Source organism: Paenarthrobacter sp. NPDC090522, from assembly GCF_044769225.1.
GTDB lineage: Bacteria > Actinomycetota > Actinomycetes > Actinomycetales > Micrococcaceae > Arthrobacter.
Genome location: NZ_JBIVXL010000006.1, coordinates 196,612 through 252,808 on the forward strand (window position 1 = coordinate 196,612; position 56,197 = coordinate 252,808).

Annotated in this window: 52 protein-coding genes, 7 tRNA genes and 1 riboswitch (1 of these 60 cut by a window edge); of the genes, 46 read left to right on the forward strand and 13 right to left on the reverse strand. The window is 61.7% G+C overall.

Going from position 1 to position 56,197, the window contains the following annotated elements; translation table 11 throughout:
* Positions 1 to 22: 22 nt before the first annotated feature.
* The 5 genes from ACIQT2_RS09825 to ACIQT2_RS09845 form a co-directional block, all read right to left on the reverse strand.
* Positions 23 to 97 (reverse strand) — tRNA-Val (locus tag ACIQT2_RS09825).
* A gap of 24 nt (positions 98 to 121) precedes the next feature.
* Positions 122 to 194 (reverse strand) — tRNA-Gly (locus tag ACIQT2_RS09830).
* Between the two features lie 57 nt (positions 195 to 251).
* Positions 252 to 326 (reverse strand) — tRNA-Val (locus tag ACIQT2_RS09835).
* Between the two features lie 38 nt (positions 327 to 364).
* A tRNA-Cys gene (locus ACIQT2_RS09840) sits at positions 365 to 435 on the reverse strand.
* A 45-nt stretch (positions 436 to 480) separates the two neighbouring features.
* A tRNA-Gly gene (locus tag ACIQT2_RS09845) sits at positions 481 to 553 on the reverse strand.
* Positions 554 to 815: 262 nt separating this feature from the next.
* Between ACIQT2_RS09845 and ACIQT2_RS09850 the strand changes: the two genes are divergently transcribed.
* The 15 genes from ACIQT2_RS09850 (at position 816) to hisF (ending at position 12,644) form a co-directional block, all read left to right on the forward strand.
* Positions 816 to 890, forward strand: a tRNA-Val gene (locus tag ACIQT2_RS09850).
* 108 nt (positions 891 to 998) lie between these two features.
* Positions 999 to 1,883 (forward strand): cytochrome, encoded by an 885-nt coding sequence (locus tag ACIQT2_RS09855; RefSeq protein WP_402945908.1) that lies wholly within the window; start codon positions 999 to 1,001, stop codon positions 1,881 to 1,883.
* 95 nt (positions 1,884 to 1,978) lie between these two features.
* Positions 1,979 to 2,551 carry a peptide deformylase gene (gene def / locus ACIQT2_RS09860; RefSeq protein WP_402945909.1) on the forward strand — a complete coding sequence of 191 codons (573 nt, stop codon included), beginning with the start codon at positions 1,979 to 1,981 and terminating at the stop codon, positions 2,549 to 2,551.
* Positions 2,548 to 3,468, forward strand: coding sequence for a methionyl-tRNA formyltransferase (gene fmt / locus ACIQT2_RS09865; protein WP_402945911.1), 921 nt, complete (start codon positions 2,548 to 2,550; stop codon positions 3,466 to 3,468). Before def ends, fmt begins: the two co-directional genes overlap by 4 nt.
* Positions 3,465 to 5,027, forward strand: a complete 1,563-nt coding sequence (locus ACIQT2_RS09870; protein ID WP_402945913.1) for an RsmB/NOP family class I SAM-dependent RNA methyltransferase — start codon at positions 3,465 to 3,467, stop codon at positions 5,025 to 5,027. Before fmt ends, ACIQT2_RS09870 begins: the two co-directional genes overlap by 4 nt.
* Positions 5,028 to 5,107: 80 nt before the next feature.
* The gene (rpe, locus tag ACIQT2_RS09875) at positions 5,108 to 5,782 is read left to right on the forward strand and encodes a ribulose-phosphate 3-epimerase (RefSeq protein ID WP_400334487.1); all 675 of its coding nucleotides are present in this window, start codon (positions 5,108 to 5,110) and stop codon (positions 5,780 to 5,782) included.
* Between the two features lie 79 nt (positions 5,783 to 5,861).
* Positions 5,862 to 6,014, forward strand: a riboswitch (FMN riboswitch).
* A gap of 88 nt (positions 6,015 to 6,102) precedes the next feature.
* A complete protein-coding gene (gene pnuC / locus ACIQT2_RS09880; RefSeq protein ID WP_402945915.1) occupies positions 6,103 to 6,795 on the forward strand; it encodes a nicotinamide riboside transporter PnuC in 693 nt (230 codons plus the stop codon).
* The gene (ribD, locus tag ACIQT2_RS09885) at positions 6,792 to 7,910 is read left to right on the forward strand and encodes a bifunctional diaminohydroxyphosphoribosylaminopyrimidine deaminase/5-amino-6-(5-phosphoribosylamino)uracil reductase RibD (RefSeq protein WP_400334483.1); all 1,119 of its coding nucleotides are present in this window, start codon (positions 6,792 to 6,794) and stop codon (positions 7,908 to 7,910) included. Before pnuC ends, ribD begins: the two co-directional genes overlap by 4 nt.
* Positions 7,910 to 8,587, forward strand: coding sequence for a riboflavin synthase (locus ACIQT2_RS09890; protein ID WP_400334481.1), 678 nt, complete (start codon positions 7,910 to 7,912; stop codon positions 8,585 to 8,587). The genes ribD and ACIQT2_RS09890 overlap by 1 nt, the downstream gene beginning before the upstream one ends.
* A complete protein-coding gene (gene ribB, locus ACIQT2_RS09895; protein WP_400273050.1) occupies positions 8,584 to 9,294 on the forward strand; it encodes a 3,4-dihydroxy-2-butanone-4-phosphate synthase in 711 nt (236 codons plus the stop codon). The genes ACIQT2_RS09890 and ribB overlap by 4 nt, the downstream gene beginning before the upstream one ends.
* Complete coding sequence (ribA, locus tag ACIQT2_RS09900) at positions 9,291 to 9,989, forward strand: GTP cyclohydrolase II (protein ID WP_400334479.1); 699 nt, start codon at positions 9,291 to 9,293, stop codon at positions 9,987 to 9,989. Before ribB ends, ribA begins: the two co-directional genes overlap by 4 nt.
* An 18-nt stretch (positions 9,990 to 10,007) precedes the next feature.
* Positions 10,008 to 10,493 carry a 6,7-dimethyl-8-ribityllumazine synthase gene (ribH, locus tag ACIQT2_RS09905; RefSeq protein WP_400334477.1) on the forward strand — a complete coding sequence of 162 codons (486 nt, stop codon included), beginning with the start codon at positions 10,008 to 10,010 and terminating at the stop codon, positions 10,491 to 10,493.
* Between the two features lie 108 nt (positions 10,494 to 10,601).
* Positions 10,602 to 10,865: a phosphoribosyl-ATP diphosphatase gene (locus tag ACIQT2_RS09910; protein ID WP_018778638.1), complete on the forward strand. Its 264-nt coding sequence runs from the start codon at positions 10,602 to 10,604 to the stop codon at positions 10,863 to 10,865.
* Positions 10,866 to 10,977: 112 nt separating this feature from the next.
* Positions 10,978 to 11,838, forward strand: coding sequence for an ATP phosphoribosyltransferase (hisG, locus tag ACIQT2_RS09915; protein WP_400334475.1), 861 nt, complete (start codon positions 10,978 to 10,980; stop codon positions 11,836 to 11,838).
* A gap of 29 nt (positions 11,839 to 11,867) precedes the next feature.
* Positions 11,868 to 12,644 carry an imidazole glycerol phosphate synthase subunit HisF gene (hisF, locus tag ACIQT2_RS09920; RefSeq protein WP_400334474.1) on the forward strand — a complete coding sequence of 259 codons (777 nt, stop codon included), beginning with the start codon at positions 11,868 to 11,870 and terminating at the stop codon, positions 12,642 to 12,644.
* Between the two features lie 78 nt (positions 12,645 to 12,722).
* Here the strand turns inward: hisF and ACIQT2_RS09925 are convergent, their stop codons facing one another.
* Complete coding sequence (locus ACIQT2_RS09925) at positions 12,723 to 13,367, reverse strand: TIGR03085 family metal-binding protein (RefSeq protein ID WP_400334744.1); 645 nt, start codon at positions 13,365 to 13,367, stop codon at positions 12,723 to 12,725.
* A gap of 89 nt (positions 13,368 to 13,456) precedes the next feature.
* Between ACIQT2_RS09925 and hisI the strand changes: the two genes are divergently transcribed.
* The 11 genes from hisI (at position 13,457) to pyk (ending at position 28,696) form a co-directional block, all read left to right on the forward strand.
* A complete protein-coding gene (gene hisI / locus ACIQT2_RS09930) occupies positions 13,457 to 13,873 on the forward strand; it encodes a phosphoribosyl-AMP cyclohydrolase (protein WP_400334472.1) in 417 nt (138 codons plus the stop codon).
* Between the two features lie 55 nt (positions 13,874 to 13,928).
* Positions 13,929 to 15,527 (forward strand): anthranilate synthase component I, encoded by a 1,599-nt coding sequence (locus ACIQT2_RS09935; RefSeq protein ID WP_402945919.1) that lies wholly within the window; start codon positions 13,929 to 13,931, stop codon positions 15,525 to 15,527.
* A complete protein-coding gene (locus tag ACIQT2_RS09940; RefSeq protein WP_402945921.1) occupies positions 15,524 to 16,129 on the forward strand; it encodes a Trp biosynthesis-associated membrane protein in 606 nt (201 codons plus the stop codon). The genes ACIQT2_RS09935 and ACIQT2_RS09940 overlap by 4 nt, the downstream gene beginning before the upstream one ends.
* A gap of 131 nt (positions 16,130 to 16,260) precedes the next feature.
* The gene (locus ACIQT2_RS09945; protein ID WP_387436269.1) at positions 16,261 to 16,533 is read left to right on the forward strand and encodes an HGxxPAAW family protein; all 273 of its coding nucleotides are present in this window, start codon (positions 16,261 to 16,263) and stop codon (positions 16,531 to 16,533) included.
* 2 nt (positions 16,534 to 16,535) lie between these two features.
* Positions 16,536 to 17,354, forward strand: a complete 819-nt coding sequence (gene trpC / locus ACIQT2_RS09950) for an indole-3-glycerol phosphate synthase TrpC (protein ID WP_402945924.1) — start codon at positions 16,536 to 16,538, stop codon at positions 17,352 to 17,354.
* Between the two features lie 108 nt (positions 17,355 to 17,462).
* Positions 17,463 to 18,839 (forward strand): tryptophan synthase subunit beta, encoded by a 1,377-nt coding sequence (trpB, locus tag ACIQT2_RS09955; RefSeq protein ID WP_400334742.1) that lies wholly within the window; start codon positions 17,463 to 17,465, stop codon positions 18,837 to 18,839.
* The gene (gene trpA / locus ACIQT2_RS09960; protein ID WP_400334465.1) at positions 18,839 to 19,651 is read left to right on the forward strand and encodes a tryptophan synthase subunit alpha; all 813 of its coding nucleotides are present in this window, start codon (positions 18,839 to 18,841) and stop codon (positions 19,649 to 19,651) included. Before trpB ends, trpA begins: the two co-directional genes overlap by 1 nt.
* Before the next feature lie 21 nt (positions 19,652 to 19,672).
* Entirely contained in the window at positions 19,673 to 20,827 is a 1,155-nt protein-coding gene (gene lgt / locus ACIQT2_RS09965; RefSeq protein WP_402945926.1) for a prolipoprotein diacylglyceryl transferase, read from the forward strand.
* Between the two features lie 259 nt (positions 20,828 to 21,086).
* Positions 21,087 to 25,700, forward strand: a complete 4,614-nt coding sequence (gene gltB / locus ACIQT2_RS09970) for a glutamate synthase large subunit (RefSeq protein ID WP_402945928.1) — start codon at positions 21,087 to 21,089, stop codon at positions 25,698 to 25,700.
* Positions 25,693 to 27,150 (forward strand): glutamate synthase subunit beta, encoded by a 1,458-nt coding sequence (locus ACIQT2_RS09975; protein ID WP_402945930.1) that lies wholly within the window; start codon positions 25,693 to 25,695, stop codon positions 27,148 to 27,150. Before gltB ends, ACIQT2_RS09975 begins: the two co-directional genes overlap by 8 nt.
* Before the next feature lie 55 nt (positions 27,151 to 27,205).
* Positions 27,206 to 28,696, forward strand: coding sequence for a pyruvate kinase (pyk, locus tag ACIQT2_RS09980; RefSeq protein ID WP_400334458.1), 1,491 nt, complete (start codon positions 27,206 to 27,208; stop codon positions 28,694 to 28,696).
* A gap of 256 nt (positions 28,697 to 28,952) precedes the next feature.
* Here pyk and ACIQT2_RS09985 read toward each other — a convergent pair whose 3' ends face one another.
* Positions 28,953 to 29,558: an ANTAR domain-containing response regulator gene (locus ACIQT2_RS09985; RefSeq protein WP_402945932.1), complete on the reverse strand. Its 606-nt coding sequence runs from the start codon at positions 29,556 to 29,558 to the stop codon at positions 28,953 to 28,955.
* A gap of 188 nt (positions 29,559 to 29,746) precedes the next feature.
* Between ACIQT2_RS09985 and ACIQT2_RS09990 the strand changes: the two genes are divergently transcribed.
* Positions 29,747 to 29,828 (forward strand) — tRNA-Leu (locus ACIQT2_RS09990).
* Positions 29,829 to 29,915: 87 nt separating this feature from the next.
* Positions 29,916 to 31,046, forward strand: coding sequence for a tyrosine-type recombinase/integrase (locus ACIQT2_RS09995; RefSeq protein ID WP_402945933.1), 1,131 nt, complete (start codon positions 29,916 to 29,918; stop codon positions 31,044 to 31,046).
* Positions 31,047 to 31,061: 15 nt separating this feature from the next.
* On the opposite strand, the gene ACIQT2_RS10000 is transcribed toward ACIQT2_RS09995, so the two are convergent.
* Together ACIQT2_RS10000 and ACIQT2_RS10005 are read right to left on the reverse strand one after the other, a co-directional pair.
* Positions 31,062 to 31,328 (reverse strand): hypothetical protein, encoded by a 267-nt coding sequence (locus tag ACIQT2_RS10000; RefSeq protein WP_402945935.1) that lies wholly within the window; start codon positions 31,326 to 31,328, stop codon positions 31,062 to 31,064.
* 701 nt (positions 31,329 to 32,029) lie between these two features.
* Positions 32,030 to 34,387: an AAA family ATPase gene (locus ACIQT2_RS10005; protein ID WP_402945937.1), complete on the reverse strand. Its 2,358-nt coding sequence runs from the start codon at positions 34,385 to 34,387 to the stop codon at positions 32,030 to 32,032.
* 279 nt (positions 34,388 to 34,666) lie between these two features.
* Between ACIQT2_RS10005 and ACIQT2_RS10010 the strand changes: the two genes are divergently transcribed.
* The 4 genes from ACIQT2_RS10010 (at position 34,667) to ACIQT2_RS10025 (ending at position 37,821) form a co-directional block, all read left to right on the forward strand.
* Positions 34,667 to 35,158 carry a hypothetical protein gene (locus ACIQT2_RS10010; protein WP_402945939.1) on the forward strand — a complete coding sequence of 164 codons (492 nt, stop codon included), beginning with the start codon at positions 34,667 to 34,669 and terminating at the stop codon, positions 35,156 to 35,158.
* Positions 35,155 to 36,168: a hypothetical protein gene (locus tag ACIQT2_RS10015; RefSeq protein WP_402945941.1), complete on the forward strand. Its 1,014-nt coding sequence runs from the start codon at positions 35,155 to 35,157 to the stop codon at positions 36,166 to 36,168. Before ACIQT2_RS10010 ends, ACIQT2_RS10015 begins: the two co-directional genes overlap by 4 nt.
* Positions 36,165 to 36,620 (forward strand): hypothetical protein, encoded by a 456-nt coding sequence (locus ACIQT2_RS10020; protein ID WP_402945943.1) that lies wholly within the window; start codon positions 36,165 to 36,167, stop codon positions 36,618 to 36,620. The genes ACIQT2_RS10015 and ACIQT2_RS10020 overlap by 4 nt, the downstream gene beginning before the upstream one ends.
* Positions 36,621 to 37,083: 463 nt before the next feature.
* Positions 37,084 to 37,821, forward strand: coding sequence for an alpha/beta hydrolase family protein (locus tag ACIQT2_RS10025; protein WP_402945945.1), 738 nt, complete (start codon positions 37,084 to 37,086; stop codon positions 37,819 to 37,821).
* On the opposite strand, the gene ACIQT2_RS10030 is transcribed toward ACIQT2_RS10025, so the two are convergent.
* Positions 37,790 to 38,074, reverse strand: a complete 285-nt coding sequence (locus ACIQT2_RS10030; protein ID WP_402945947.1) for a winged helix-turn-helix domain-containing protein — start codon at positions 38,072 to 38,074, stop codon at positions 37,790 to 37,792. The two genes, ACIQT2_RS10025 and ACIQT2_RS10030, sit on opposite strands and share 32 nt — an antisense overlap.
* Positions 38,075 to 38,255: 181 nt before the next feature.
* On the opposite strand from ACIQT2_RS10030, the gene ACIQT2_RS10035 reads away from it, so the two are divergent.
* Complete coding sequence (locus ACIQT2_RS10035) at positions 38,256 to 38,759, forward strand: hypothetical protein (protein WP_402945949.1); 504 nt, start codon at positions 38,256 to 38,258, stop codon at positions 38,757 to 38,759.
* Here ACIQT2_RS10035 and ACIQT2_RS10040 read toward each other — a convergent pair.
* Positions 38,713 to 39,036 (reverse strand): helix-turn-helix transcriptional regulator, encoded by a 324-nt coding sequence (locus ACIQT2_RS10040; protein WP_128397298.1) that lies wholly within the window; start codon positions 39,034 to 39,036, stop codon positions 38,713 to 38,715. The two genes, ACIQT2_RS10035 and ACIQT2_RS10040, sit on opposite strands and share 47 nt — an antisense overlap.
* Before the next feature lie 180 nt (positions 39,037 to 39,216).
* Between ACIQT2_RS10040 and ACIQT2_RS10045 the strand changes: the two genes are divergently transcribed.
* Together ACIQT2_RS10045 and ACIQT2_RS10050 are read left to right on the forward strand one after the other, a co-directional pair.
* Positions 39,217 to 40,110: an RNA polymerase sigma factor gene (locus ACIQT2_RS10045; RefSeq protein ID WP_402945951.1), complete on the forward strand. Its 894-nt coding sequence runs from the start codon at positions 39,217 to 39,219 to the stop codon at positions 40,108 to 40,110.
* 758 nt (positions 40,111 to 40,868) lie between these two features.
* Complete coding sequence (locus ACIQT2_RS10050) at positions 40,869 to 41,984, forward strand: C40 family peptidase (RefSeq protein ID WP_402945953.1); 1,116 nt, start codon at positions 40,869 to 40,871, stop codon at positions 41,982 to 41,984.
* Positions 41,985 to 42,117: 133 nt separating this feature from the next.
* Here the strand turns inward: ACIQT2_RS10050 and ACIQT2_RS10055 are convergent, their stop codons facing one another.
* On the reverse strand, positions 42,118 to 42,561 hold the full coding sequence (locus tag ACIQT2_RS10055) for a hypothetical protein (RefSeq protein ID WP_402945955.1): 444 nt from the start codon (positions 42,559 to 42,561) through the stop codon (positions 42,118 to 42,120).
* A 631-nt stretch (positions 42,562 to 43,192) separates the two neighbouring features.
* Between ACIQT2_RS10055 and ACIQT2_RS10060 the strand changes: the two genes are divergently transcribed.
* The 11 genes from ACIQT2_RS10060 to ACIQT2_RS10110 all read left to right on the forward strand — a co-directional run bounded on the left by ACIQT2_RS10060 (position 43,193) and on the right by ACIQT2_RS10110 (position 55,641).
* Complete coding sequence (locus ACIQT2_RS10060; RefSeq protein ID WP_402945957.1) at positions 43,193 to 44,851, forward strand: SIR2 family protein; 1,659 nt, start codon at positions 43,193 to 43,195, stop codon at positions 44,849 to 44,851.
* Positions 44,848 to 46,281, forward strand: coding sequence for a hypothetical protein (locus tag ACIQT2_RS10065; RefSeq protein ID WP_402945959.1), 1,434 nt, complete (start codon positions 44,848 to 44,850; stop codon positions 46,279 to 46,281). Before ACIQT2_RS10060 ends, ACIQT2_RS10065 begins: the two co-directional genes overlap by 4 nt.
* A gap of 253 nt (positions 46,282 to 46,534) precedes the next feature.
* Complete coding sequence (locus ACIQT2_RS10070; protein WP_056625817.1) at positions 46,535 to 46,834, forward strand: hypothetical protein; 300 nt, start codon at positions 46,535 to 46,537, stop codon at positions 46,832 to 46,834.
* Between the two features lie 6 nt (positions 46,835 to 46,840).
* Positions 46,841 to 48,247, forward strand: a complete 1,407-nt coding sequence (locus ACIQT2_RS10075) for a type IV secretion system protein (RefSeq protein WP_402945961.1) — start codon at positions 46,841 to 46,843, stop codon at positions 48,245 to 48,247.
* Positions 48,240 to 49,718, forward strand: coding sequence for an SCO6880 family protein (locus ACIQT2_RS10080; protein ID WP_402945963.1), 1,479 nt, complete (start codon positions 48,240 to 48,242; stop codon positions 49,716 to 49,718). Before ACIQT2_RS10075 ends, ACIQT2_RS10080 begins: the two co-directional genes overlap by 8 nt.
* Entirely contained in the window at positions 49,715 to 51,175 is a 1,461-nt protein-coding gene (locus ACIQT2_RS10085) for an ATP-binding protein (RefSeq protein ID WP_402945965.1), read from the forward strand. Before ACIQT2_RS10080 ends, ACIQT2_RS10085 begins: the two co-directional genes overlap by 4 nt.
* A gap of 26 nt (positions 51,176 to 51,201) precedes the next feature.
* Positions 51,202 to 52,965, forward strand: coding sequence for a type IV secretory system conjugative DNA transfer family protein (locus ACIQT2_RS10090; protein WP_402945967.1), 1,764 nt, complete (start codon positions 51,202 to 51,204; stop codon positions 52,963 to 52,965).
* Complete coding sequence (locus ACIQT2_RS10095; RefSeq protein WP_402945969.1) at positions 52,962 to 53,462, forward strand: hypothetical protein; 501 nt, start codon at positions 52,962 to 52,964, stop codon at positions 53,460 to 53,462. The genes ACIQT2_RS10090 and ACIQT2_RS10095 overlap by 4 nt, the downstream gene beginning before the upstream one ends.
* Positions 53,463 to 53,622: 160 nt before the next feature.
* A complete protein-coding gene (locus ACIQT2_RS10100) occupies positions 53,623 to 54,693 on the forward strand; it encodes an ArdC-like ssDNA-binding domain-containing protein (RefSeq protein WP_402945970.1) in 1,071 nt (356 codons plus the stop codon).
* 54 nt (positions 54,694 to 54,747) lie between these two features.
* On the forward strand, positions 54,748 to 55,254 hold the full coding sequence (locus ACIQT2_RS10105; protein WP_402945972.1) for a single-stranded DNA-binding protein: 507 nt from the start codon (positions 54,748 to 54,750) through the stop codon (positions 55,252 to 55,254).
* A gap of 105 nt (positions 55,255 to 55,359) precedes the next feature.
* Positions 55,360 to 55,641: a hypothetical protein gene (locus ACIQT2_RS10110; RefSeq protein ID WP_402945974.1), complete on the forward strand. Its 282-nt coding sequence runs from the start codon at positions 55,360 to 55,362 to the stop codon at positions 55,639 to 55,641.
* Between the two features lie 68 nt (positions 55,642 to 55,709).
* Here ACIQT2_RS10110 and ACIQT2_RS10115 read toward each other — a convergent pair whose 3' ends face one another.
* Positions 55,710 to 56,197, reverse strand: the 3' portion of a protein-coding gene (locus tag ACIQT2_RS10115) for a hypothetical protein (RefSeq protein ID WP_402945976.1). It continues 19 nt past the right edge of the window; the window shows 488 of its 507 coding nt (coding positions 20–507); its start codon lies beyond the right edge, outside the window — the gene reads right to left on this strand; its stop codon occupies positions 55,710 to 55,712.

Consider the following 56,197-nt stretch of genomic DNA (forward strand, 5'->3'; position numbering starts at 1 on the left):
CAACAAACAAGTTGCCTTGTTTTGGTGGGCGATACTGGGATCGAACCAGTGACCTCTTCCGTGTCAGGGAAGCGCGCTACCGCTGCGCCAATCGCCCGTTGCCGGGTCCTTTGATAAGGAGAGCGGACGACGAGATTCGAACTCGCGACATCCACCTTGGCAAGGTGGTGCTCTACCAGCTGAGCTACGTCCGCACATGTTGTTTGCCTGGTTGCTACCGGGCTTCCAACAACAAACAAGTTGCCTTGTTTTGGTGGGCGATACTGGGATCGAACCAGTGACCTCTTCCGTGTCAGGGAAGCGCGCTACCGCTGCGCCAATCGCCCATGCATCCAGAATGACCTGGAAGGCATGGTTTTCACCGAGGTGGGTACGGGATTCGAACCCGTGTGTACGGCTTTGCAGGCCGCTGCCTCGCCTCTCGGCCAACCCACCGTGTAAGCAGGATTCCGGGGAATTCATGCCTGACAGTGCCTTGCGAGCGGACGACGAGATTCGAACTCGCGACATCCACCTTGGCAAGGTGGTGCTCTACCAGCTGAGCTACGTCCGCATCGTGGTTCGCTCCGGACCGCCCTTCAGGCATTCCGTCGCTTTCCGACGAGTAAAAACTCTATAGGAGGTTCCAGCAAACTCCAAATCGAGCCCCGCGATTTCCCAACCATGGGGGCTGGATCCCTGAATTTGCGCGGAATTTGCAGACTTCCACGGCTGTAATTCCACGCCTGTAGTTCGTGCTGGCCGACCCGTTTTGCATTCCCGGCAGCGTGGGCTAGTGTTCTATATGCACCGGGCAGTTGATGCACGATCACCCCGGGCGATTGGCGCAGTGGTAGCGCGCTTCGTTCACACCGAAGAGGTCACTGGTTCGAACCCAGTATCGCCCACCAACAGAACCCCGCCGGACTGGATCCAGTCCGGCGGGGTTCTTTCGTTTCTCCGGGCAGGTTCCCCGGCCGGGGGCGCATTCTGTCGGTGCTCTGTGTCAGAGTCTTTGTATGACCGCTCCACTGCTTGCCCACGCTACTGACTACGGCCGAATGTATGCCCGTTCCACTACGGAACAGTTTTCGGTGCCTTCCATAACAACTGTCATTGCGCAGCAGGCGCACTCCCTTGACGGCTGGTTCAGTTTCATGGGAGCAAGCAGCCTGGCGGCCGATCCGGAATTGCCCGCGCTTATCGGGAGCCCCGCCCGGATCAGGCAGGCAGTGAACAAGGCGTCGAAGGCCGCCGAAACGTACCGGGACGAGGCTGCCGCACGCGGGGACCGCGTGCATACCTATTGTGAGCAGGTGGCACTGCGCGCCCTTGGACGCCCGCACCGCATGCAGGAGTGCAGGGACGAACTCGCGGCCAACGGTGAGCAGGCCTTTGCCGCAAGGTTCGACGAATGGTGGGAGCTGTACGGCGTTGAGCCCCTTGCCCCGGAAATCACCGTGTGGAACAAGAGTGTGGGCTACGCCGGAACATTGGACCTGGTGGCCCGGATCAACGGCCGTATTTGCCTGATTGACTACAAGACCAAGGGAACCTCCCGGGACGGCACCGTGAAAGCCCTCGATGACAAGGTTGTCATGCAGTTGGTGGCGGGCATGAAGGCCGAGGAAAGCCTGGTGGATCCCGTGGCGGGGGAGTGGGAACAATGGAGGTTTGGTGAGAACCCCATGCTCCTGGCTGTCGCAATCGGCGAAACGGAGGTACGTCCGCAGCGGGCCAACCCTGAGGTGCTGAAGCACCATTGGTGGAAGTTCTGCGCTTTGCGGCGGGTGTGGGAAATGTCCGCCGATGTCTCGGCCGCCGGGCAGGCCCTCCTGCCGATCGCCCCGCCACCCCTTGCCGCCTCGGGCGTCAGGATCGGTGCCGGCGCCGCAGGAAACTAACCCGGGCCAAGCCCCTGATCCTTCCTCTCAACTAAACTGGCTAAGGCTCCGCAGCATCCGGACCAGAGGCAGACGATCGTGAGGACTGACAGCAGATGGCAATTTTGAGTATCCGAATCATCGGGGATCCGGTGTTGCGCACCGTGGCGGATCCCGTCACCGACTTTGGACCGGAACTCGCCAAGCTGGTAGCCGACATGATGGACACCATGGAAGATGTTGACGGTGCAGGCCTGGCAGCCCCGCAAGTAGGCGTGAGCCAGCGGGTTTTCACCTACCGCATCGGCGGTGCAGAAGGACACATCATCAATCCTGTCCTGGACAACAGCGAAGACTTCCAACCGGATGAGGTTGAAGGGTGCCTGTCCATTCCAGGACTTGGCTTCCCGGTTCGCCGCCACCGGGCCACCACGGTCACTGGCGTGGATCTCAACGGCAATCCGGTGACGGTGGAGGCTGAGGGAATGCTGGCGCGGTGCTTCCAGCATGAGAACGACCATCTGGACGGAGTCCTGTACACCGACCGTTTGGATGGTGAGGACCGCAAGTCCGCACTGCGTGCCATCCGCAATGGCAACTACCACGCGGTTACTGAACAGACCACGTCCAAGCGGGCCACTTCAGTGGGTTCCAGTTTTGGTGGCGGCAGCTTCGGGATTCCGGAGTGAGGGTACTGTTCGCCGGAACGCCGGCGGTTGCTGTTCCTTCCCTTAACGCTTTGGTTAAGGCGGGATTCGATGTTGTAGCCGTACTGACCCGGCCGGACGCGCCGCTGGGACGCAAGCGGGTGCTTACCCCCTCGCCCGTGGCGGCCCGTGCTGAAGAACTGGGTATCGAGGTGATCCGTGCGGCAAAAGTGGACGCTGGGGTCACGGCGAGAATAGCCGGCATCGCACCGGATGTCGCCGCCATCGTGGCCTACGGCGGCATTGTTCCGCGCGCAGCCCTGGACGTTCCAACCCATGGCTGGGTGAACCTCCACTTCTCGCTGCTCCCGGCGTGGCGGGGCGCGGCGCCGGTACAGCGCTCCATCATCGCGGGCGATGATGTCACCGGTGCGGCCACCTTCCGCCTGGAGGAGGGGCTGGACACCGGACCGGTCTTCGGAACCCTGACTGAAACGGTTCGCGATGATGATACTGCCGGTGATCTCCTGAACCGGCTTTCTGACAGCGGTGCGGTGCTGTTATGCCAGACCCTGTCTGCTATCGACGCCGGCCAGGCAGCCCCGCAGGCGCAATCCGGCGACACCTCCTTGGCGCCAAAGCTCACCCTCGAGGACGGCAGGCTGGACTGGCAGCAGCCAGCCCTTGCATTGCAGCGGCGGTCCCGTGGGGTCACCCCCGAGCCAGGAGCGTGGACCATCCTGGACGGGCAGCGGATCAAGCTGGAACCGGTGTCCTTGCGTCCTGACGTCAAGGACCTGGATCCCGGCATGGTCCGGGCTGAAGGTAAGTCTGTCCTGGTAGGTACGGGCTCCCATGCCGTGGAGCTGGGCCGCATCCAGCCCGCAGGAAAGAAAATGATGCCGCCGGCCGACTGGGCCCGCGGCTTGGCAGCAGCCGGGAAAGTGGTTTTTGAATGAGTGAGTCAGGCCGCCGAGGCCCCAACAGCGGCGGAAGCCGGGATGGCCGCCGGAGCCAAGCCGCATCCGGGAAACAAGGTCCCCGCGGCGACAGCAAGCGCAACGCCCAAGGCAGGGAACGGAACAGGGGCCCGCAGAAGGGATTCTCCTCCAGTGCCCCGTCGCAGCGCACCAGGCGCGCGGATCCGGCCCGTTTGGTTGCCTTCGAGGTGCTTCGGGCGGTTGCTTCGGAGGACGCCTACGCCAACCTGGTTCTCCCGGCGCGCATCCGCGAGCACCGGCTGGACCGCCGGGATGCCGGCTTCGCTACCGAACTAAGTTACGGGGCCTTGCGTGGCCAAGGCACCTACGACGCCATCCTGGCCCGTTGCGTCGACCGTCCTTTGGAGCAACTCGACCCCGCCATCCTTGATGCCCTCAGGATCGGCGCCCACCAGTTGCTGTCCATGCGCGTTCCGGCCCATGCGGCCTTGGACCAGACAGTGGGCCTGGCCCGTGCAGTGATCGGTGCCGGACCGTCGTCGCTCATTAACGCCGTCCTTCGAAAGGTGGCGGCCCGCTCGCTCCAGGAGTGGATGGACATGCTCCTGGACCAGGAGAGCGACGCAACCAAAGTCGCGGCCTTGCGCCACGCCCACCCGGAGTGGATCGTCCGGGCCTTGCGCCAGTCCCTGGTTAACCACGGCCGGCCCGTATCCGAGATTGAAGCCTTGCTGGAGGCGGACAACGCCGCGCCGGTGGTAAACCTTGTGGCGTTGCCGGGGATTGGCAGCCTGGAAGAAGCCCTCGAGCTGGGCGCCACCCCGGGTGAACTTGTTGAAGGCTCGGCCCTTTCGTCCGGTGGAGACCTCGGCAGGCTGGAATCCGTCCGTGCAGGGACCACCCGGGTCCAGGACGTTGGTTCCCAGTTGGTTGCCCGGGCAGTAGCGGAGGCCCGTGTGGACACCGGATCGGCCGGGGGCGAGCGTTGGCTGGACCTCTGTGCAGGACCAGGCGGCAAGGCAGCGTTGTTGGCGGCGTTGGCCCACCAGGGTGGAGCAACCCTGCTGGCGAACGAACCCGCTCCCCACCGCGCAAAGCTGGTCCAACAGGCTTTGTCCGCGGTTCCCCAGGACTCGTGGACAGTCCGGACCGGAGACGGCAGGGAAGTGGGCTCCGAACAGCCGGAGTCCTTTGACCGGGTGCTGGTGGACGTTCCTTGCAGCGGCCTGGGCGCCCTTCGCCGGCGCCCCGAGTCCCGTTGGCGCCGTGCCCCCAAGGATGTGGCCGATTTGGGTCCGCTCCAGCGGGAACTCCTGAACTCGGCCATCGACGCCGTGAAGCCCGGCGGAGTGGTGGGGTACGTCACGTGCTCGCCGCACCCCGCGGAAACAACCGCCGTCGTCGGGGATGTCCTGGCGAAGCGCGCGGACCTTGAGTTGCTCGACGCCGGCAGGGCACTTGACGATGTGAGCCTCGGCGGTCATTTGGGCGCGGGCCACGAATTGACGGCGCAGCTTTGGCCGCACGTCCACCAGACCGACGCCATGTTCCTGGCGTTGATCCGCAAGAAGCCGTAGCAGGCTCCTGCGGGCTGCGGACTTCACCGGCTCCGCTGCCCGCACGCGTCAGTCCATTACTACATCGAAGGGGAAATTCCTTGTCCCAGTGCTGTATCAACCCGAGCATCCTCTCCGCGGACTTCGTCAACCTTGAGACCGAACTCCAGCGCATCGGCACCGCGGACGCAGTGCACGTGGATGTCATGGACAACCACTTTGTTCCCAACCTGACACTGGGCCTGCCCGTGGTGCAGCGCATCCAAGCTGTCAGCCCCGTGCCGCTGGACGCTCACCTGATGATTTCCGACGCCGACCGCTGGGCACCTGCCTACGCGGACGCCGGTGTTGCCTCAGTGACCTTCCACGCCGAGGCAGCGATGGCCCCGGTGAAGCTCGCGCGCGAACTGCGTGCCCGCGGGGCAAAGGCAGGCATGGCGCTGCGGCCCGCCACGCCGGTGGAGCCGTACTTGGACATGCTCAGTGAACTGGACATGCTCCTGATCATGACCGTGGAACCGGGGTTTGGCGGCCAGGCCTTCCTGGACGTCACCCTGCCGAAGATCCGCCGTGCCCGCGCTGCCGTTGACGGCTCGGGCCTGGGCGTCGCCATCCAGGTTGATGGCGGCATCACGGAGGAGACCATTGTGCGCGCTGCCGAAGCAGGAGCGAATGTCTTCGTAGCAGGTTCGGCCGTCTACGGCCACGAAGATCCGGCTGCTGCCATTGACCGGCTCCGGACAGCTGGCTCAAAGGCCGGCCAAGCCACTCGGTGACGTCCGCTTCCGGATGTTACGAAGATGGCCGGGAATAGTCCGGCCATCTTCAAGGTTGTGGCAGAATATCAACACACATATACGTGCTCCGGGGTCGGTGTAAGTCCGAACCGGCGGTCATAGTCCGCGACCCGCGCGCCAAGGGAATCCAGCAATGGATGCCGGAGGCAGACGGTTGAACCGGTGGAATTCCGGTACCGACAGTTAAAGTCTGGATGGGAGAAGCACGTACAGTCACGCCGTGTGCGTCCAACAGGACGTTCCGGTCGTGCTCTGTCGTACACCCCCGGAGCCATCGCGGCTGACTGGGAAGGAACGGCATGGATTTTCTGCGATGGCTCTTCGAAGCACAGATACCTGTTGGAGGATCTGCGCTTGTACTACGCGAAGTGCTTGGCAATATTTTTGGGCTCGCAAGCGCCCTCGGCGGAATGCGCCGTAAAGTCTGGGCCTGGCCTGTGGGCATTCTCGGCAACATCCTGCTGCTGACCGTGTTCCTCGGCAACGTCTTCGGCGCAGCGGCGCCGGCTACCCTGTGGGGACAGGCCGCCCGCCAATTGATGTTCATCGCCGTGGCCGTTTATGGCTGGTACCGGTGGCAGCAAGGCCGCAGCTCCGGCAGTGCCGGACGCGCCATTGTTCCTGGTTGGGCCACCCCTAAAGTCCGCTTCGCCTTGATCGGTGCGATGGTTGCCGGGACGGCAGCGCTGACCCCCTTGTTCGATGCCCTGGGTTCGTACCCGCCTGTTTGGGCCGATGCCTGGACCTTCATGGGATCCCTCCTGGCAACCTATGGCATGGCCCGCGGCTGGACCGAGTTCTGGCTGATCTGGGTTGCGGTGGACATTGTAGGTGTGCCCCTGCTGTTCAGCGCGGGTTACTACGCAAGCGCCGTGATGTACCTGTTCTATGGCTTCTTCACCCTGGCCGGATTCTTCGTCTGGTGGCGGGCTGACAAGCGCGAACGTCCAGCAGCGCCGAGGATCCAGTCGACGGCGGGAGCGGTGTCATGACCGGTTCCCTGGATTTCAGCGCCGCCGAGCACGCCGCCATGGACGCTGCCCTGGCCGCGGCCTTGGCGGGTCCCCGGGGAGCCAATCCCTTGGTGGGTGCCGTGATCCTCAGCCCGGCGGGAGAGCAGTTGGCTGTTGGCTACCACCGTGGTGCCGGCACCGCGCATGCCGAGGCGGATGCCATCCATGAAGCCCGCAAGCAGGGAGTGGACCTGGCCGGAACCACCATGGTGGTCACCCTGGAACCGTGCAACCACGTAGGACGTACCGGACCGTGCGCCCAGGCGATCATCGCGGCCGGCATTGCCCGGGTTATCTATGCCGTTGACGATCCCCATGATCCCGCCGCCGGCGGCGCCCGGACGCTTCGCTCCGCCGGAGTGGAGGTTGGCTCCGGGCTGGCAGAGGCCGAGGCGCTCCATCTCAACAGGGAATGGTTCGACGCCGTTGCCGCCAAGCGTCCTTTCGTCACCCTGCACATCGCACAGACCTTGGACAGCCGCATTGCGGCGGTGGACGGAACCAGCCAGTGGATTTCGAGCCCGGAATCCCTGGCCGACAACCACGGCCTGCGGGGACTGATTGATGCGATCCTGGTGGGCACCGGCACGGTCCTGATCGACAACCCCCGCCTCACCGCCCGCGATCCCGACGGTGGCCTCTCCGGCCGCCAACCCCTTCGGGTGGTCATGGGACAACGGGATGTTCCGGAAGACGCGGCGGTCCGGGGGACGGATGGACGGTTCCTCCACCTGCCGACCCGCGACCCCGCCGAAGCCCTCTCCTTGCTGTTCGAACAAGGCGTGCGACACGTCATGGTGGAAGGCGGATCGAGCATCCTGAGCACCTTCCTGGCGGCGGGACTGGTGGACGAACTGATCGTCTACCTGGCCCCCACCCTGTTGGGCTCCGGTACGCCGGCCCTTCACGACCTGGGCATCTCCACGCTGGCCGACGCCCAGCACTGGGCATGGGACGAGGCCGGACGCGGCTCCGTCCGTACCTTGGGCAACGACCTGCGGCTGCACTTGCGGCCAACCCGGCCTCAAGCCAGCACAACCCCGAATTCCCGTCCCGGCAGTGAAGCCGCGGAATATGTCTCAGGAGGACACTGATGTTTACCGGAATCGTCGCCGAGCAGGGCACTGTCCTGGCCATTGAACACGAAGGCGAAACCAGCGCCACCCTGCGCCTGAAAGCGCCAAGCACGGCCGACGGCCTGCCGTTGGGCGGCTCCATCGCCGTCAACGGCGTGTGCCTCACGGCGACGCAGATTGAGGGCCAGGAGTTCAGCGTGGACGTCATGGGGGAGACCCTGGTCCGAACCACGATCGGACAGTTGGCGCCGGGCGACTCCGTCAACCTTGAACGCTGCGTCCCGGCAGGAGGCCGCCTCGACGGACACGTTGTCCAAGGGCACGTGGACGGCGTCGGGGAACTTCGGGAACGTGAAGCGCAGGGCAATTGGGACCGCCTGCGCTTTGGCGTCCCGGCCCCCCTGGCCCGGTACATCGCCGAAAAGGGTTCGATCGCCGTCGACGGTGTTTCGCTGACCGTCACCGCTGTCAGCCCTGCCGCGGCAGCGGAACCGTGGTTCGAAGTAGGGCTGATCCCCACCACGCTTGAGGAAACCGGCCTCGGCGCGAAGGCCCTCGGGGCGAACGTGAACCTGGAAGTGGACGTACTGGCCAAGTACACCGAGCGCCTGCTCTCCTTTGCCCCGCAGGGAAACCCCGCGCACCGTGCCGGAGATGACACCATCACAGCAGCAACACAGGAGGCAGCGCGATGAGCACGCCAGCCAAGACCACCCCGGACACCATCCACCGCCAGGGCCTGGATCCCGTCGAGGCAGCCATCGTGGCCATGGCCGCGGGCAAGGCCGTGATCGTGGTGGATAACGAAGACCGCGAGAACGAAGGCGACATCATCTTCGCGGCCCAGCACGCCACTCCTGCCCTGATGGGATGGACTATCCGCTATTCGTCCGGCGTGATCTGCGTGCCGCTTGAAGGCGCTCGGGCCGATGCTCTGGCGCTACCGCAGATGGTGGCCGTCAACGAGGACGCGAAGGGTACGGCATACACGGTTTCGTGCGATGCCGCCCAAGGCGTGAGCACCGGCATTTCGGCCACGGACCGCGCATTGACGGCCAGGATCCTCGCGGATCCGGGCAGTACGCCGGCCGCCATAACCCGTCCCGGGCATATTTTCCCCCTCCGCGCGGTTAAGGGAGGAGTGCGTGAACGCCCCGGTCACACGGAAGCGGCAGTGGACTTGTGCCGACTCGCCGGCCTGGCTCCCGTGGGTGTGATCGCTGAGTTGGTACACGACGATGGCGAAATGATGCGCTTGGACAGCCTGCGCGACTTCGCCGCCGAGCACGGATGTCCCCTCATTTCGATCGAGGACCTGGTGGCATACGTGGAGGCGGTAGAGTCCGAAGGGGCACAGAATCCCAACGCACACATTTCGGTGGCAGACGAGGAGAAGCGATGACGGCATCCACGACGCGACGCAGCAGCGATTCGGAGCGCACACCCCATCCGGTTTCCGGTGGGCCGATTGTGCAATTGCCCACCGCTTTCGGTGATTTCGTAGCCCAGGCATGGACGGACCACGAGACCGGTGTTGAACACCTCGCCGTCAGCTCGCCCAACCCTCCCAAGGACGGACGCGCACCTTTGGTCCGGCTGCATTCGGAATGCCTGACCGGTGACGTGTTCGGGTCCTACCGCTGCGATTGCGGGGAGCAATTGGCGTTTGCCCTGGAGCTGATCCATGCCGAAGGCGGCACGCTCCTGTACCTGCGCGGCCAGGAAGGCCGTGGCATTGGCCTGGCCAACAAGATCAAGGCCTACGCCCTGCAGGAAGCCGGATTCGACACTGTGGAGGCCAATGAACAGCTGGGCCTGCCCGTTGACGCCCGTTCGTACAACGCTGCTGCCCAGATCCTGGCAGAAATGGGCCTCCATGAGGTCCGGCTCCTCAGCAACAACCCGGACAAGCAGAACCGGCTGGCCCAGGCCGGCGTCACTGTGGTGGAAATGGTCCCCACCGAGGTGCCGTCCCGCGAGCAGAACCTGCGCTACCTGCAGACCAAGAAGGACCGGATGGACCACCTGCTGACGCTTGAAACCGAGCCTGCAGGAAACGGCAACAAACCCCACACTTTCGACAACAAACAAGACTGAACGGATTTCCAGGAAACAATGAGCGGACACGGCGCGCCCACCATCGACCTCACTACCCTCAACCCCGAGGAAACCTCGGAACTGAAGCTGGCCATCGTTGCGGCCAGCTGGCACACCCAGATCATGGATGGCCTCCTGGATGGCGCCCTCCGCGCCGCCAAGGAAGCCGGCATCGCCGAACCCGCGGTGCTGCGGGTTCCCGGGAGTTTCGAACTCCCCGTGGCAGCAGCCCGGCTGGCCCCGCATTTTGACGCCGTAGTAGCTCTCGGTGTGGTCATCCGCGGTGGCACACCGCACTTCGACTACGTCTGCCAGGCGGCCACCTCCGGGCTGACCGACGTGAGCGTACGCACCGGCGTGCCGGTAGGTTTCGGGGTCCTCACGTGCGACACCGAACAGCAGGGCCTGGACCGCGCCGGGCTTCCCGGTTCAACCGAGGACAAGGGCCACGAAGCAGTCTCTGCGGCCCTGGCCACGGCGGTCACCCTCAAGCAGTTCAGCTAGCCTGGTTGCTTGCAGGGAGGGGATGTGGGTGTGTGTTCACTCACATCCCCTTCGTCATGCAACGCCCCAACAAGCGGGGCCAGCCACGAAGCAAGTAGTCTGTAGGGCGTGAAGAATTTCGAGACGCTGTTCGCAGAACTGAGTGAGAAAGCAGCGACCCGCCCGGCAGGTTCGCGCACGGTCGCTGAACTGGACTCCGGAATCCACGGCATCGGCAAGAAAGTCGTCGAAGAAGCCGCCGAAGTCTGGATGGCCGCGGAGTACGAATCCGACGAAGCCGCTGCCGAGGAAATCTCCCAGCTGCTGTACCACCTGCAGGTCCTCATGCTCGCCAAGGGCCTCAGCCTGGAGGACGTTTACAAGCATCTCTAGCCACGCCACTCCGCCTGCTTCGCCCGTCCCTTCAATGGGTGGGGCAGCCCAGCCGGAGCCTTCCGCGTGGCCGTGTGCCTGAAACCTCCCTTCCAAACAGAAAGTCTTTCCCATGCTCCGTGTAGCAGTCCCGAACAAGGGATCCCTGTCAGAAGCCGCCTCCGCCATGTTGTCCGAGGCCGGCTACCGCCAGCGCCGCGACAGCCGTGAACTGGTGATGGTTGATCCCGACAACGACATCGAGTTCTTCTTCCTGCGCCCCCGCGACATCGCCGTGTATGTGGGACAGGGAACCCTTGATGTAGGCATTACCGGCCGCGACCTCCTGCTTGATGCCAAGGTGGAAGCCGAAGAGTTGCTTCCCCTGGGCTTTGCCCCCTCCACGTTCCGGTTCGCCGGTCCCGTTGGTGACTTCTCCGGCGTCGAGCAACTCGAGGGCAAGCGTTTGGCCACCAGCTATGACGGCCTGCTGCGGGACTACCTCGCCGAACGTGGCGTCAACGCCAAGGTGGTCCGCCTTGACGGCGCCGTCGAATCGTCGGTGCGCCTCGGCGTGGCCGATGCGATCGCCGACGTCGTGGAAACGGGCAACACCCTCAAGGCTGCGGGCATGGAAATCTTCGGCGATCCGATCCTGCGTTCCGAGGCTGTCCTGATCCGCCGCACAGGACCCGGTGGCGCCGCAAACGGCACCGCCAAGGAAATCGACGTTCTGATCCGTCGCCTGCAGGGTGTCCTCGTGGCCCGCCAGTATGTCCTGATGGACTATGACATCCGCAAGGACCTGGTGGAAGACGCTGCTGCGCTGACCCCCGGGCTGGAGTCGCCCACCGTTTCGCCGTTGCGTGACTCCGAATGGGTGGCTGTCCGGTCCATGGTTCCCAAGAAGGAAACCAACCGGATCATGGATGAGCTTTACGACCTCGGCGCCCGCGCCATCCTGGTCAGCAGCATCCACGCCTGCCGTATCTGACCCGGCCCCGATCTCCAGAGGAGCAACACATGGCTGTAGCCGTACGCGTTATTCCCTGCCTCGACGTTGACGCCGGCCGCGTGGTCAAGGGCGTCAACTTCGAAGGCCTGCGCGACGCCGGGGACCCGGTTGAGCTGGCCCACCGCTATGACAACGGGGGAGCCGACGAGCTGACGTTCCTCGACGTCACGGCTTCCTCCGGCAACCGGGAAACGACTTTCGATGTTGTGCGCAGGACTGCCGAGGAAGTATTCATTCCGCTCACCGTCGGTGGCGGCGTACGTGGCGTGGCCGAAGTGGACAAGCTGCTCCGCTTCGGCGCGGACAAAGCGTCCATCAACACCGCTGCCGTGGCACGTCCCGAGGTCATCGGTGAGATCACCCGCCACTTCGGTTCGCAGGTGCTGGTGTTGTCTGTGGACGCGCGCCGTACCCGCGAAGGCGACGTCCCGACATCGTCCGGTTTTGAGGTAACCACCCACGGTGGCCGCACGGGAACCGGAATCGACGCCATCGCCTGGGCCAAGGAAGCCGCGGACCGTGGAGTCGGCGAGATCCTGTTGAACTCGATCGATGCGGACGGTACCAAAGATGGCTTCGACCTGGAGCTCATCCGCCTGGTCCGTGCCGCGGTCAATATTCCGATCATCGCTTCCGGCGGCGCCGGCGAGCCAGCGCACTTCCCGCCCGCCGTGGAAGCCGGAGCCGACGCCGTGCTGGCCGCCTCCGTATTCCACTTCGGTCCGGATGACATGATTGCGCAGGTAAAGACCGCCATCCGCGCGGCGGGCTTCGAAGTGCGCTAAGCATCAGACAGCAACGCGGGGTCACTTCCGGCCCATCATCCCTGGTGGGATGGGCCGGAAGTGACCCCGCGTTGGTGCTTAAAGTCCGATGTCGGCCGACTGCAAGAGGGCGACGGCGTCCGGCTGGCCTTCGAAGGTGACCAAGGCCTGGTTGGTCCGGCCATGGGCGTGCATCAGCAACTCCCCAGGATCGCCGACGATCGCCACCGAAACGGGTGCCCGTTTGGCAACGTGCCGGGGTCCCGTGGGGCGGACAAGGACTATGCCCAGGTCCACGCCGCGGTACAAGTAGGCAGCCCGCTTGATCAGTTCATCCCACAGGGCATCCGAGTAGGCCTCGTCCAGGGCGCGGGGTGCCCAGCGGTCCCCGGCGCGGCGGATGTCCTCCGTGTGCACGAAATATTCGATGAGGTTGGACGTTTCGTCGAGGGCCTTGATCTTCAGGGGGGAGAGTGCCGGAGGGCCTGCCCTGAACGTCTTGACCAACTCGGCGTAGTCGTCCGTGCTCTTCAACCTGGCCGCCAGCTTGGAGGTGGCCTTGTCCGAGGCCTTGCCGAGGCTGGGGATCAGCAGGCCCAGCCCTACTGCCGCCTTGCGTTCACGCAGGTAGAGGTGCGCGGCAAGATCCCGGGTGAGCCACCCTTCGCAGAGCGTGGGGGAGTCAGGCCCGGCCGCCATCAGTGTTTCGGCCAGTACTTCACGGGAAGGATCGACGAAATGCATCACTTGTGAAACTAGCACGATCAGGGCTCTGTTGCTTAGTGGAACCGCCGCATAAACCGGGGTCTCCCGAAGGCACTAGACTTGATCTGATGTCAGAGCAGTCCGCACCCAGTCCAACTCCTGCCGTGGAGTTCCCCAGCGACCCCGCAGTGACCCTTCCAGAGGCGATCTCGAGCGCCCTTAAACGCGATTCCGCCGGTCTTGTAGCCGCCATCATCCAGCAGCACGACACCAACGAGGTCCTCATGCTGGGCTGGATGGATGACGAAGCACTCCGCCGCACCATGACCACGGGACGGGTGACGTTCTACTCCCGTTCGCGCCAGGAGTACTGGCGCAAGGGCGACACTTCCGGACACGTTCAGTTCGTGAAGTCAGTCGCCCTTGACTGTGACGGCGATGCCCTGCTGGTCCGCGTGGACCAGGTTGGCGCGGCCTGCCACACCGGAACCCGGACCTGCTTCGACGGGCGCGACTTTACGGTCGTCACGGGTCACCGCGACTAGGCACCCACCCTTTTTACTGACGCACCACCTCATACCGAAGGCGGAAAGAATAGCCATGCAGGACCTTGGAATCATCAGCCCGGGCCTGGAAGAGTTCCGCGAACTCGCCGTCCACAGCCGTGTCATCCCCGTCCGACTCAAAGTCCTGGCCGATGCCGAGACTCCGATCGGGCTGTACCGCAAGCTGGCCAAGGGCCAGCCGGGTACCTTCCTCCTGGAATCCGCGGCTGTGGGAGGTGCCTGGTCCCGTTACTCGTTCATCGGCGCGAAGTCCCGTGCCACCCTGACCACCAAGGACGGACAGGCACACTGGATCGGTGAACCGCCCGTCGGCGTCCCCGTGGGCGGTAACCCTGTTGAAGCGGTGCGGGACACCATTGCTGCCCTGCAGACAGACCGTTTTGAAGGCCTTCCGCCCTTCACGTCCGGCTTGGTTGGATTCCTGGGCTGGGAGGCAGTGCGCCACTGGGAACGCCTGACGACGCCGCCGGAAGACGACCTGCACCTGCCGGAAATGGCCCTGAACCTGGTCACGGACATGGCCGTCCATGACAATGTAGACGGTACGGTGCTGCTCATTGCCAACGCCATTAACTTCGACAACAGCACCGAGCGCGTGGATGAGGCCTGGCATGACGCCGTGGCGCGCGTGAAGTCCATGTTGGAGCAAGTCAGCACGCCAGTGGCCCAGCCGGTCTCCGTCCTTGAAACAGCTGCGTTGGACTTCGCGTCCAGCGTGCAGGAACGCTGGGACGAGAACCAGTATTTGGAGGCGATCGACCGCGGCAAGGAAGCGATCGTGGACGGGGAAGTGTTCCAGGTGGTGATCTCGCGGCGCTTCGAAATGGAATGTGCCGCCGATCCGCTGGACGTCTACCGGGTTCTGCGGAACACCAACCCGAGCCCTTACATGTACGTCTTCAGCCTGGCGGATGCCGATGGCAGGGAATACTCGATCGTAGGGTCCTCCCCGGAAGCCCTGGTCACCGTCACCGGCGGCGAAGTCATCACCCACCCCATCGCCGGGTCGCGTCCCCGTGGCAAGACGGTGGAAGCGGACAAGGCCTTGGCCACCGAGCTCCTCGCGGACCAGAAGGAACGCGCCGAACACCTCATGCTCGTGGATCTTTCCCGCAACGACCTCTCCAAGGTCTGCGTCGCTGGAACGGTGGACGTCACCCAGTTCATGGAAGTTGAGCGCTTCAGCCACATCATGCACCTGGTCTCCACGGTGGTTGGTGAATTGGCGCCTGACGCAAAGGCATACGACGTCCTCAAGGCGACCTTCCCCGCGGGCACCCTCTCCGGCGCTCCGAAGCCGCGGGCCCTGCGCCTGCTGGATGAACTCGAACCGCACCGCCGCGGCATCTACGGTGGCGTGGTTGGCTACCTGGACTTCGCCGGCGACATGGACATGGCAATCGCCATCCGTTCGGCACTTCTGCGTGAGGGTCGCGCCTATGTGCAGGCAGGCGGAGGGATCGTAGCCGATTCCCACAAGCCATCCGAGGCGCTGGAAACTGTCAACAAGGCCGCGGCCCCGCTGCGGGCGGTGCACACGGCCGGTTCGTTGCAGAACATTGCGGCCGAAACCGTCCCCGACGCTGGAACAACGAACGCCGGAACCTTCGACGGCGGGACGCCCGCCTCATGACGGCCAAGGCACCCGTCAAAGCGGCTTCCACCCAACCACGGTGGGCCAGTAAATCCACGCTGGTACTGACGACGACCCTTCTGGCCTTCGCAGTGTTTGGTACCACCACGCAGACCTGGATCACTGTCCATCTGGATCCTGCCACGGCCTCCACTGCCGATCTGCAGGTTCAGGGAAACAAAGCTGCCACGGCCGTGACTGCGCTTGCCCTGGTCTCCCTGGCAGGTGGGCTGGCGGCGTCCATTGCGGGCCGCATTGCCCGGTGGATCATTGCTGCCATCATCGCGTTGTCGGCCGTGGGCATCATCTTGGCCGCCGTGACGGTACTGGGCGACCCACTCGGTGCCGCGCAGGGATCCATCGCAGGCGCAACAGGCGTGTCGGGCGGCCAGGCAGAGGTGGCCACGACGTTGTTCCCGGTAGTGGCAATCGTGGCCGGGGCCTTCCTGGGGGTGTGCGCCGTGATGCTGCCGCTTGCCGGACGTTACTGGAAGAGCCGCACCAAGTACGACAAGGCGGGCAGCGGCGTAGCCGGTGGCAGTGGGCCGGTTGACGAGATCGACAGTTGGGACAGCCTCTCCCGCGGGGAAGACCCCACGTAAGCCATCCGCCATCCTTGCGGGCCGGCGTCGTGCAATAAAAGAGCACACGCTCGCCCTGACGTCGGACGATGTCCCGGCCGCCGTCAATAAATGGCAGAATGTAAGCAGTATTCATCCCGAGGAGATTTCACATGAGCAAAACCACCGTGTCCGCAAACCAAGCAGAGTCCAAGATGGCCAGCCACGCTGACGCCATTGGTCACGGCAACAGCCCGGCTGCCTGGACCTGCGTCATTGTGATGCTCGTTGGCGCCCTGATTTCTTCCATTGCCTTCGTCATCGCCAGCACCCCGATCTTCATTGGCGGAATCGTGGTCATGGTCATCGGCCTCATTGTTGGTTGGGCCATGCGCAAGGCGGGCTACGGAGTAGGCGGCAGCAAGCTGCAGAACAACGGCCACTGATCGTGACCGTTCTTGATGACATCATTGTTGGCGTCAAAGAGGACATGGAGGCCCGTCGCCGGCTGGTGTCCCCGGTAGAGCTCAAGGACCGCATCGCAGCAGCGAAACCGGCCCGTGATGCATGGGCCGCCCTGGGTGGTCCGTCTGCCAGCCGCGATGAACTCAAGGTCATCGCCGAGATCAAACGCCGCAGTCCCTCCAAGGGGGACCTGGCGCCGATCTCCGATCCCGCATCCCTTGCGGTCCAGTATGCGGATGGCGGAGCCTCCGTGATCAGCGTGCTGACCGAGCAGCGCCGCTTCGGCGGTTCCCTGGCCGACCTCGATGCTGTTCGGGCCGCCGTCGATGTCCCTCTGCTGCGCAAGGACTTCACGGTGGACGAGTACCAGATCCACGAAGCACGTGCCCACGGCGCGGACCTTATCCTCCTGATCGTTGCTGCGCTGTCCGATGCCCAACTGGCGGACTACAGCGCCCTGAGCCACGAACTCGGCATGAACGTGCTCGTGGAGACGCATACGGAACAGGAAATCGAACGCGCCATCGCGGCTGAGGCCCGGATCATTGGGGTCAACGTCCGCAACCTCAAGACGCTCGACGTCGACCGTTCGGTTTTCGGGACGCTGGCGGGACTCATCCCGGCTGAGGCGGTTGTGGTCGCCGAATCCGGCGTGCGCACCGCCGAGGACGTCAGCGATTACGCCGCCAGCGGCGCGAACGCCATCCTGGTGGGCGAGGCTTTGGTCAGCGACCAGACGCCCCGCGAACGCATTTCTGAATTCAAGGCAGCTGGAGCTGCCGCCATCGCCGTCAGGAACTGAGGCAGTACCTGAAGCAAGGCGACAGCCATGAGGCAGCCCGGGCAATCGCCCGAGGCTGCCTCGTGGTACGTGAACTACCCAACTAACTGGAACAGGACGGTGAGACTGATGGTGGACGCGCCAACAGCCGGCTCGGAGCAGAATGCGGCCGACGCATTCCTGGCAGGTGGCACCTCGTTGCGCAATGCCGCTGGGCCCTACTTCGGCAAGTACGGTGGCCGTTGGATGCCCGAGTCCCTCATCGCCGCCCTCGACGAGGTCCAGGACACGTTCGAGAAGGCAAAGGCCGATCCCGGGTTCCTCGCCCAGCTGAAGGACCTCAACAAGAACTACTCCGGCCGTCCTTCGTTGCTCACCGAGGCCAGGAACTTCTCGAAGCACGCCGGTGGGGCAAGGATTTTCCTTAAGCGGGAAGACCTCAACCACACCGGATCCCACAAAATCAACAACGTCCTTGGCCAGGCGCTCCTGGCCAAGCGCATGGGCAAGACCCGCGTCATTGCCGAGACCGGTGCTGGACAACACGGCGTAGCCAGTGCCACTGCGGCGGCCCTCCTTGGCCTCGAATGCGTTGTCTACATGGGAGCGGAGGACTGCCGCCGCCAGGCGCTCAACGTTGCCCGGATGCAGCTTCTTGGTGCAACGGTGGTGCCGGTAACCAACGGTTCCCAGACGCTGAAGGACGCCATCAACGACGCCCTCCGCGACTGGGTCTCCAACGTGGAGAACACCCACTACCTCCTCGGCACAGCCGCTGGAGCCCACCCGTTCCCGGCCATGGTCCGGTTCTTCCACGAGGTCATCGGCGAAGAGGCCCGCGCCCAGATCCTGGAGCAGACCGGGAAGCTCCCGGACGCCATCTGCGCGTGCATCGGCGGCGGATCCAACGCAATCGGCCTGTTCCACAGCTTCCTGGATGACGCATCCGTGAAGATCTACGGCTTCGAAGCCGGCGGCGAGGGCGTGGAAACCGGCCGGCACGCCGCAGCCATTTCCTTGGGCCGCCCGGGTGTGCTCCACGGTGCCCGCTCCTACCTCATGCAGGACGAGGATGGACAGACGATTGAGTCGCACTCCATCTCGGCGGGCCTGGACTACCCCAGCGTTGGCCCGGAACACTCCTACCTTGCCGACATCGGACGGGTCACCTACGAGCCCATTACCGACACCGAAGCAATGGACGCCTTCAGCCTCTTGTGCCGTACGGAAGGCATCATCCCTGCCATCGAGTCCTCCCACGCCCTGGCCGGAGCCATCAAGGTGGGGCAGCGCCTCACCGAAGGCAAAGAGAATCCCGCCGAGGTTTCCGTGATCGTGAACCTGTCCGGCCGTGGCGACAAGGATGTGGAAACCGCGGCAGCCTGGTTCAACATGCTCGACGACGAGGGGCACGTGCGGGGGACCACCCTGTCCACACGCAAGCCCAAAGGCCCGTCGGAGCGATCTTCCGAGGCAACTGCTGACGTGAACGGGGACCAGGACTAATGACTGAACAATTTGCCAGCAAGTCTGCTGCCGCCATCGACCGCGCCAAGACCGAAGGACGGGCCGCCCTGATCGGCTACCTGCCCGCCGGATACCCTACCGTGCAGGAAAGCATCGATGCCGGCATTGCCCTGGCGCGCAACGGCGCCGACCTCATCGAGATCGGCATTCCGTACTCTGATCCCGTGATGGATGGCCCCGTTATCCAGGCAGCCACCACGGAAGCCATTGCCAACGGTTTCCGTGTTTCCAACGTCTTCGACGTCGTAGCCGGGATCACCGCGGTCACGGATGCGGCAGTGCTGGTCATGACGTACTGGAATCCGGTGATGCGGATGGGCGTGGGCGAGTTCTCGCGGCGCCTGGCTGAAGCCGGGGGAGCGGGCCTCATCACTCCGGACCTGATCCCGGACGAGGCCGCCGAATGGTTCGAAGCGTCGGACAAGTACGGTCTGGACCGTGTCTTCCTGGTGGCGCCCTCCTCGACACCTGAACGCCTGGACATGACCGTGAAGGCCAGCCGTGGATTTGTCTACGGCGTGTCCATCATGGGTGTCACCGGTGCACGCCAGTCGGTCAGCAGCAGCGCCGAGGACGTTGTGGCCCGTGCACACGCAGCAGGGGCCGAGCGGGTATGCGTCGGCCTGGGTGTTTCCAACCCGGACCACGTCCGCGAAATCGCCGCCTACGCCGATGGCGTGATCGTTGGAACCGCCCTCGTGGCGGCGCTCCGCGATGGCGGCGTCGATGCCGTCGGGCAACTCACCAAGAACCTCAGCGCCGGCCTGGGCCGCGCAGCTGCAGACGCCTAGGAAAAGGAACAGCAAAGCCCCATGCAGACCGTCCTCCACGCAGCGGCAATGGTCCCCTTGAGTATCCCGAGCCCCTCGTGGTCCGGTTTCGACATTCCGCTGCCGTGGGGGACGTTGCGCATCCATGCGTATGCGCTCTGCATCCTTACGGGCATCATCGTTGGCCTGTGGCTGACGTCCGTCCGCTGGAAGCGCCGAGGCGCTCCCGAGGGCAGTCTGTGGGACATTGCCATCTGGGCCATTCCGTTTGGCATCATCGGCGGGCGCCTGTACCACGTGTTTTCGTCACCGGACGCGTACTTCGGTCCTGGCTTCGATGGCACCGGTGACCTTTCCCTGATCCCGCAGATCCAGCGCGGCGGCCTCGGTATTTGGGGTGCTGTGGTCCTGGGGGCAGTTGGCGCATGGATTGGTTGCCGCCGTGCCGGGCTGAAACTGACGGCTTTCCTCGACGTGGCGGCTCCGGGCCTTCTGCTCGCCCAGGCGATCGGACGGTGGGGCAACTGGTTCAACCAGGAGCTGTTCGGGGCGCCCACCACGCTTCCCTGGGGGCTGCAGATAGATCCTGCCAATGCGAACTTCCCGGCCGGAATGCCTGCCGACACGCTGTTCCACCCGACATTCCTCTATGAGTCCTTATGGAACCTGGCGGGTGTGGCCCTGCTCCTGGTCTTGGACCGCAGGTTCCACTTCCGCCGCGGCCGCCTCTTCTGGCTTTACGCCATGTACTACACCGTTGGCCGCGTGTGGATCGAAGCGCTAAGGATAGACGACGCCGAGCAAATCACCCTCTTCGGGATCACCACCCGGCTTAATGTTTGGACGAGCATCCTGGTGTTCGTGGTGGCCCTGGCGATCTTCCTGGTCCTGGGACGCGGTGGCCGACCGGTGCCTGATACCCCGTATTTGGCGGGGCGGGAGCCCGAGGCGGCATCCCCTAAAGATGACGCTTCGGTGACGAGCGTCACGAGTCATGATGTGGAACGATCTGTCTCAGATAGTGGTTCCCGTGATAATCTCCCTGATAACCAAAGCGATCCGGGCCACGTTGACGAGCCGCAGGAAGCAGCAGGGGATTCCGGCAAGGCGGCTCAGGCCACGCCGGTATCTGGAACTGCCGCGACTGCCGCGAGGAAGGCCCCCGGATCTACGCCGAAGGCTGACGACACCAAGTAGTCGCTTTCGGTAAAGGGGCAACAGAGTCACCGCTCGTAGGGCCCAGTCCACAGCGTCGTGGCACCCCGGAATCCGGATCGCAACATACCGATGTTCACCGGTCTCGCCGGGGCCAGTGGTCTGCGTAACTGTTAGTTTCGCAAGGCTGGCTGGCCTACAATTTCCAATAACTAGCGCTTTGTTGTGCCCATCACAGGCAAGCAAGGTGGGGCCAACGTTGTCCCTTCCATACGCACGATCACGAGGAAGGACGTCTCCCATGACCCATCTTCATAACCCCGGTTGGTCCGAAAACATCGAACCCCAGGGTGCCATGTCTCCGTTCAAGCGCTTCGCTGCGCTTCCGGAGGCCCAGGGGCTTTACAACCCCGATGCGGAGAAGGACGCCTGCGGCCTGGCCATTATTGCCACGCTCCGCGGGGAACCGGGATACGACATCGTGGAAGCGGCACTGACTGCCCTCCGCAATCTCGAACACCGCGGTGCCGTTGGCGCCGACGAGGGCACCGGTGACGGCGCAGGCCTGCTCATGCAGGTACCGGACGAGTTCTTCCGTGCCGTCACTGAATTCGAACTGCCGGCTCCCGGACAGTACGTGGTGGGTACGGCATTCCTGCCTGCCGAGTCGCGGGAAGCTGCCACGGCCAAAGCGGGCATCGAGTCGCTGGCTGCTGACGAGGGACTGACGGTCCTGGGCTGGCGCGAAGTTCCCGTGGTGGCAGATCTGGTTGGTGCCATGGCCCGTGCCTGCATGCCCTACTTCTCCCAGCCGTTCTTTGCTTCGGCCACTGGCGAGCAGCTTGAGCGGAACGAACTCGACTCCCGCGCCTGGCGGATCCGCAAGCGTGCCCAGAACAAGTTCGGCGTGTACTTCCCCTCGCTGTCCTCCCGCACCATTGTGTACAAGGGCATGCTGACCACGGCACAGCTGGAGCCGTTCTACCCGGACCTCTCGGACAAGCGCTTCAAGACCAAGCTGGCGATCGTCCACTCGCGCTTCTCCACCAACACCTTCCCGTCCTGGCCGTTGGCCCAGCCCTTCCGCACCATCGCCCACAACGGCGAGATCAACACGGTCAAGGGCAATCGGAACTGGATGCGTGCGCGTCAGTCGCAGCTCGCCAGCCCGCTCCTTGGCGATACCCCGGAAGAGCTGTACCCGATCTGCACCCCGGGCGCTTCCGACTCCGCGTCCTTCGACGAAGTAGCCGAGCTCCTGTGGCTTTCCGGGCGACCCATCACGCACTCGATCATGATGATGATCCCGGAAGCGTGGGAGAACCATGCCACCATGGATCCGGCACGCCGCGCCTTCTACGAGTACCACTCGCTGCTCATGGAACCGTGGGACGGCCCTGCGGCTGTTTCCTTCACGGACGGCAACCTTGTGGGTGCCACCCTGGACCGCAACGGCCTGCGTCCCGGCCGCTACTGGATCACCGAAGACGGCCTGATTGTCTTCGCGTCCGAAGTCGGCGTGATCGAGGTCGAGCCAGCCAACGTGGTCAAGAAGGGCCGCGTTGCCCCGGGCAAGATGTTCCTGGTCGACACAGAGGCGGGCCGCATCATCGATGATGCCGAGGTCAAGGCCGAGGTTGCTGCAGCCAACCCGTGGGCCGAGTGGCTCAAGGACAACCTGATCGACATCAACGAACTCCCCGAGCGTGAGCACGTGCTCCACACGGCTGCCTCGGTGAACATCCGGCAGCGGACCTTCGGCTACACCACCGAAGAACTGAAGATCCTGCTTGGACCGATGGCCCGTACGGGTGCCGAGCCCCTGGGCGCCATGGGATCTGACACTCCCGTTGCCGTGCTCTCCAAGCGCCCCCGCTTGCTGTTCGACTACTTCGTGCAGTCCTTCGCGCAGGTCACCAACCCGCCGTTGGACGCCATCCGCGAAGAGCTCGTAACGTCACTGAAGTGCGCCATCGGTCCCAACGGCAACCTTCTGGACGGCAAGCAGGTCCGCCAGCCGCAGATCTCCCTGCCGTTCCCCGTGATCAACAACGACCAGCTCGCCAAGATCGCGAACATCGAAAACGCCGACGGCGACCGCATCGCCATGAAGGTACGCGGGCTCTACCGCCCCGAGGGTGGAGAAGCAGCCCTGCGTGCCCGCCTGACCGAAATCTGCGAGCAGGTTTCCGGCGCCATCAACCGTGGCGTGCAGTACATCGTGCTGTCCGATCGTGACTCGAACGCTCAGTGGGCGCCCATCCCGTCGCTCCTTCTGGTCAGCGCCGTGCACCACCACCTGCTCCGGAGTGCAAACCGGACCAAGACCGCCCTGGTGGTCGAGGCCGGCGACGTCCGCGAGACGCACCATGTGGCCGTGCTGATCGGTTACGGTGCTTCCGCCGTCAACCCGTACTTGGCCATGGAATCGGTGGAGCAGCTGATCTCCAACGGCGACGTGGTGGGCGTGACTCCGGAAGACGGCGTCTACAACCTCATCAAGGGCCTGGGAAAGGGCGTCCTGAAGATCATGTCCAAGATGGGCATCTCGACGGTTGCTTCCTACACCGGCGCGCAAACCTTCGAAGCCCTGGGCCTGTCCCAGGAACTCGTTGACGAATTCTTCTCCGGTACCCACTCGCAGTTGGGCGGCGTCGGCCTGGAAGTCATCGCGGCCGAGGTTTCGGCCCGCCACCAGATGGCCTACCCCGAGGGTGGCATCGAGCACCCGCACCGCCCGCTCCTGGGTGGCGGCGAGTACCAGTGGCGCCGCGACGGCGAGCCGCACCTCTTCAACCCGGAGACCGTGTTCCGCCTGCAGCACGCCACGCGCGAACGCCGCTACGACATCTTCAAGCAGTACACCAAAGCTGTTGACGACCAGTCCGAAAACCTCATGACCTTGCGCGGCCTGCTCAAGTTCAAGGACGGTATCCGCCCTGCGGTCCCGCTCGAGGAAGTAGAGCCAGTCTCCAGCATCGTCAAGCGTTTCTCCACGGGTGCCATGAGCTACGGCTCCATCTCCAAGGAAGCGCACGAGACGCTGGCCATTGCCATGAACCGTTTGGGTGCCAAGTCCAACACGGGTGAAGGCGGCGAGGACGTGGACCGCCTGCTGGATCCGGAGCGCCGCTCCGCCATCAAGCAGATCGCTTCCGGCCGTTTCGGTGTCACCAGCCTGTACCTGACCAACGCCGACGACATCCAGATCAAGATGGCCCAGGGTGCCAAGCCCGGCGAGGGTGGCCAGCTGATGGCGCAAAAGGTCTACCCCTGGGTGGCCCGGACCCGCCACTCGACCCCTGGCGTCGGACTGATCTCCCCACCGCCGCACCACGACATCTACTCGATCGAAGACCTGGCGCAGCTCATCTATGATGCCAAGCGCGCCAACCCTTCGGCACGAGTGCATGTGAAGCTGGTTTCGGAAGTCGGGATCGGCACTGTGGCGTCCGGCGTGACCAAGGCGAAGGCCGACGTCGTGCTTGTTTCAGGTCACGACGGCGGTACCGGCGCCTCGCCGCTGAACTCGCTCAAGCATGCGGGTGTGCCGTGGGAACTCGGTCTCGCCGAGACGCAGCAGACCCTGATGCTCAACGGCCTGCGCGACCGTGTGGTGGTCCAGGTTGACGGCCAGCTCAAGACCGGACGCGACGTAGTCATTGCCGCCCTGCTGGGTGGCGAAGAGTTCGGTTTCGCTACGGCTCCGCTGGTGGTCGAAGGCTGCATCATGATGCGCGTCTGCCACTTGGACACCTGCCCGGTGGGCGTTGCCACGCAGAACCCCGAGCTCCGGGCCCGGTTCTCCGGCAAGCCCGAATTCGTGGTCAACTTCTTCGAGTTCCTCGCAGAAGAAGTCCGCGAGATCCTTGCCGACCTTGGCTTCCGCAGCATCGAAGAGGCGATCGGCCACGCCGAGGTGCTGGACACCCGCGACGCGATCGACCACTGGAAGGCCGACGGGCTGGATCTTGATCCGATCCTGCACGGCCTCGAGTTCGACGACGACGTTCCGCTGCGCAACATGGTGGGCCAGAACCACGAACTGGACAAGCACTTCGACCAGCGGCTCATCACCATGGCGCAGGAAGCACTCAGCGACCGGATGCCCGTCAAGATCACCCTGGACGTCATCAACACGGACCGTTCCGTGGGTACCATGCTGGGCCACGTGGTGACCAAGACCTTCGGCACCGATGTTCTGGCGACCGACACGATCGACGTCACACTCAATGGCACGGCCGGCCAGTCCTTGGGAGCCTTCCTGCCCGCAGGCATCACCTTGCGCATGTTCGGCGACTCCAATGACTACGTTGGCAAGGGCCTCTCCGGTGGACGCATCATCGTCCGCCCGGACCGCACGAACGTGTTCCAGGCCGAGCGCAACGTCATTGCAGGCAACGTCATCGGTTACGGTGCCACCAGCGGTGAGCTCTTCCTCCGTGGCCAGGTGGGCGAACGCTTCCTGGTCCGCAACTCCGGTGCCACCGCTGTCGTCGAAGGTATTGGCGACCACGGTTGCGAGTACATGACCGGTGGCCAGACGCTGATCATCGGCCGCACGGGCCGCAACTTCGGTGCCGGCATGTCCGGCGGTACGGCCTACGTGCTGGACCTGCAACCCGAGCGCGTCAACAAGGACGCCCTGGACTCCGGCGAGCTCCAGCTCCTTGAACTGGACGCCGAAGACCGCGACATTGTGCACGGCCTCCTCGTCAAGCACGTCGAGGAGACCGAATCCGTCCTGGCCGGCCGCTTGCTCGAAAACTTCGACGACACTGCTGCCCGCATCACCAAGGTACTGCCGCGCGACTACGCTGCAGTCCTGCAAACCCGCCTCAACGCCATCGAAGAGGGCCTCGACCCCGACGGCGAAGAAGTATGGTCCCGAATCCTGGAGGTAACCGGTGGCTGATCCACGCGGATTTCTGAAAGTCCGGCAGCGCGAGACGCAGCCACGCCGTCCCGTTCCGGTCCGCATCATGGACTGGAAAGAAGTCTACGAGGCCCAGGAGAAGGGCGTCCTGAAGAGCCAGGCCGGCCGCTGCATGGACTGCGGCGTTCCGTTCTGCCACCAGGGGTGTCCGTTGGGCAACCTCATTCCCGAGTGGAACGACCTCGTTTGGCGGGACAAGGGCGAGGAGGCCATTGAGCGCCTCCATGCCACGAACAACTTCCCTGAGTGGACCGGTCGCCTCTGCCCGGCTCCCTGTGAAGCTTCCTGCGTACTGGGCATCAACCAGCCTGCCGTGACCATCAAGCAGGTTGAGGTTTCCATCATCGATGAAGCCTTCGACAACGACTGGGTCCAGCCGCTTCCGCCGACGCGCCTCACCGGCAAGACGGTAGCCGTGGTTGGCTCGGGTCCCGCCGGCCTCGCTGCCGCACAGCAGTTGACGCGCGTTGGTCACACGGTTGCCGTGTACGAACGCGACGACAAGATCGGCGGCCTGCTCCGCTACGGCATCCCCGACTTCAAGATGGAGAAGGACCAGGTGGATCGCCGCCTGGACCAAATGAAGGCTGAAGGCACCCGTTTCCGCACCGGCGTCGCCGTCGGTACGGACGTGACGTGGGAGCAGCTGCGGCGCCGCTACGACGCCGTGGTGATCGCCACCGGCGCCACCGTTCCGCGCGACCTCCCCATCCCCGGCCGCGATCTCGATGGCGTCCACTTCGCCATGGACTACCTTGTGCCTTCCAACCGTGTGGTTGCGGGGGAGAGCCCTGAAAACCACATCGACGCCCGTGGCAAGCATGTGGTCATCCTCGGTGGCGGCGACACCGGTGCAGACTGCATTGGTACCGCACACCGCCACCAGGCAGCCTCGGTCACCACCCTGGCGATCGGCAAGCAGCCGCCGCTGGAACGTGCGTCGCACCAGCCGTGGCCGACGTTCCCCACCCTGTTCGAGGTGGCAAGCGCCCACGAAGAAGGCGGCGAGCGTACCTACCTTGCGTCCACCGTTGAGTTTGTTGGCGAAAACGGCAAGCTGACCGGAGTCAAGGTTGCCGAAACGGAGTTCGTCGACGGCAAGCGCCTCCCCAAGGCCGGAACCGAGCGGGTCATTCCCGCCGACCTCGTGTTCCTCAGCCTCGGCTTCACCGGCGCCGAGCCGGCAGGCATCACCGAACAAGTAAGTGCAGAGTTTGACGCCCGTGGCAACGTTGCCCGTGATGGCTACTACATGACGAATACCGAAGGCGTGTTCGTTGCCGGCGATGCCGGACGTGGCCAGTCTCTGATTGTGTGGGCCATCGCCGAAGGCCGTGCGTGCGCGGCCGCCGTCGATAAGTTCCTCATGGGAAGCACGATCCTCCCGGCACCGGTCGCCCCCACCGACCGGGCAATCGCGGTCTTATAGCGCCGGCAGGAATGTTCTTTTACTCAATCAGCAGAACACTACTTAGGGTAGGTATATGAGACGCGCGAAAATTGTGGCAACTTTCGGCCCGGCTATCTCCAGCTATGACAACACCCTCGCGGTGCTGGAGGCCGGCGTCGACGTTGCGCGTATGAACATGAGCCACGGCGACTACTCCGTGCACGACAACACCTACGAGAACGTCCGCAAGGCTTCCGCCCAGTTGCAGAAGCCGGTGGCCATCATGGCCGACCTCCAGGGACCCAAGATCCGTCTGGGCCGCTTTGTTGACGGACCGCACGAGCTGGCTGTCGGCGACACCTTCACCATCACCACCGAAGACGTCCCCGGAACCAAGGACATCTGCTCCACCACGCTGAAGAGCCTCACCGAGGACGTCAACGTTGGCGACGCTTTGCTCATCGACGACGGCAAGGTAGCCCTGCGCGCCATTGAGGTTGACGACGTCAAAGTTGTTGCCACCGTTACCGTTGGCGGCAAGGTCTCCAACAACAAGGGCATCAACCTCCCCGGTGTTGCCGTCAACGTCCCCGCCCTGAGCGAAAAGGATGAGGACGACCTCCGTTGGGCCCTCAAGCGCGGCGTTGACCTGGTTGCCCTCTCCTTCGTCCGCGACGCAGCCGACATCAAGCGCGTCCACGAAATCATGGACGAAGAAGGCCGCCGCGTACCGGTCATCGCCAAGATCGAAAAGCCCCAGGCCGTGGACCAGCTCCACGAAATCATCGACGCGTTCGACGCCATCATGGTTGCCCGTGGCGACCTCGGTGTTGAACTGCCGCTCGAAGAGGTGCCGATCGTCCAGAAGCGCGCCATTGAACTGGCCCGCCGCTGGGCCAAGCCCGTCATCGTGGCCACCCAGGTCCTGGAATCCATGATCGACAACCCGCGTCCGACGCGTGCAGAGGCTTCCGACTGCGCCAACGCAGTGCTTGACGGCGCAGACGCTGTGATGCTGTCCGGTGAAACCTCGGTGGGGCAGTACCCGATCGAAACCGTCAAGACCATGGCCCGGATCATCGAATCCACCGAGGAGCACGGCCTGGAGCGCGTACCTCCGCTGGGCACCAAGCCCCGCACCCGCGGTGGCGCGATCACCCGTGCCGCTGTGGAAATCGCCGACCAGTTGGACGCCAAGTACATCTGTGCGTTCACGCAGTCCGGCGACTCGGCCCGCCGCCTGTCCCGCCTGCGTCCGGTCAAGCCGGTTTTCGCGTTCACTCCGGTTGAGCACGTGTGGAACCAGCTGGCACTGACCTGGGGCATCCGTCCGGTGCTGGTCTCCATGGTGGGACACACCGACGAGATGACCGCCCAGGTGGACAAGAGCCTGCTGGACATGAAGCTCGTTGAGGAAGGCGACCTGGTGGTCATCGCAGCCGGTTCCCCTCCAGGACAGGCCGGATCCACCAACTCGCTGAAGGTCCACAAGGTAGGCGACCTCGCCGATACCTCGGCCGTGGATTCCTCACGCAAGGAACCGGTTGGTCCTTGGCCAGAAAAGAAGTCCAAGGCGAAGGCGTAGTCTTCGTTCTTTCGATGGGCAGGTCCCGCCGGGTGGCGGGGCCTGCTTTTCGTTTAAGCCTGACGTTCGTTCGGTACGACGGCGGGTGGTCGGGTTTGGTGTGCTGCGCCCCGGTGCGTGGCGCGCTTCGGCGATTGCCGGCGTCGTGGTTTTGCTTCGGGAGGTGCGACGGTCGCCGGGGTGATTGCCGGCGTCGTGGTTTTAGGACGCCGAAGGGCGGCTTCCGAATAGGAAGCCGCCCTTCGTTGGCTTGGTGCTAGTTGACCTGGTTGATGATGGTCTCAGCGACCTCACGCATGCTCAGGCGGCGGTCCATGGAGGTCTTCTGGATCCAGCGGAACGCCTCGGGTTCGGTAAGGCCCATCTTGGTGGTCAGGAGGCTCTTGGCGCGCTCAACGAGCTTGCGGGTGGCGAACTGCTCCTGCAGGTCCGAAACCTCGTTCTCAAGGGCCTTGATCTCCTCGTGGCGGGACAGGGCGATCTCGATGGCGGGGACGAGATCAGCCGGGGTGAAGGGCTTGACCACGTACGCCATGGCGCCGGCGTCGCGGGCACGCTCGACGAGTTCCTTCTGGCTGAAAGCCGTGAGGAGCACAACCGGTGCGATGCGTGCCTTCACGATCTTTTCGGCTGCGGAGATGCCATCCATTACGGGCATCTTGACGTCCATCAGGACAAGATCGGGCTTCAGCTCTTCGGCCAGTTCAACAGCCTTTTCGCCGTTGTCTGCCTCGCCGACGACGTCGTAACCCTCGCCCTTCAGGATCTCGATAATGTCCAGGCGGATGAGGGTCTCATCCTCGGCGACGACAACGCGTCGGGCCGGCTGGGCTATGGGGGCGGACTCCGTCTGTTCGGTCACGGGATCTCCTTGCAAAGGTTCGGCGGGTTCAAGTCCATCTTAGTGCGGACGCTTCCGGGGCAGGTTTTGTTGCACCCGGCGCGCCCGGTTCTTTGAAACAGCCTATCTGCATGTAGAGTAGTTTCGCGTGCTGGGAACGGATCGCGTTGCTCACAGAAATGTAGCTGGTTTCCACCCAGTATCTCCGCGCCCGAGTGGCGGAATTGGCAGACGCGCCGCACTCAAAATGCGGTATCGAAAGGTGTGTGGGTTCGAGTCCCACCTCGGGCACGATGTTGTCGCAGGTCAGGGGCCTATATGGCCCCTGACTGTGTACAAAACCCCTAAAAGTGTGTACAGCGGCGTAGCGTTTTATCTATGGCCAGCATCTCTACACGACCCAAAAAGGACGGTTCCCAGTCCTTTATGGTCCGCTGGCGGGACCCCAAAACCGGCAAGGCACAGGGCCTGACTTTCGTCTCTCATTCTGAAGCCGAGACCCTCAAACGGTTGCTCGACGCCAATGGCCAGAACTTCGAAGTGGCACAGCATGCGATCCTCGAAAACGCCAAGCGCGTGCCGACGGTTGCCGAGGTGATCCAGGAACACATCGACCTTCTGGTTCGACCCTCCAGCGGCACTGTGAAGACGTACCAGACCATGCTGGATCTGCACGTGAAGAAGGTCATCGGCGGGCTGCCTGTCGACAAGCTTGACTACCGTGCCATCGCGTTCTGGGTGAAGTCCATGATGGCCAAGGGCCGGTCCCCGAAGACGATCAAGAACGTGCATGGCCTGATCTCGGCTTCCATGAACACTGCAGAAATGCTCGGCTACATCACGCGAAATCCTTGCCGCGGTGTACAGCTGCCGAGCGTGGAGAAGGCCGAGGACGAGATGATGTTCCTCACCCATGCGGAATTCGGCCTGGTCATGGAAAACATGGGGGAGCGGTACAGGGACTTCACGAACTTCCTGGTGATGACAGGGACCCGTTTCGGGGAGGCCACAGCTCTGACCGTGGCGGACATTGATCTGCTGGGTAAGCCGGCGACCGCGCGTATCAACAAGGCATGGAAACGGGACGGGCAGAACCAGTTCTACATCGGGCCGACGGAGACTGGTGCGGGTAAGCGGACGATCGGTTTGAATCCTGCGCTGGTGGATTTGTTGGTTCCGTTGGTGGCGGGCCGTCCGAGCAGCGACCTGCTGTTCACGACGCCCAAGGGGGAGCGGATCGTGCACAAGCTGTACTGGCACCACTTCTGGGTGCCCGCGGTTAAGGCAGCACAGCTACGAGGGCTGCGGAAAGACCCTCGCATTCACGACCTGCGACACACGCACGCGTCCTGGTTGATTCAGGATGGAGTGCCCATCTTTACGATCTCGCGCCGGTTGGGGCATGCGTCAATCAAGACTACTGAGCAGGTGTATGGCCACCTTATGCCTGAGGCACTGCAGGTTGGGGCGGACGCTACTGAGCGGCAGGTCGCAGCGTTCATGCGGTGAAGCTGTTCTGGCCTCTCAGGAGACCAGGCGGTTGCGTGCGCGCGTGCCGATGAGCCTGGCGCTGCTTGTGCTGGCGGCCTGCGTCGCTGGAGAGGGGTGGGAGCTCGGCGAGATCTCACTGAGTCTGGCTATTTCCGCGATGTGCTCTGACGTGAAGACGATCTTTCCCTTGCCCCAGCAAGCGTGCGGAAAGCGGCCAGTTGCCGCGCCATCGCGCAGCCACCCTTCACTGCAGCGCATGAGTGCTGCAGCTTCGGCAGGCTCGAAAAATTCCAAGTCCATATCAACGCCCCGTCGTTTGGTCTTCCTGGCTGTTCATTCATGTAGTTGTCCGCAGCCACATGACAAAGTGGGACTGGACTTATACTTAGTTCTGTTGACCCAGCCGCCGGTCACAAGGCCTCGGCTATCAGGGTGTCTTTAGAGCGCAGCACGTAGTTGGTTGCGGCGCCAACGTGCCGGGACTCGATGCCGAAGCTTGAACGGGTCCCTGCATGTCTTGTCGTTCAGCTTCTGGTGGCGGAGAAGTTCATTCGCGACAGTGACGCGCGGCTGGTGTTCCCAGAAATGCTCCCTGCCTGATGCCTGGTGATCATGCTGCGATCGTGTTGAGAGGATGATGTGTTCCCAAAGTATGCAGTTCTCAGGGCTTTTTCCTTCGCTGCCCTCCGGGCAAACCAGTTTAGTGCGCGATCTTCGACCTAGCTGAAGCTAGTTCCAGTGGCTAATAGCGTCGCGCTTCTGGGTCTGTTCAACCGAAGCAGTTCCCTTCTCGTAGAGCTCCATCGTTCGCCGCGGCGGTTTCTACCAACATTGGCATGACTCCCAGGATGCATCACAGAGGACGCGCGGGGGCGATCGAAGGGGCACACCCCGTCGATGTCTTTGGGTCTGCTCTGCTTGTTTTTGTAACACACACTGCCCGCTCCGCAGGTGGCTGCATGTACCGACCTCCAAATGAGAAAGCTCAAGAGCGGTTTGCTCTAGGACGCTGTTTGTACTGCCCTGATCTCTGTATAAGCGAGCGAATGCAAGTCAGCCTTGAACTGTTCGAAATCCTCGATATCCGCTACTAAATCCACAGCGAGGGAGTGACTTGATGCAATTCGCCGAAGGTCATAGGTAACACGGTCTGCGTCCAGACCTTGTATGAGTGAGGCTTCGATGTCTTCGAGTAGCAGGACGCCCTGCTCTTTGGTTGCTTTGGTGGGGTTGTCCGCAAGGAATGCTTTCCTGAGGCGGTTGATCTTCTTGTCTACTTTTTCTTCTGTCAGCTCTCTGACTGCGGTTCGCTGCCGCGCGCCTAAGAGACTAAAGAGCGCACGGAAGTTGGCCCGCAGGACGGTTAGTTCCTCTTGAAAGTCATCCTGCCGCCTATTGGCTACTTCGAGTACATATCGAGCTAAGGCGATCTTGTCCAAATGGAAAGTATCACCGACTATGGCGCGCAAGGCAGTTTCGAGGGCGTCATGAACACCACTAGCACTGATTTCTAATGACGAAGCATTGATTCTCTGCACTGCCTCGGAGTCCTTCTTATTCAAGAACTCCTCAGCGTATAACTTTGCTGCTGTGAGGGCGATTGGCAGTGGCACCAAGTCTTCAATGGTCCTCGTGCCAGCGGGGTTTGGTGATATCGCTTTGGTTTGATCAACGTCGGCGAGCTGGACGACGAATCTTGGATCCAGCAACTGGTTGCCTTTGGGGCCACCCTTCTTGAGCTGGCTTTTCGCCAAATCACCGGCGGTGTCGCTGTCCAGAAGCACGACGATGGCGGGTTTTTCGACGTCGCGCCCACGTGCCAAGTAGACCATGTAGGGGATGTGACCTGCCGAACCGGCGGGAACAAGGGTCACCTTGTTCAGGTCAAGGTTCTCCATCGCTGGCACCCCATGCTGCGTTAAGTGGGATGCCATGCCAGCGAGTAGCACCTGATCTGACATGCCTTCCAGCATCAGGTTGCAGTTGCTGATGAAGGTTGTTTCGGCCACAAAGCTACCGAAGGCGGAGCGCAGAGGTTCGTAATGGTTACGGGCAGCATTCGCTACAACGCGAGTACCCTCTTCTCCCTCTCCTTTCTCCAGAACACGCAGTCGTTCGCCGTGATTCTTATCAATCAGGAAGGGCGAGTGGGTGACGTAAACTACCTGACAAGGCTTTGTCCCGTCGGATGGATGAGCGAGCTCTTCGAATATTCTTAGCAGGTCCTGCTGGCCCGAACTGGAAAGATATGCGTCCGGTTCGTCCATTAGGAGTATTTCTCGCCCTTCCCCGGCTAGTGTCTCGTGTGCGAGGTATTGAACGAAGTAGCTGAGAAAATACTTCAGGCCTCCACTTCTTTCGCTGAACGAATACTCCGTGCCGGTCCTGTCTCGGATTGTGAAAACAAGGTCAAAGTCCCGCAACGTTACAAGCAGAGCAAAGTGATGGTCTTGCGACCAAAACTTTTGGAAGTTCAGCGCAGCCGACAGGGCCTTATTGATCCGTTCAACGATACCGTTTGCGTACCCCTCACGACCTTCATAAACAGCGCGATACAACTCTGAGAACGCGCTGCGGTCGATGCCGGAGACCTTGACCAGAAGATCATCTGCTAGGTCGAGCATGGCCGCCATCTCGTCTGCTTCGGCCGGAGGTGCAGATATTGCGGCGTGCATTTCGGGGGCGAATGCCGCCAGGGATTGGGCTGTGTCCAAGTGTTGCGGGTGGTCCAGAAGGACATCAAACAACGTGAGTCGCTGCCGTCTCCCGTAGGGGTTGCGGGCGCCACCGGAGTTCGCCAAGAAGCTTATTGGGACGCTGTTTGGCAGGGGCACGGTTGCGTCGATTGTGAAGACCTTGGGGAGCACTTCGTCCAGTGCGGCTGGTTTGACCACAGGGTGCCGTGTCCATCCGGCATCCGACTGCACGTATGCAACGGAGGCCTCACCGGCAAATCGGAAGAGTGCGAAGCTTTCGAAGTCTCCAGCGTCGGTTAGTTCGCACACTTCCCTCAGAGTCGACTTCTCTGACTCGGTCAGTTCTGTCAATTCGATGCCGAAGTCTGGCTTGGACATTTCCTTGTCAACTGCAAAGAACTGAGAGTACCGGCAAAAGTCGCCCCGATTGATTTCGCGCCCAGTAAGCGCTGCCCTAACTGCGCTTAGTAACTGGCTCTTGCCAGCCTCATTACCGCCAACGATCGTCGTGATGGAGGGTTCTAGGTTGACCCGGACGAAGGGATAGAAGAGGTCCCCGCCTAAGAGATCCCAAGGGTGGGGCGTAGCACTTGGATGCGTCTTGCGTAGATAGTCGTAGTTGAAGGACCGGAAGAACCGTATGTAAACCTTGGAGACTAGCATGGTCGATACCCCTTTTTACGAATGCCGTTCAATTGAACACTATCCCTCAGGGCCGACATTTCACTGATTGCTACGCCTGGAGGGCGCACAGGGGCCACTGGCCGTTCGCCGCCGGCAATTGCCGCTGGTTAGAGTGTGCGCGTTACTCCGATCTGGTGCCTGCGCTCTGGACATGTCCAGAGCGCAGGCGTTCAATTGATCTAAGAGCTCGTGACGCACTCATTCGACAAAAGCACCATGGCGTCGCGAACCGAGCGACACGCATCAATGGGGAAGCCCATGAACAACAATCCATATCTCTCAGGACAATCGCCGGCGGAACGGGCCGCGAGGGCTTTTGATGCTCTCAAGTTGCCCAGTCACCTCAACCTGGAACGTCTGGTCAAGGTGGTTGAAGGTGTTCGAAATCGTCCCATCGAAATTGAGGCGGCGAGATCTCTGAACGGCGGGTCCGTGTGCGGATTGTGGCTCTCGACGGACGAAGTTGAAGTCATTCTGCACGCAGTCAGCCCGTCTGGGCTGCACCGGCAGCAGTTCGTGCTGCACGAACTGGGGCATATGGTCTTACGGCACGATGAACTCGTCGTTCCGGTTGATTATGTCGGCGTTCTGTTCCCAAACCTTTCGGCAGGTTTAGTCCGTCGTGTTCTGGCACGAACCAGCTTTAGCGATGAGCTTGAGGCGGCTGCGGAATCACTCGCGGACCTCTTCGCCGCAGCGATCAGGAACAGCGCGAGAGAGCCGAGGTCCTTCGAGAAGGTATTCGGATGATCCAGTTTGCCGTCGCAGTTCTGATGTGGCTTCTCGTCGCTTCCCTATTGCCAGGAACACGACGGCGGGACCACAGTGTTTTGACTGCGGCCATCACGATTGCTGTGGCTATGACCCTCAACATCGACCCTGTCTACACGAGCCTTGACGCGGCATTTGCCGGACGGAACTACATCGACCTCCTGGCCAATATCTCAATGGTCGTTGGCATCTACTTTCTCTCGAAGGCGATTATCCGAGGAGCGACCCCAGAAGATGTTGGGAAGAGACGAGACCCGGTGGGCGCCGTAGTCCTGGGCGTCGTGATTCTTGGGCTAACCGCTAGCTTCAGCTTCATCTCTACGCATGGAAGCTCGACACATTTCATGTTGGACTACGGCGATCAGTTCCCAGCCGCGTTGTACTCGGCGGTCCAGTTCGTCTACATCGGTTACGTGGTCGGTGCTACCGGAGCTACGTGCTTCCTGTTCCGCACCGGAATGTCGACGCCCTACTACCGGCTGGCCTTCACGTTCATTGGAATTGGATGCGCGCTGGCCGTGCTGCTTGTAACGCTTGTGCTCGTTATGGACACCCTGCACTTGCAAGGCCAGCTCGATGCCATGCGCGCAGTATCGCCTGTATACGACGCAACGGTGATTGCGGCCATGGCCTTCCTTTGCGTGGGCTTGGCCATCCCGCCTGTTGCACGGCGGATAGTCCGCCACAAAGAATTCGAGAGCCAGGATGAGTTGGTTCGCGGGCTCAGCGGAATCTGGGAAAAGACAGCTGGGATGAGGCAAGACGTGCGCTTGCAGCTCGGCGTCGAATCACTGAGACAGCAGGACCCAGCACGCAAACTGCACAGAATGCTCGTGGAGGTGCAAGACGCTCTTCTCGTTGAGCCAGGATTAGCGAGTTCCTTGGATATCCGCGAGCTTAGAGTCTTGAGTGCTGCGGAGAATTATCTGGCTGGACCAATTGACCATGGAACAAGGGTGCGGAAGAGAAGAGGCGAGCGGACGTTATGACGGATGATGGTGCCAACGTCTCCGAGACGCCGCAGTCCAAGTTGGCCCGTAAGCTCAACTTGCTTCTCGACCTCTATGAGGCGGTCGGCGCTGAGTCATTGACCTACCCAGAGATCAGCAAGCACATGAGTCTGCGAGGGACTCCACTATCGCGATCCCGTTGGGCCTATATGCGCAGCGGGGATGGTTCGCTGGCCACCGATGTCGTGTTGTTGCAAAACCTGGCAGAGTTTTTTGGCGTGGACCGCGACTACCTACTCGACGATGCAGGCGAAATACCAAGGCTCGTGGAGGCCCAATTGGAGCTACTCCGCAGTCTGCGCGAATCCCGGGTGCGAAACTTCGCCGCCAGGCAACTGCATGGGATCTCGCCGGAAACCTTAGAGAAGCTCCGCCAGGTGATCGACGACCGACGGGAGCAGATGGGGGAAGACGGTGTCGGCGGCTTATAGGCAGTTGACCATCGGTGCAGCGCTGACGATGGGTTTGGTCGCGTTGCTGGCGGGTCTTTGTGGATCTGCATACTTTGCACGCCGAGTAGTCGTACCCAAATTCAGCCGTCGCGAGGACCTTTCCATTAGGTCGGTGTACCCCGGCAGCGATGGGCAACTTTTCATTGAGCTGCCGGCAACTACACACACCGAGGCCGGTGGACGGTACAGCTTGTGGTTTGCGTCGGGGACCGGCCATGCGTGTTTGGGTCCAGTGGTTGAAACTAACCCAGACAGAGGCTCAGTCACCCGCGTGGTGGAGCGTGTGGACTCAGGAAACCCTGTGCAGGGGGCGGCAGGTATTTGGAGTGGGTACGTCTACTCCGAACCCCATCAACTGGGCTTCCCTTGCCGCGACGTCGATATTCCAGTCGAGGACGGAGTGGCTCCGGCCTGGAGGTTTGATGCGCCGGAAGGAGCCGACGTGGCAAAGACATGGGCAATACACATCCACGGAATGGGAGGCAGAAGAGCAGGGACGCTCCGCGGCATACCGGTCGCGCGACGTCTGGGACTGACGTCGCTGGTTGTCTCGTTCCGAAACGACGGCGACGCGCCGCCGTCGTCCGATAAGCGGTACCGGCTCGGCGAAACCGAGTGGCGCGACGTCGAAGCTGCCATCAAGTACGCCGTTGCCGAAGGTGCTGAACGTATTGTTCTCTTCGGTTGGTCCCTGGGCGCCGCCATAGCCTTACAATCGGCAGCTCTATCAGGGCACGCTCCTCGAATGGTCGGGATGGTTCTTGACGCCCCTGTCTTCGATTGGCGGACGACCTTGCGATCGAACGCTAAGGCAGCAGGACTGCCTCGCCCGCTTGTAGATTTGGGCTTCACGATCCTTCAATCAAAGGCTCTCCGATGGGTGACCGGCCTTGCCGAACCGATTTGCCTGGATGCCTTGGATTGGCTGGCGCGAGCAGCGGAGCTGAAGAAGCCAATCCTGATCCTCCATGGCCGGAAGGATAACACAACCCCGTTCGAAGGTTCCAAAAGGGCTGCGACGGTGCGGCCCGACCTCGTCAGCTTGGTGGAGTTTGAGTCCGTGGGCCACTCCCTCGAGTGGAATTTCGACCCCGATAAGTGGGAGCACTCCGTTGAGGACTGGTTCCATGGACTTACGTTGGCTAACGCTAGTCTCGAACAAGCGGCGGCGGAGTCGTAGGAGGCATTTGCACTGAGTATTGGTTGGCCAACTCGATGAGCTGGCTCTCAATCAGTGAGGACCGTGCGGAGAATCGCTCACCGCCCAAATCATGAACGAGGCCGGCTAACTCGAGGAGCTTGAGATGGCGTCGAATGGTGGCCACGGAGGTCCGGAGTTCTGAGGCCAAGACCGTACAGGTAGTCGGTCCGCTCCTTATCAAGAAGCGGAGTATCTGGGTGCGTGTTCGGTTCATCAGGATGGATGTCGACATGCAAACCACGGCTCGGGGTGAGAAGGTTGGAGGCTGTAGACGGGTCTACAGCATAAGAATACGCCTGCAGTCATCCGTACAACAGATTCACACTGTTATTGATTGTGTCGGTACGGCGCTCGCGGAATACTGATGGCGAAGGGGCCACAGTAATGGGGAGTAGGCGATCGAAAGGCGGAGCATGCCAGCGAAAGACGCTAGCCGCAACGGCGAGCTACCGCAGGCAACGCTCGCGCGGCGATTGAACCTCCTGTTGGACGTGGTTGTTGCCGAACGGGGATCGCCGGTTACTTTCAGGGAAGTTGAGGCCGGACTCCAGGCCCGGGGTGTCAAGATCTCACGGGCCAGGTGGTTCTACATGAAGGATGGAAATGGACGTCTGGTCAGCGATCCTCAGCTGCTCACCGCTATCTGCGAGATGTTCGACGTCGATCCTTCATACCTTCTGAACGGCGTGGAAGGCGACATTCCTGAACGCATAGATTCACAACTGGAGTTTGTGAAGTCGTTGAGGGCGGCCAGAGTGAAGTCGTTTGCCGTCAGGACGCTGGGGGATGTCTCCCCGGAGACGTTGCGCGCTATCTCCGAGTATCTAAACAAGGACATCGACCTTCACCCACGTGGTGAAAGGGCAGCAGCTATTCCTCCAGGACATAGCGAAGGTGAGCGTCCAGCAGCTCCTTGATGCGAGCGGGATTCGCTGAGTACCGCGGGGATCGGCCGTGGCGGCGCCCGGCTGGAACGTCGACGACGATCGCCCCCACCTGCTCCAGGGCGACCAGATGCTTTGCGACACTCGGCTCGCCAGCGCTGACGGAATCCACGATGTCACCCCGCGTCGCAGGGCCGAAAGTCGTGAGGAACCTCAGAATTTCGTTCCGTGCCCTGTTTCCGAAGGTGGCCACGGCCGCCTCGACGTCGGGTGACCAGGCGTCGTCGTGAGGCTGCGTAATCCGTGGCATGGCTCAATTCTTGCCGAACAACAGGAAAAAAGTAAGAACCGCACTCTTGACGATACTTAAAGTATCTTTGACAATAAATTTTAGATGCTTTCGTTTGTGGCTGAGTCGGCTCGGCCGTATCAACGCCGCCACCTGGCGGCGAACGCTTGAGAACAGTAGCTATTCGAAGCGGTGAGGGCGATGAGCCTAAACGACAAGATTGAGCAGGCCGAACAACTGCAGTCACGTCCCGGAACGGTGGACATCTCGCTTACTGGTCCGCCGGAGCCGATGTTGTCCGTGTCTGTTGACCAGATGATGGGAGCGGTTGAAGGGGTGCGGCGCTACGTCGTTTCTCACCTGGTTCATATCGGACGGGCATGCGATGTTGACGACGTGCTGCAGGACATCCGAGTAGCCGTCTGGAATGGCGTAGCACGGGGGAGCTACCGCGCGTTGCCTGGTGTCCCCTTTGAAGCATGGGTCCAGGGCGTGACGTCGAACATCTGCGCCGCCCACACCCGCCGCGAGCTCAACCACAGGACGCTGCCTCTGTTGCTCGACCCCACGGGTGGCGAGGTTTCGGGTCCTTGGGGTCGACTATCAGCGATCCTCATCGGGCAGGAGAATCCCGAAAACCAGGAGATCATCGACCATGAGTGGGCGGTTATGGTCCTGCAGTTAACTCAAGAAGCTGTGCCGGCACCCACGTGGCGGATGGCCGTTGAGAGCCTCACCGCGCCTCGCCAATATGCGCTCCCCACGCCGCACGACCGCCGTCGTTGGAACGCCGTGACTGCTGTGCGACAGACGGCGAAGACAGTCAGCCTGGCACTCGATGTCACCCCGGGCAGCATTGGCGATATCGGCCAGCTCTGTCAGTGTGCGGTTGAATGCCTCCCAAGTGTCCTCCTGCGTGAGGTCGCTAACGGGATAGTTCTTCCCGACGTTCACGGATCGGAACGGCAAGCAGCGATTGCTCGACTGGCCCGGAAGCTGGGCGTCACCGATCGCTATGTTGCTGTGCAGATCGGCACTGCGCGGCGTCTGTACCAAACCGCTTGGCGCGTAGTGCGCAGGGTGGCCTCCTTCTAATCGGCGGATGCCTTTGCTCCGCAGCTGACAACCAATGCCTCTGAGGTGGTGATCATGAGCATTCGCAAGGAAAACGGGCTTCGGACACGTTTGGGTCGGTGGGTCTTCGGGCTGGCGGTCCTACTGATGGTTGGTTCTCTGGCTCTGCTAATTGCACTGCCGTCTAAGGGGCCAGCCACGGGGGCTGGTCCTGTAGCTTCCGCTCCTGCTCCAATCGCATCTCCAGCCGCGCCACGGCCCTCGGCTAAGCCTTCGGGAACAACCAAACCGTCGGCTATATCGCCTATGCTCGGGCCGATGGACTTTCGCGCAGTTGCCTCTGCCGCTGCCGAGGCTATCTACACGTGGGATACGAGGACCTCGTCCTACTCAGAGGTCTACGGCAGGATGCGCGATCTTTGGATTTTGCTTCCGGATGGTTCCAATCCGTGGACCGTTCTGGTTCAAGAGTTCGAGGCTACAGGTTTAAACGCTGGATCCTTCGTGACTTTGGCGGGCCAAGGGGCCTTTCGGGAGGCGAAGGCGGAGTCATTGACGTGTGACGAGCAACTGGTCAAGGTGCGCGAACGGCCGGCTCCGTGGCCCGGGCTACATGTCTGCACTGTGAGACTCTCCGTCGAGGACCACGCGTCGGCAAGTACCAACACGTACTCCGCACCCGTCAGTGTCATGGTTAACTGTCCTCCAGCTCCGTCAGCACCTGCTGATCGTTGCGTGATGGTTGCGTTCTACGCGTCATCCGACCGAATCGTTTACTGATGCCTGATCCCGGGCTTGCCGTAGTTCTCGTACGACGACGCACCCTTGTCAGGTTGATTGGAGCGTTCGTTGCGGTGGTCGCGCTCGCATTTGCTGTAGTTGCCAGCGCGGTGGCGGTTGTTTTGGTGGGGGACCATACGACAACGGCCGTCGCCTGTGTCCCTGGCGCTGAGGCAGGTGTTGGTGGCGGCCCCGATGTGCTCGACCTGCCAACCGGCGTTGGAGTCGCCGGGCTTTCGGCGGCTCAAGTAAATGTCGCCAAGGGGTATGTCTCGGTCGGGAAAGGACTCGGTTTGCCTCGAGAGGCACTAGTCATCGCCATCATGATGTCTTTGCAAGAATCCAGCCTCCGAATGCTTGCCAATACTAACGTCCCTGATTCCTTCAATTACCCGCACGATGGAGTCGGCAGTGATCAAGACTCCGTCGGATCGGCTCAGCAGCGTCCTGCCGCCGGGTGGGGGAGTGTCCAAGAATTGATGGATGTCACCTACAACGCAAAAGCCTTTTATGGAGGGATATGGGGGCCGAATCACGGAAGCCCTCGGGGGTTGTTGGATATCCCCGGGTGGGGTTCCTTGAGTAAAGGACAGGCTGCACAGGCGGTTCAGGTCTCGGCATTTCCGGAGCTGTACGACCGATGGGAACCGCAGGCGTACACCATCGTGGATGCTCTCGGTGGGATTCCGCAGCTTCCAGCATGTACCGATTTTTCCGCTGCGAGCTCTTCCAATGTGTCAGATGATGGTCTCAGCCAGGTCCGCCAAGACATTCTTCGCTTCACCAAGATGGGAGTCGGGGGTACCTATGTCTGGGGTGGTACTGCTTTTAAGGCATGGGATTGTTCCGGATTCGTCCAGTGGATTTACCGGCAGGTTGGGATTGAACTGCCGCGAGTGGAGCAGTGGCGGGTCGGCCGCATGACGCAGGCACCGCAGATCGGCGACCTAGTGGTTCAGAATCCTCAAGGAATCTACAACTGGGGCCACGTGGGTATCTATGCGGGGGGTGGAATGATGTACAGCGCCTTGAATCCTGCCGTGGGTACTCTGTTGCATCCAATTGATTGGAATTCAGGCACCGCCTATTTCAATCTCTTGGACGGTGGCCCGTGAACCCTAAACGAAACGCCGGCTTGGGGGTGATCCAATTGGGATCGCTCAGAACAGGGCGGACATGTGAATAGGAACCCAGGGATCATTAGGCTGTTTCTGGGCTCAGGAGAGGAAACTCTAGCCAGACACTCGCCTAGCCACCGCAGCCGGTACGCGCCTTGGCTGCGACTTCCCTGCATCGGACAGCAAGGAATTCTTGGTACGCGGCTGTGAAGGCGGTTTCGTTGGACAGATCTGAAGCTTTGAAATTGAGTGGAGCGTCACTCAGAGCCGGGGGCAGCGTACCAGCCACGTCTACGTGCGCTTTCCATGCGTCGTCGCTGCCGTAGACGTAGACTTCATTTGCCTGCTTTTGGAAGCGTGACCTCGCGGTCATGAAGGCAGAGAATGCTCCGGACACGTCAGACGGTGCCGTGCGTGCAAATAGGTCCGAGGCGGCGGCTCTGTAGCCGACAGCAGCGTCGAGATACTCGCGGTAAGTGGTCTCCTTTTGTTCACGCGCCTTTTGGTCGTCCGCTTTGCTTTGCTGTTGTCTGGCGATGTCCAGCGAAGTGTTGGATGAAACTGTGGCGCCCAAGATGGCCGATCCCGCGCTAATTACTCCGACGAGGATTGCCCCCAGGGTAGCGGTGAGGGCTGGGTGCTTCTCAACCCACAGCGGCTTCGACCTTTGACCGTCAGGCGGCCCAATGTGCTGACTGCTTTGCCGGTGGACCTGCGAGCAGCGGCCGAAGCCGACCGGAGAGGTGCCGATTTGATGTCCTTTGATAAAACTGTGGTGTTGGCTCCCCAGCGATGCGGTGGGGCCCGTGCCTCTTAACATTCAGATTCTAACCAAGGTGCGCACGTGGTGTGTGCCCTGGTTGCTATTCGGACCTATATGCCTCACGGTTCTCTCCGTCGGTGCAAGGAATCGTAAGGTTGCAGCAGATGCAGGCTCACTCAAATCGAGGAGATGCACGCTTAACTAGGACGAAGCAGGTTGCGACGTGTCAACGTCAAATTTCTGATCGTTTGTGGGACTCTTTAGAGAGTCTTTGTCGGGTGTTGCCGCAGCGCTTCATGCGGCCACGGTAGTTTGGGGGAAGGTTTTGGGGCAACTAACCGAGAGCGAATTTGCACGCATACTGGTACTTCGACGAGCTCAAGTGGCGTGGTTTTTGGGAGCTGGTGCATCCGCCAGTGCGGGTGTCCCCACGGCCGGGCATATGATTGAGAATTTCAAAGCCTCTCTTTACGCGGCGGACCATCGGTTGTTTCGCTCCGACATTGATGCGGAAGATCCGCTATGGATAGAGCGTATCAATGCGTACTTTAACGGCGCTCGTGGCTTCCCATTGATGGGTGACCCAAAAGAGTATGAGGCGGCGTTTACGCGCATGTACCCCTCAGCTGCGGACCGACGCCGCTATATCTCGACAGCAGTTGAACTTGGCAGCCCGTCGTACGGACAACAAGTTCTCGGTGCGCTTTTGGCGACGGGCCAGACCCCTTTAGCTTTTACGACGAACTTCGATTCGTTGATTGAGCAGTCTGCAATGCGTGCGAACGATATTCTCGACATTGGGCAGCGGCTGCCGCTCCGAGTAGCTGCACTGACCAATTCTGACATTGCCCGTCGTTGCTTGGAACAAGGGGATTGGCCTCTACTCGTAAAGCTACACGGCGATTATCAATCAGACTCCATCAAAAATACAGAATCAGAACTTCGTGCCCAAGACGAAACGCTCGGACATGTGCTGACCGAATCCATGCGCAGATTCGGGCTGGTGGTAGCTGGTTACAGCGGGCGGGACGAATCTGTCATGGATGCCTTGGAACAGGTTCTTGAAACCCCCACACCGTATCCAAATGGTCTGTTCTGGGTTCGAAGATCTTCAACTCGACTGCTTCCTCGCGTCGAAAAGTTCCTGGAGTCAGCAGGGGAAGCAGGCGTTGAGACTTACGTCGTGGCTAGCGAGACTTTTGATGAGTTGTTGGGGGAGATTGCTCGTCACAAGGACTTCCCGTCGGCGCTTAGTAGGAAGATTGTTGAGCTACTTCCAACGCAGCAGGTTCAGGACGTGCAGTTGCCGGTTTTGGAGAACGGACAGTTCCCTGTCTTGCGCTTTAACGCACTCCCAGTCGTCGAACTCCCCGCACGCGTGATTACAGCGCAGACGTCCATTGAAAACAAAGACCTCCGCAATGCGTTGAAGATTGCGGGGGCTCGTGTTGACGCAGTTAGCAACGGTCAAGAGGTGTTCGCACTAGGTTCGGACACGGATTTGCGCAATGTAGTTGATAGGGGTGCTTCTCTAGTCTTTGGTAGCCGCGTTGCGGATCCAGGGAAGGACACGGTAGTCCACGGTCTATTGCTTCGATCGCTAGTGAGGGCTCTCGCGAATGGTCGACCCGTTCGTCCGTCCTTTCGTGACCGCGGGCATTTGCTCTACCTGACTGATCCTTCAAATGTGCGAAATGAAAACACCCGCGGCCAACTCACCATGGCTCTGGAACCATTCAAGAAGGTTTACGGGCCAGATCTTTATGGACGATTAACCCGTTACGGCAACCGTCAATACGCGGAGGGTGTGCGGCTACGTCTTGAGCCACGTCTGGGCAGGTGGTGGTTGTTGTTTGAGCCCTTCACATGGGTGGAGCGAGATCCTGATCGTCGTCGACCTGATCCGGTCTCCCCATGGATACGAGAAAGATGGTTCAAACGACGTAATAAGGACTGGGCCCAAATGGTGGGGGTCTGGGCGGCGTTCCTTGCGCCAGAGGAATTGACTTCAATGACTGCGTGGCCAGGTGACGAAAGCACGCGCTTCGTTATCAGCAAAACGACGGCGTGGAGCGTTCCCGGCCAAAGCGGGCTCTCATGATTGACTCTAAGCTTCCGCCCTATCGGGTACTGGATGAGCCGGCACTTGCATTTGATCCCACGAACGCGAACTCCGTCATGGTCCATCCTCTAAGAGGTTTGATGAAGTTTGGGCCGTACAGCAAGAAGATTCACGCCGTTCTAGGGACGACGTTGCGTGTAGCCACAATAGGTCCGCCAGGTTCTTACGAACGGGTTGGTACTCTCTTCCGCGAATTGAATCAGCCACAGAAGGCACAGGAACGGCCTGACTACCTTCCTGACTATCCAGGTATGTCGCATGCACTAGGTCTTGTTGTTGCTCCAGCTGCTGATCCACTGCACGCAACCCTGCCGGCCAAACTGGAAGACTTCGAATCGGGTGGTTTTGTTGGACAGGGGGTCGCCGAGTCGGTCCTTAGCGTACTTCGTCAATACGCAGCACTACGTGAGTCTTTCGACGTCGTTGCTATCTACCTTCCAAATGCTTGGTCGACCGCCTTTAGAGATGATAGGGGTTTTGACCTCCACCATTCAATCAAAGTTGGGGCGGCATCATTGGGGATAGCCACTCAGATCCTGAATGATGACGTCTGGAAATATCGCTGCCGCGCGTCCGTTGCGTGGCGTCTTAGTATCGCGTTGTACACCAAGTACGGGGGCACACCTTGGAAACTGGCGGAGAATGCTGCCGCAATCGACAGTGCATACATCGGACTGTCTTATGCCCGAAAGGGTAAGCCTGAAGCTGGCAGGTTTGTCACGTGCTGTAGTCAAGTCTTTGACGCGGACGGCGGTGGGATGCAGTTCGTAGCATTCGACGCTGGGGATGGCATCGACCTTCGCAACCCTTTCCTATCCACCGACCAGATGAGAAGTGTCATCGCTCGGAGCCTCGCGCTTTATCAGAGGAGGAAGGGAGGCGGGACGCCCAGACGAGTGGTTATTCATAAGTCCAGTGCTTTCACCGATGGGGAACTTCAGGGCGTTCGCGAAGCGCTGCTTGGCATCCCAGAGGTTGAGTGCGTCCAAGTACAGTCGAGCGTGTCCTGGCGGGCGGTGAAGCTCAACGCTCCTCGAGATCCAAGGAAGCCTGGGCCGCGTTCGCTGCCTGACGGCTACCCAGTGCGTCGCGGAACTGTTGTGCACTTGTCGGGACACGCCGTCCTCCTATGGACAGGAGGTAACACCCCGGATGCCCTGACGGGACGGAGCTACTTCCAAGGGGGGAACTCCATTCCTGGGCCCCTGCTTCTATCGCGATTTGCTGGCCACGGCAGCCTTGAGGAAATGGCGATGGACGTGTTAGCACTGACGAAGATGGACTGGAACAACGATGCGCTCTTTGATCCATTGCCCGTAACCCTTAAGTACTCACAAAACTTAGCGCAGGTAATTGCGCACGCCCCAGCGTTAACGAATGAGGCCTATCCGTATCGGCTATTCATGTAGACGCTTTGGTTGATAAGGCTCGTCCGCGCGCCTCATCACGAAACCCGAAGGTTCTGGGGTACTTGGACTGCAGCCCCGTCCTGGAAATCTAGAGGACGAACAGACCCAGCGCTAGACCTACCTAGGTCAGTATGGGTTCCTACAGTTCGAACGCAGCGTGACTGTTCAAACGTCCATGGAGTCATGTAGTTCCTTCCCTTCCCATCCATGAAGTCGTGAGCCCAATCAGCTCATTCCATTTGAAGACGACTGGATGGAGCACCAGATGTTTCTGGCAGCGGTGGATCCTGGGATCACACCAAACGCGAATTTCCCTTTTCTTGAGTCGTTGAAGCAGATCGGCGGGGGCATCCTCGTCGGCGCCTTCATCGTCATCGCCATCGTGGCGATTATCGGAGCCGCGATGCTTCTGGCCGGCAAGCTGAGCCAATCTTCGCGCTTGGCTTCCGGCGGTGGCGTGATTCTGCTGTGGACTGGTCCTGTCGCGGCCATCCTCGGCGGGATCAACGGCTACATCCTCTGGTCGCAGACGGCATTCCCGCTCGGTTTCTGAGCAGCCATGCCTGTCGATTGCGACCTCAACGGTTGGTGGCCGCCAGGATGCGGCCTCGTTTCGCAAGCGAACGACGGCATCCAAGGCTCCATCACATCCATCTTCGCCAACGTCCTCCAGAACATCGCTTCGTGGATGTGGGGCTTCATCACGGGCGCGTTCACGGTATCGGAGGTCGACGACTCCCAATGGACGGCCATCGGGGGACTGACCAACTGGTGGGTCATCGTCATGATGACCCCGCTCGTCGTGGTGATGATCATCCAGCTCCTGTCCGGTCTGCTCAGCCAACAGCCCCGACGACTCTTACGCGCTCTGATCGGGGGAGCGGCAGCGGTGCCGCTCGTGGCGGCGGCCGTCTACGTCGTCCGTCAGCTCACTCTAGCCAGCGACCAGGCCTCGGCGGCGCTCCTCGAATCGATCGGCACCGACCCCTACGTCGTGTTCATGCGCCTCTTCGGCTTCGAACGAGCCGTCGCTGGCTCTGACCGTGACTGGAACGTGGTCTCCCTTGCTCCAGGCAATCAGGGCGGCGCCGTCGGCGGAGCGATCGTGACGGTCATGGCTGTCGTCGTGGTGTGGATACTGGCGTTCATCCTCATGTGCTCGATGATTTTCCGCACCTTCGCACTCGCAGTCCTTGCCGCCGTTGCGCCCGTCGCCCTCATGATGCTGCCGTGGGAGAAATCCAAGGTCTGGGCCGGACGTTGGTGTGAAATCGTCGTCGCCCTCCTGCTGGCGAAACCTCTGGCCGCGACCGTCTTGGCAACGGCCATCAAGCTGTTTGCCGATTCGGAGTCGTTCGCCGGACTGGCTGCCGGCACGGTCGGCATGGTTCTTGCCTGCGGAGCTCCATTGATGGCGCTCCGGCTTGTCAGCTTCGCGGGAGGGGAACTCGCCGCAGCAGCTCAAGTCGCGGGCGGTGGACACGTCCTGTCGCGGAGTAACAACTTTGCCTCGCGTCAGGTCAGCCGACAACTCGGCGGGCGACTAACGATCGCGTCCATGATGGCCCGATCCTCAATTGCACGGCCTATTCCGTCGAGCCGTCGGGACATCCCCACTAGAGCCCTTCCGCCATCCGTGCCGCTGCCGCGGAGCCTTTCAAGCACGACGCCGGTACACCGCTCGGGCGGCGACGTCACCCTCATGGACGGGTCGTCGTCGGGCAGTTCCAACTCCAGCACCTCAGTCGTAAGGGGGCAGGTGGTCACTGACCATGACGTCAACACGAGTACGACCACGAACCGTGCTGGAGCTGGACCGAGCAAGGCAACATCCCCGGGCACCCAACCAACAACGCGGGCACCTGAAGTCAGATCTCCGAATAGCGGCTTGCCAGCGGCCGAACTGCCGCCGATCAAGCACAAGGACACCTACAAGCCACTACCTCCGGACAAGTCCAATGAGTGATGAATCGCGGGCACTGGAACCCGTCAAATTTCCCAGGTACGAACGGCGCGGAATCTTCATGGGGCTGAAGTGGTATCAGCTAGTGCTGGTAGCCACAGGCGTGCTCGTGGCGATTATTGCCTCGGCTGCGGGCGGTCCCAGCGGCCTCGTAGTGACAGCACCGATGTGGGTGACTCTGGTTTTGATCGGAGTTCTCCAGTACTCGCGGATTCCGTATCCGATTTGGGGCAGTCTCATCGTCCTGTTCTTCGTGCGGAGTGTTCTGGGGCAGACTCGCTTTCTGGCACGGCCAGAGCGTCCGGTCAAGGCCGGAAAGCTTGCTCTGCCCGGGGGCTTGGGCAACCTCAGGGTTCAGCCGCTTAGCCGCGGCGAGTGTGTGATCCTCGATGCGCCGGGCAAAGAAGCCATCGTCGTGCTCCGTTGTAGCACCCGATCCTTTGCTTTGCTCGACGACGATGACAAAGCCTGGGCTGCGCAAGCGTGGTCACGGGTGCAAGCGGGGCTGGCCCAACGATCTGACATCGCCCGCATTGCTGTCCAGGATTACACCGTTCCATATCCGTCGTCGGCGCTGCAGGACTTCTACGATCGGACTGTCACCGCTGTAGACGGCGAGCGCAGCTCGTGGGGGCAAATGGCCTACCAAGATCTGATCTCGGCAGCCGGGTCGGCGATGAGTCACGATGTGTTGCTGTCGCTTGTCGTGGATACGTCAAAGTCCCGCCGACGGATCAAGGAATCGGGCGGAGGGAAGAACGGGCTCGAACGCTTACTGCGTCTTGAGGTTGGCGCGATCACGACGTCGTTGGCAACTCACGGTGTCAGGGTTGATGAATGGTTGTCCGAGTCCAAACTGCTGGGAGTCCTTCGCGGAGCCTTCGATCCTGAGGCACTCGCGCGAGGATCCTCTAAATCGGAGCGTCAGCCTAGAGATGAGATGCAGCCACCGCGTCAGAGTTCCGGCCCCATGGCTGTCGAGGAGCACTGGACCTATCTTCGAAGCGACTCCGGGTTCCACCAGACGTTCTGGGTGGCTGAGTGGCCACGTCAGAAGGTGTATCCGGGCTTTTTGCATCCTCTGGTGTACGTCGGCGACTTCAGGCACACAGTTACCCAGGTCATACGTACCGTGCCGACGATTGAAGCTCTGCGTGATATTCGCTCTGCCCAAGAAGCGCACGAAACGCGAAGGCGTATCAACGCACGTTTCGATCGACCCACAACGCGAGAGCAGCGTGCCGAGGAAGAAGAAGTTTCCCAACGGGAAGAAGAGATCGTCGCGGGACACGGTGACGTTCGGCCTACGGCTTTCGTCACCATAACCGCCGAATCTTTGGAAGACCTGGCCCGCCATCGACATGAACTCGAATCAGCAGCGGCTGGTGCGTTCGTAGAACTGCGGTTGCTTGCCGGCCAGCAGTGGGCCGCTTTCATCGCTGGCGGACTTCCCTTAGGGCGGGGACTGCGATGAGCCTCAAGAACCAAGAGGTGACCTATACGCCGTCGGGCACGCGCTCGGAGCGGAAGGACGCCAAACGGGCGGTGGCAGCGGAAGCGGCTCCAAAGAGAAGGCGCCTGTTCCGCAGCGATGAGGACAAGACGGCGGAACAGCCGGACCGCGAGCGCCTGCGCGGTGACTGGGGGAGCCGGGAGACAAACTCGCTGTGGGGTCCCCATCGCTTGCGGCCAGCTCCGCACCGCGCTTCGACCATGACGTTCGCGGCCGCATACCCGTTCATCACGGAGTCCGGTCTGGGCCATGAAGGAACCTACATCGGAACGGATGTCTTTGGCTCCGGCGCCTTCTCGTATGATCCGTGGATCCTTTACGACAAAGGGATCATCAGCGGCCCGTCGATCGTCGTCATCGGCACGGTGGGGACTGGTAAGTCGATGTGCGGAAAGTCGCTAGTTGCGAGGTCCATAACTCTGGGCAGAAAGGCGGCCGTTGCCTCCGATCCCAAGGGTGAGTGGGTTTCGGTAGCCAATGCTGTGGGCGGCAAGGTGATTTCTGTTGGCCCGGGTCGGTCGGCGCGGGTGAACCCTCTAGATGCTGGACCGAGGCCGAGCTTGCTGACTGACACGCAGTGGAAGGCCGTTGTGCGGCAGCGGCGCCGGCAACTGCTCGTGGCTCTCGTGTCCCTCATGCGGCAGGGCACTCCACTGCACCCGGTTGAACACACGGCTTTAGACATGGCGCTGATGGAAACGACGGCGGAGAACTCGACGCCGACGCTCCCCATGGTGCTGGACCACCTGCTGCAGCCATCCCCGGAGACTCTGGCGTTGGTTGGCAGAAATGGGGGCGTCGCTGTTAGCCACTCGCTGAGGAGGACCGTATCGGGCGACCTGGAAGGAATGTTCGACGCTCCGTCCACTGTTGCCTTCGATGCTGATGCGCCGATGATGGTGATGGACACGTCGGCTCTGATCGGCGCCTCGGAGCAAGCGCTGTCGCTGGCTGCGGCCTGCAGCGCAACGTGGCTTGAGGCCGCGGTGACAAACCCCGACGGCGGCAAACGGCTTGTGGTGTACGACGAGGGTTGGCGGATGCTCGCCGACCCCTACATGTTGGCGAAGATGAGCGAGCAGTGGAGGCTCGCGCGCACCTACGGGATTGCCAACCTTCTGATCATGCACAAGGTCGCAGACCTCAACGAAATCGGCGACAGTACCAGCGGCCACAGGCAGAAGGCACTGGGGCTCCTGACCGAGGCAGACACTCGCATCATCTACCGCCAGAAACACGACGCCATGCGGCTGACCAAGGAGGCGCTGGGACTCACGGAAGCCGAGTGCGATCACGTGGAGAACCTGCCCAAGGGTGTCGGGTTGTGGAAGGTGGGGAACCGCTCGTTCATCGTGGCGAACCGGGTGACCACCGATGAGCTGGAGGTCTTCGGAACCGACGATCGGATGCACCTGTGAGGGCACGAACAGGGAGCACCAACCCAATGGTGTCGGTAGGTCTGTGGGCCATTGCTGGCTATGTGGTCTTTTGCTTTCTCGTCCAGGCAGCCGCCACTCTGGCGACGCCGCGGCAGTGCGGCGGCAGGCCGCCGTCGTTCTTCAATCCCGTAGCCGGCGTCGGCCTGTTAGTCAGCCGATCTGACTGGATCTCGCAGGAGTGTGCGCCTGACATGGCTGCAGTCTGGTGGATCGTGGGTGGCGTGCTGGTCCTGGTCGCGGCGCTCGCCGTTGGGGGAGTGCTCGGCTGGAGGATATGGAAACAATCCGGTGCGTGGCTCCGGCAGGACATCCTGAGCAGGGACGGCGTGGCCGGAAGGGCCGAGATTGTTCGCGACTTCGGCTCTCGAGCCGTCCGCCGTCGCGGCCTGTACACGCGTCCTGGGGTTAGTCGACCGAGTATCCAAGACGTCTCGTGGACGCTCGGGCGTTCGCGGGGCGTGACCATCCATGTCTCGACGGAGGAATCGATGGTTATTCAAGGTGAGCCTCGGTCTGGCAAGGGCCTGTATGTGGTCATCAATGCGATCCTCGATGCGCCAGGGGCGGTGGTCACGACGTCAACGCGTGCCGATAACTTGGTAGTGACTATGCGGGCCCGGATGAGTGATGGGCGGCCTGTGACGGTGTTTGATCCGCAAGGCATGTCGGGGCTGCCGTCCACGCTTCGGTGGTCGCCTGTGCGAGGGTGTGGGGATCCTGATATCGCAACCCGTCGAGCGTTGGTGATTACGGCAGATACTGAGATGAAAGGTGAGAATGCGGCGTGGCAGAAGCGCTCGCTGATCGTGTTGCAGTGTCTTCTCCACGCGGCGGCTCTGTCTGGCGAGGGTATTGCTGCTTTCCGCCGTTGGTCCTCCAGCCCGGTTCTGGCACGCGAAGCTTTGGATGTCCTCGGCCGCACGGGAGCTGCACTCGGTTGGCAGGCCGACTTGATGGGGATACTGGAGGACGATCCTCGCAACACGTCGAACTCTTGGATCGGAGTCTCTGCGGCGGTCGCACCGTTGTCCTCACCACGAGTATTGGCGGCGCTGAATCCGCAGGACGAAGCCCAGGAGTTCGACCCGAAGGCCTTTATCAGACAGCGGGGGACGCTGTATTTGATCGGCACCCGCTCCGGAGCTGCTGCAGCTGGTCCATTTCTCTCGGCATTGATCGACGACATCGACAATGCTGCTCGCGAAATGGCGTTCGTCTCGGCCGGCGGGCGACTGGATCCGCCGTTGTCATTGATCCTTGATGAGATAGCTAACCTGTCTCCGTGGCCCGGGCTTCCAGTGGTGCTCTCTGATGGTGGAGGCATTGGGATTTCTACTTTGGTGGTCCTGCAGTCTTTGTCGCAAGCCCGCAGTGGATGGTCGATCGAGGAGGCAGCCACGATCTGGGACTCCGCGATCATCAAAGTGATCTTCGGCGGCGGTTCTGACGAGCGTGACCTGCGCTCGCTGGCAGGCCTGTTGGGGGAGCGTAGCCTCATCATGAACACGCGGTCCTGGTCGGCTCAAGGGCGCCAGGACGGCGAACAGATCCGCGATACTCCGGTGATCCGCCTGGATGAGATCCGTCGTCTACCTGTTGGTACGGCCCTCATGCTCGGCAGAAGAACTCGACCCATACTTCTTGACCTGCGCGACTGGCACAAACGCAAAGACGCCGCGGAACTCGGCCGTTCGAAAGTTGAAACAGAGCGGGAGCTGGCTGCCGGTCACCTGACCCGGCAGGAATCGAACACTGAGGTTGACTCATGAGCACCCAGGCCGATGATTCCGACTTCGAAGTGGGCCGCATCTCTGACCTTGACGATGAACTGACGGCTGAGTTGTTTCGCTCGTCGTTTCAGCCCTCGCCCCGCACAGTGGGCGTCACTCGCCGCTGGCGGGACATGTCACGGGAACAGGCTGAGATTGCGTGGCAGAGCCTCTTTGACTGGGTTCGATGGCTTGTCGCCACCTATCAGCTGACCACCTCTGTTGTGCCTGATTGCTGGTGGCGGCATTCGGAACTGGTGGCCGAGCTCTACGCGCTGCAGCGGGCGGAAATGGCTTCATTTACTTCCGACGACTCGGGCTTCGGTCCCTTGGCCTTCCACGAAAGGCTCCCACACGCCGTCGAACGTCTCCGAACCCACACGAGAACCGCAGGGTGCGTCGGTCTGCAGAGCCACAAGGAGCCGGTCACCAGGGTTGTACCAGCGGAACCGGCCTTCGATGACTGGAAATTGAGCGCCCATCAGTTTGGATCCTGATCCGGTCATGGCGTCCTGGCCCGGACCGGAAATGGATAGGTGATCCCTTCTCAGGGCTGACTCAGAAGCACGAAGGATGGCTGTCGTGGCCGCTACACCTGAATCTAACCCTCACCTGCCTGGCGGGACGGACGACGTCGGCCTTCCGCCGACCCGTCGAATGTCACCTGAAGAGCGCATCGCGAGTCTCACTGCAGGACTTCACACTGCCCTTGAGCAAGCTATTGAGTCGCCGGCTCGATGGCAGGTTTTGCTAGATGCCTCAGCCACTTTGTGGCGTTACTCAGGGGGCAACGTCGCCCTGCTAATGGCGCAGATGGCGCAGCGTGGTGCCGAGGAACCGACTCTCGTTGCTGGCTACAAAGAGTGGGCGCGTCATGGGCGGACCGTGCTGCGGGGCGAGCACGCGCTCTGGGTGATCGCACCGCGGACTGCTTCCATGCAGGAGTTGAAGTTGGCTGATGGTCAGCGGAAGCTGCTGCCCGTGGCCCAGGCAGCGCCGGTTGATGCGGTCAGTCTTGGTAAGAAGAGCGTTGTCACGGGCTGGCGAGGGCAGGCAGTCTTTGACGTTACCCAAACCGAGGGAACGCCGATCCTGGTGCCGCGCGGGGGCGTTGAATCCGGGGAAAACCTGGGCGAACTGTGGCGGTCCTTGTGTGACGTCGCGAAGGAGCGCAGCTTCCGGGTTGAGGTCTCAGGCGTCCAATACGGCTACACGAGCGGCTACACCGACTTCGATTCTCGTCGGATCCAGGTTGGCCTGTGGATGAGCAGCGAGGAGCGGGTGGCGGTCCTTGCCCACGAACTAGGGCACGTCCTGTTGCATGGCCCGGAGGACAGTGTTGGTCGGCTCTACGGCAGCAGCGCGAACCATCGCGGCTTGGCCGAAGTGGAGGCCGAATCGGTGGCCTATACAGTCCTTCGTGCTCATGGCATTGATCGTGGGCCGCAGTCGGCCACGTATCTGGCTGGGTGGGCTGACGCGGTCATCAGAACCGAGAAGGAGCTGCAGGAGGGCCGTGCTCCGACGTCGCGCGTGGACATCGCCAAGTCTGTGCTGGGGCGAGTAACGGCGGCAACCAAAGGCATTCTCGCTATTTCGGATCCTCCTGGGTTTGGTGGGAAGTTCGCTGCTGTCAGGGCTTCGCCCGCTGTCACGGCTTCCTCTACCTACGCTGGTGTGCCCGGGCCGGGTGCCTCGATGCCTGGCCCGGAGTTGGCGGGTCCCTGATCCATTCAGATGTCCGATGGGAGAGGCCCATCGGCGAAGGAAGGTAGATCGACCATGAACACAAAGATTCCCATCACCATCGCTGGCAATCTTGTCGCGGACCCGGAGCTCACGATCGGGGAGTCCGGAACGCCGCACGCGAAGATCCGGGTCGCCGTGAATCAGCGCATCCAGAATCCTGACGGCACCTGGCGCGACGGCGAGCCCGTCTTCCACAATGTGTCAGCATTCCGCATGCTGGCAGAAAACGCGGCTACATCTCTCAAGAAGGGGGATCCGGTAACTGTCTCGGGCGAACTGGAGTTCCGGTCGTACGACAAGGACGGCGAGCGCCGCGAGGCTCGACGCATTATTGCTGACACGATTGGTCCTGATCTTCGGTTTGGGACTGCTACCTACCAGCGTTCTGCACGTGCCGTGACGGAACCAGAAACCACTGTAGAGGCGACCGGTCCGGAGGCTACGACCGCGACCGGCTGGCCGGTCTACAACGTGACGACCAAAGGTCCGGTGGTGTCGTCCCCTTTCGGCGGGACTCCGGGGAGTGAGATGTCGGCCTGATTTCGGTCCTTCAACTCGCTGCCCACGTCGCATGTCGGTGACGTGGGCAGCACTCTGTCTAACGGCGAATCCCTTGTATTCGAATATATGTTCTAATCTTGATCTATGAGACCGAAGCAAGACTCCATCGCTTTCGCACGCATGATGGCCCAGATCGAGGCCGACGACAGTCACCCCAAACCGGACGACGGCAAGATCATTGACCTCGACCTCGGTAAGCAGCCGTTGGTCCGCGTGGGCGAAATCTATGGTCGGGCCATCAAGTACACGAGGTCGTTTGGGTTGGTGGAGTGGGTGGATGACCGGCGGGTCTATCACGTGGATTGGTTCCCGGCTGGGCAGATCAAGCGGGTGGACCAGGAATCATGGAGGGGGCGTCCGCTCTAAGCGCACCCTGTCTTAGTGCTGGAACTAGCGAGTACGCGCCTTTTACGGAGGAGGGTCTCTTCCACCGATCAGAGCTGCGGCGCCCACGTAAGGACGTGGTCAGCGGCTATGGAGTAGGTTGCGGGCCAGGGGGTGCCGGGTCGCACCTGCTCAGGGTCAGGTCGGATTAGCAGTACGGAGCCAGGCCAGATCGGGTCGGGGAGTGCTTCGAACCACGCAGGCTGGACGTAGTCGAAACGATTCCAGCGGATGGTGATCCAGGCTCCCGTCGGCTGTGGGGAGTCGACGCTGATGACGGTCACTTCGGTGGTGGTCGCAGCGCCGTGCTTCAGGGTTTCCAGTCGTTCCCATTGCGCGCTGCTCTTATTCGTCCACACGCGGTAGTCACGGACTCGCCGGTACCAGAAGAAGGACAGCACAAGACCTGCAGTCACGACGACTACTAGGACCCAGCCAGTTGCCGGAAAGGCAAAGGCCATCGCAGCAACAACGACGGCAAGGGACAGCGTCACCACGCTTGTGACGATCAGAGCGGGTGTCGCGACCTTCGGTTTGA

Bases quoted from the DNA above. Each gene is read 5' to 3' on its own strand.
- ACIQT2_RS09855 (WP_402945908.1), top strand. From the start codon at position 999: ATGACCGCTCCACTGCTTGCCCACGCTACTGACTACGGCCGAATGTAT.
- def (WP_402945909.1), top strand. From the start codon at position 1,979: ATGGCAATTTTGAGTATCCGAATCATCGGGGATCCGGTGTTGCGCACC.
- ACIQT2_RS09870 (WP_402945913.1), top strand. From the start codon at position 3,465: ATGAGTGAGTCAGGCCGCCGAGGCCCCAACAGCGGCGGAAGCCGGGAT.
- pnuC (WP_402945915.1), top strand. From the start codon at position 6,103: ATGGATTTTCTGCGATGGCTCTTCGAAGCACAGATACCTGTTGGAGGA.
- ribD (WP_400334483.1), top strand. From the start codon at position 6,792: ATGACCGGTTCCCTGGATTTCAGCGCCGCCGAGCACGCCGCCATGGAC.
- ACIQT2_RS09890 (WP_400334481.1), top strand. From the start codon at position 7,910: ATGTTTACCGGAATCGTCGCCGAGCAGGGCACTGTCCTGGCCATTGAA.
- ribB (WP_400273050.1), top strand. From the start codon at position 8,584: ATGAGCACGCCAGCCAAGACCACCCCGGACACCATCCACCGCCAGGGC.
- ribA (WP_400334479.1), top strand. From the start codon at position 9,291: ATGACGGCATCCACGACGCGACGCAGCAGCGATTCGGAGCGCACACCC.
- ribH (WP_400334477.1), top strand. From the start codon at position 10,008: ATGAGCGGACACGGCGCGCCCACCATCGACCTCACTACCCTCAACCCC.
- hisG (WP_400334475.1), top strand. From the start codon at position 10,978: ATGCTCCGTGTAGCAGTCCCGAACAAGGGATCCCTGTCAGAAGCCGCC.
- hisF (WP_400334474.1), top strand. From the start codon at position 11,868: ATGGCTGTAGCCGTACGCGTTATTCCCTGCCTCGACGTTGACGCCGGC.
- ACIQT2_RS09925 (WP_400334744.1), bottom strand. From the start codon at position 13,367: ATGCATTTCGTCGATCCTTCCCGTGAAGTACTGGCCGAAACACTGATG.
- hisI (WP_400334472.1), top strand. From the start codon at position 13,457: ATGTCAGAGCAGTCCGCACCCAGTCCAACTCCTGCCGTGGAGTTCCCC.
- ACIQT2_RS09935 (WP_402945919.1), top strand. From the start codon at position 13,929: ATGCAGGACCTTGGAATCATCAGCCCGGGCCTGGAAGAGTTCCGCGAA.
- ACIQT2_RS09940 (WP_402945921.1), top strand. From the start codon at position 15,524: ATGACGGCCAAGGCACCCGTCAAAGCGGCTTCCACCCAACCACGGTGG.
- ACIQT2_RS09945 (WP_387436269.1), top strand. From the start codon at position 16,261: ATGAGCAAAACCACCGTGTCCGCAAACCAAGCAGAGTCCAAGATGGCC.
- trpB (WP_400334742.1), top strand. From the start codon at position 17,463: ATGGTGGACGCGCCAACAGCCGGCTCGGAGCAGAATGCGGCCGACGCA.
- trpA (WP_400334465.1), top strand. From the start codon at position 18,839: ATGACTGAACAATTTGCCAGCAAGTCTGCTGCCGCCATCGACCGCGCC.
- lgt (WP_402945926.1), top strand. From the start codon at position 19,673: ATGCAGACCGTCCTCCACGCAGCGGCAATGGTCCCCTTGAGTATCCCG.
- gltB (WP_402945928.1), top strand. From the start codon at position 21,087: ATGACCCATCTTCATAACCCCGGTTGGTCCGAAAACATCGAACCCCAG.
- pyk (WP_400334458.1), top strand. From the start codon at position 27,206: ATGAGACGCGCGAAAATTGTGGCAACTTTCGGCCCGGCTATCTCCAGC.
- ACIQT2_RS09995 (WP_402945933.1), top strand. From the start codon at position 29,916: ATGGCCAGCATCTCTACACGACCCAAAAAGGACGGTTCCCAGTCCTTT.
- ACIQT2_RS10000 (WP_402945935.1), bottom strand. From the start codon at position 31,328: ATGGACTTGGAATTTTTCGAGCCTGCCGAAGCTGCAGCACTCATGCGC.
- ACIQT2_RS10005 (WP_402945937.1), bottom strand. From the start codon at position 34,387: ATGCTAGTCTCCAAGGTTTACATACGGTTCTTCCGGTCCTTCAACTAC.
- ACIQT2_RS10010 (WP_402945939.1), top strand. From the start codon at position 34,667: ATGAACAACAATCCATATCTCTCAGGACAATCGCCGGCGGAACGGGCC.
- ACIQT2_RS10015 (WP_402945941.1), top strand. From the start codon at position 35,155: ATGATCCAGTTTGCCGTCGCAGTTCTGATGTGGCTTCTCGTCGCTTCC.
- ACIQT2_RS10020 (WP_402945943.1), top strand. From the start codon at position 36,165: ATGACGGATGATGGTGCCAACGTCTCCGAGACGCCGCAGTCCAAGTTG.
- ACIQT2_RS10030 (WP_402945947.1), bottom strand. From the start codon at position 38,074: ATGTCGACATCCATCCTGATGAACCGAACACGCACCCAGATACTCCGC.
- ACIQT2_RS10035 (WP_402945949.1), top strand. From the start codon at position 38,256: ATGCCAGCGAAAGACGCTAGCCGCAACGGCGAGCTACCGCAGGCAACG.
- ACIQT2_RS10040 (WP_128397298.1), bottom strand. From the start codon at position 39,036: ATGCCACGGATTACGCAGCCTCACGACGACGCCTGGTCACCCGACGTC.
- ACIQT2_RS10045 (WP_402945951.1), top strand. From the start codon at position 39,217: ATGAGCCTAAACGACAAGATTGAGCAGGCCGAACAACTGCAGTCACGT.
- ACIQT2_RS10050 (WP_402945953.1), top strand. From the start codon at position 40,869: ATGCCTGATCCCGGGCTTGCCGTAGTTCTCGTACGACGACGCACCCTT.
- ACIQT2_RS10060 (WP_402945957.1), top strand. From the start codon at position 43,193: ATGATTGAGAATTTCAAAGCCTCTCTTTACGCGGCGGACCATCGGTTG.
- ACIQT2_RS10065 (WP_402945959.1), top strand. From the start codon at position 44,848: ATGATTGACTCTAAGCTTCCGCCCTATCGGGTACTGGATGAGCCGGCA.
- ACIQT2_RS10070 (WP_056625817.1), top strand. From the start codon at position 46,535: ATGGAGCACCAGATGTTTCTGGCAGCGGTGGATCCTGGGATCACACCA.
- ACIQT2_RS10075 (WP_402945961.1), top strand. From the start codon at position 46,841: ATGCCTGTCGATTGCGACCTCAACGGTTGGTGGCCGCCAGGATGCGGC.
- ACIQT2_RS10080 (WP_402945963.1), top strand. From the start codon at position 48,240: ATGAGTGATGAATCGCGGGCACTGGAACCCGTCAAATTTCCCAGGTAC.
- ACIQT2_RS10085 (WP_402945965.1), top strand. From the start codon at position 49,715: ATGAGCCTCAAGAACCAAGAGGTGACCTATACGCCGTCGGGCACGCGC.
- ACIQT2_RS10090 (WP_402945967.1), top strand. From the start codon at position 51,202: ATGGTGTCGGTAGGTCTGTGGGCCATTGCTGGCTATGTGGTCTTTTGC.
- ACIQT2_RS10095 (WP_402945969.1), top strand. From the start codon at position 52,962: ATGAGCACCCAGGCCGATGATTCCGACTTCGAAGTGGGCCGCATCTCT.
- ACIQT2_RS10100 (WP_402945970.1), top strand. From the start codon at position 53,623: ATGTCACCTGAAGAGCGCATCGCGAGTCTCACTGCAGGACTTCACACT.
- ACIQT2_RS10105 (WP_402945972.1), top strand. From the start codon at position 54,748: ATGAACACAAAGATTCCCATCACCATCGCTGGCAATCTTGTCGCGGAC.
- ACIQT2_RS10110 (WP_402945974.1), top strand. From the start codon at position 55,360: ATGAGACCGAAGCAAGACTCCATCGCTTTCGCACGCATGATGGCCCAG.